At 59.7% G+C, this 57,317-nt stretch carries 50 protein-coding genes and 1 pseudogene (2 of these 51 cut by a window edge); 28 read left to right on the forward strand and 23 right to left on the reverse strand.

Annotated elements, in window-relative coordinates; genetic code table 11:
* Together LZP73_RS07555 and LZP73_RS07560 are read left to right on the forward strand one after the other, a co-directional pair.
* Positions 1-669, forward strand: partial view of a LysR family transcriptional regulator gene (locus LZP73_RS07555; RefSeq protein WP_234233891.1) — the 3' portion only. The gene continues 312 nt to the left of window position 1, outside the view; the window shows 669 of its 981 coding nt (coding positions 313-981); its start codon lies off the left edge, out of view; its stop codon occupies positions 667-669.
* A gap of 252 nt (positions 670-921) precedes the next feature.
* Positions 922-1,245: a hypothetical protein gene (locus tag LZP73_RS07560; RefSeq protein WP_234233892.1), complete on the forward strand. Its 324-nt coding sequence runs from the start codon at positions 922-924 to the stop codon at positions 1,243-1,245.
* 69 nt (positions 1,246-1,314) lie between these two features.
* Here the strand turns inward: LZP73_RS07560 and LZP73_RS07565 are convergent, their stop codons facing one another.
* Positions 1,315-2,028: a hypothetical protein gene (locus LZP73_RS07565; RefSeq protein WP_234233893.1), complete on the reverse strand. Its 714-nt coding sequence runs from the start codon at positions 2,026-2,028 to the stop codon at positions 1,315-1,317.
* A 181-nt stretch (positions 2,029-2,209) separates the two neighbouring features.
* On the opposite strand from LZP73_RS07565, the gene LZP73_RS07570 reads away from it, so the two are divergent.
* Positions 2,210-2,725, forward strand: coding sequence for a DUF2780 domain-containing protein (locus LZP73_RS07570; RefSeq protein WP_234234255.1), 516 nt, complete (start codon positions 2,210-2,212; stop codon positions 2,723-2,725).
* Between the two features lie 77 nt (positions 2,726-2,802).
* On the forward strand, positions 2,803-3,255 hold the full coding sequence (locus LZP73_RS07575; RefSeq protein ID WP_234233894.1) for a tellurite resistance TerB family protein: 453 nt from the start codon (positions 2,803-2,805) through the stop codon (positions 3,253-3,255).
* Between the two features lie 31 nt (positions 3,256-3,286).
* Here LZP73_RS07575 and LZP73_RS07580 read toward each other — a convergent pair whose 3' ends face one another.
* The gene (locus tag LZP73_RS07580; RefSeq protein WP_234233896.1) at positions 3,287-4,057 is read right to left on the reverse strand and encodes a class I SAM-dependent methyltransferase; all 771 of its coding nucleotides are present in this window, start codon (positions 4,055-4,057) and stop codon (positions 3,287-3,289) included.
* Positions 4,058-4,402: 345 nt separating this feature from the next.
* Complete coding sequence (gene yjeH / locus LZP73_RS07585) at positions 4,403-5,662, reverse strand: L-methionine/branched-chain amino acid transporter (protein ID WP_234233898.1); 1,260 nt, start codon at positions 5,660-5,662, stop codon at positions 4,403-4,405.
* A gap of 149 nt (positions 5,663-5,811) precedes the next feature.
* Between yjeH and LZP73_RS07590 the strand changes: the two genes are divergently transcribed.
* The 5 genes from LZP73_RS07590 (at position 5,812) to menE (ending at position 11,418) form a co-directional block, all read left to right on the forward strand.
* Positions 5,812-6,240 carry an Lrp/AsnC family transcriptional regulator gene (locus LZP73_RS07590; protein WP_169563746.1) on the forward strand — a complete coding sequence of 143 codons (429 nt, stop codon included), beginning with the start codon at positions 5,812-5,814 and terminating at the stop codon, positions 6,238-6,240.
* 99 nt (positions 6,241-6,339) lie between these two features.
* Entirely contained in the window at positions 6,340-8,103 is a 1,764-nt protein-coding gene (menD, locus tag LZP73_RS07595) for a 2-succinyl-5-enolpyruvyl-6-hydroxy-3-cyclohexene-1-carboxylic-acid synthase (RefSeq protein ID WP_234233900.1), read from the forward strand.
* The gene (gene menH, locus LZP73_RS07600) at positions 8,103-8,885 is read left to right on the forward strand and encodes a 2-succinyl-6-hydroxy-2,4-cyclohexadiene-1-carboxylate synthase (protein WP_234233902.1); all 783 of its coding nucleotides are present in this window, start codon (positions 8,103-8,105) and stop codon (positions 8,883-8,885) included. The genes menD and menH overlap by 1 nt, the downstream gene beginning before the upstream one ends.
* Positions 8,879-9,943, forward strand: a complete 1,065-nt coding sequence (menC, locus tag LZP73_RS07605) for an o-succinylbenzoate synthase (RefSeq protein ID WP_234233904.1) — start codon at positions 8,879-8,881, stop codon at positions 9,941-9,943. Before menH ends, menC begins: the two co-directional genes overlap by 7 nt.
* Positions 9,937-11,418 (forward strand): o-succinylbenzoate--CoA ligase, encoded by a 1,482-nt coding sequence (menE, locus tag LZP73_RS07610; RefSeq protein ID WP_234233905.1) that lies wholly within the window; start codon positions 9,937-9,939, stop codon positions 11,416-11,418. Before menC ends, menE begins: the two co-directional genes overlap by 7 nt.
* 70 nt (positions 11,419-11,488) lie before the next feature.
* Here menE and rpoH read toward each other — a convergent pair whose 3' ends face one another.
* From rpoH to ftsY, 4 genes are all read right to left on the reverse strand, one after another.
* Positions 11,489-12,349 (reverse strand): RNA polymerase sigma factor RpoH, encoded by an 861-nt coding sequence (gene rpoH / locus LZP73_RS07615; protein ID WP_234233908.1) that lies wholly within the window; start codon positions 12,347-12,349, stop codon positions 11,489-11,491.
* Positions 12,350-12,552: 203 nt separating this feature from the next.
* On the reverse strand, positions 12,553-13,518 hold the full coding sequence (ftsX, locus tag LZP73_RS07620) for a permease-like cell division protein FtsX (protein WP_234233910.1): 966 nt from the start codon (positions 13,516-13,518) through the stop codon (positions 12,553-12,555).
* 2 nt (positions 13,519-13,520) lie between these two features.
* Positions 13,521-14,216, reverse strand: a complete 696-nt coding sequence (ftsE, locus tag LZP73_RS07625; RefSeq protein WP_234233912.1) for a cell division ATP-binding protein FtsE — start codon at positions 14,214-14,216, stop codon at positions 13,521-13,523.
* A 66-nt stretch (positions 14,217-14,282) separates the two neighbouring features.
* Positions 14,283-15,902, reverse strand: coding sequence for a signal recognition particle-docking protein FtsY (gene ftsY, locus LZP73_RS07630; RefSeq protein ID WP_234233914.1), 1,620 nt, complete (start codon positions 15,900-15,902; stop codon positions 14,283-14,285).
* 211 nt (positions 15,903-16,113) lie between these two features.
* On the opposite strand from ftsY, the gene rsmD reads away from it, so the two are divergent.
* The 4 genes from rsmD (at position 16,114) to LZP73_RS07650 (ending at position 21,981) form a co-directional block, all read left to right on the forward strand.
* Positions 16,114-16,692: a 16S rRNA (guanine(966)-N(2))-methyltransferase RsmD gene (gene rsmD / locus LZP73_RS07635; RefSeq protein WP_234233917.1), complete on the forward strand. Its 579-nt coding sequence runs from the start codon at positions 16,114-16,116 to the stop codon at positions 16,690-16,692.
* 102 nt (positions 16,693-16,794) lie between these two features.
* Positions 16,795-17,244 carry a hypothetical protein gene (locus tag LZP73_RS07640; protein ID WP_234233919.1) on the forward strand — a complete coding sequence of 150 codons (450 nt, stop codon included), beginning with the start codon at positions 16,795-16,797 and terminating at the stop codon, positions 17,242-17,244.
* Positions 17,245-17,352: 108 nt separating this feature from the next.
* A complete protein-coding gene (locus tag LZP73_RS07645; protein WP_234233921.1) occupies positions 17,353-18,843 on the forward strand; it encodes an efflux RND transporter periplasmic adaptor subunit in 1,491 nt (496 codons plus the stop codon).
* A gap of 9 nt (positions 18,844-18,852) precedes the next feature.
* Complete coding sequence (locus LZP73_RS07650) at positions 18,853-21,981, forward strand: efflux RND transporter permease subunit (protein WP_234233923.1); 3,129 nt, start codon at positions 18,853-18,855, stop codon at positions 21,979-21,981.
* 62 nt (positions 21,982-22,043) lie between these two features.
* Here the strand turns inward: LZP73_RS07650 and LZP73_RS07655 are convergent, their stop codons facing one another.
* From LZP73_RS07655 to plsB, 3 genes are all read right to left on the reverse strand, one after another.
* Positions 22,044-22,817 carry a VOC family protein gene (locus LZP73_RS07655; protein WP_234233925.1) on the reverse strand — a complete coding sequence of 258 codons (774 nt, stop codon included), beginning with the start codon at positions 22,815-22,817 and terminating at the stop codon, positions 22,044-22,046.
* A 119-nt stretch (positions 22,818-22,936) separates the two neighbouring features.
* Positions 22,937-24,193, reverse strand: a complete 1,257-nt coding sequence (gene mtr / locus LZP73_RS07660) for a tryptophan permease (protein WP_234233926.1) — start codon at positions 24,191-24,193, stop codon at positions 22,937-22,939.
* Positions 24,193-26,613 carry a glycerol-3-phosphate 1-O-acyltransferase PlsB gene (gene plsB, locus LZP73_RS07665; protein WP_234233928.1) on the reverse strand — a complete coding sequence of 807 codons (2,421 nt, stop codon included), beginning with the start codon at positions 26,611-26,613 and terminating at the stop codon, positions 24,193-24,195. Before plsB ends, mtr begins: the two co-directional genes overlap by 1 nt.
* A 162-nt stretch (positions 26,614-26,775) precedes the next feature.
* Between plsB and lexA the strand changes: the two genes are divergently transcribed.
* From lexA to LZP73_RS07695, 6 genes and pseudogenes are all read left to right on the forward strand, one after another.
* The gene (gene lexA / locus LZP73_RS07670) at positions 26,776-27,393 is read left to right on the forward strand and encodes a transcriptional repressor LexA (protein WP_234233930.1); all 618 of its coding nucleotides are present in this window, start codon (positions 26,776-26,778) and stop codon (positions 27,391-27,393) included.
* Positions 27,390-27,902 carry a cell division inhibitor SulA gene (locus LZP73_RS07675; RefSeq protein WP_234233933.1) on the forward strand — a complete coding sequence of 171 codons (513 nt, stop codon included), beginning with the start codon at positions 27,390-27,392 and terminating at the stop codon, positions 27,900-27,902. The genes lexA and LZP73_RS07675 overlap by 4 nt, the downstream gene beginning before the upstream one ends.
* Before the next feature lie 400 nt (positions 27,903-28,302).
* Positions 28,303-29,415 (forward strand): annotated as a pseudogene (coxB, locus tag LZP73_RS07680) (cytochrome c oxidase subunit II); the annotation flags it as partial.
* Between the two features lie 18 nt (positions 29,416-29,433).
* Positions 29,434-31,056: a cytochrome c oxidase subunit I gene (gene ctaD, locus LZP73_RS07685; RefSeq protein ID WP_234233934.1), complete on the forward strand. Its 1,623-nt coding sequence runs from the start codon at positions 29,434-29,436 to the stop codon at positions 31,054-31,056.
* Positions 31,057-31,623, forward strand: a complete 567-nt coding sequence (locus LZP73_RS07690; RefSeq protein ID WP_234233936.1) for a cytochrome c oxidase assembly protein — start codon at positions 31,057-31,059, stop codon at positions 31,621-31,623.
* Positions 31,620-32,495 carry a cytochrome c oxidase subunit 3 gene (locus LZP73_RS07695; RefSeq protein WP_234233938.1) on the forward strand — a complete coding sequence of 292 codons (876 nt, stop codon included), beginning with the start codon at positions 31,620-31,622 and terminating at the stop codon, positions 32,493-32,495. Before LZP73_RS07690 ends, LZP73_RS07695 begins: the two co-directional genes overlap by 4 nt.
* Before the next feature lie 5 nt (positions 32,496-32,500).
* On the opposite strand, the gene LZP73_RS07700 is transcribed toward LZP73_RS07695, so the two are convergent.
* The gene (locus LZP73_RS07700) at positions 32,501-32,719 is read right to left on the reverse strand and encodes a DUF2909 family protein (RefSeq protein ID WP_234233939.1); all 219 of its coding nucleotides are present in this window, start codon (positions 32,717-32,719) and stop codon (positions 32,501-32,503) included.
* On the opposite strand from LZP73_RS07700, the gene LZP73_RS07705 reads away from it, so the two are divergent.
* From LZP73_RS07705 to LZP73_RS07725, 5 genes are all read left to right on the forward strand, one after another.
* Entirely contained in the window at positions 32,667-33,455 is a 789-nt protein-coding gene (locus tag LZP73_RS07705) for an SURF1 family protein (RefSeq protein ID WP_442800719.1), read from the forward strand. The two genes, LZP73_RS07700 and LZP73_RS07705, sit on opposite strands and share 53 nt — an antisense overlap.
* A gap of 104 nt (positions 33,456-33,559) precedes the next feature.
* The gene (locus LZP73_RS07710) at positions 33,560-34,111 is read left to right on the forward strand and encodes a hypothetical protein (protein WP_234233940.1); all 552 of its coding nucleotides are present in this window, start codon (positions 33,560-33,562) and stop codon (positions 34,109-34,111) included.
* Positions 34,111-35,085, forward strand: a complete 975-nt coding sequence (locus LZP73_RS07715) for a COX15/CtaA family protein (protein WP_234233941.1) — start codon at positions 34,111-34,113, stop codon at positions 35,083-35,085. Before LZP73_RS07710 ends, LZP73_RS07715 begins: the two co-directional genes overlap by 1 nt.
* 14 nt (positions 35,086-35,099) lie before the next feature.
* Complete coding sequence (cyoE, locus tag LZP73_RS07720; protein ID WP_234233942.1) at positions 35,100-36,005, forward strand: heme o synthase; 906 nt, start codon at positions 35,100-35,102, stop codon at positions 36,003-36,005.
* A 2-nt stretch (positions 36,006-36,007) separates the two neighbouring features.
* The gene (locus LZP73_RS07725) at positions 36,008-36,634 is read left to right on the forward strand and encodes an SCO family protein (protein WP_234233943.1); all 627 of its coding nucleotides are present in this window, start codon (positions 36,008-36,010) and stop codon (positions 36,632-36,634) included.
* 23 nt (positions 36,635-36,657) lie between these two features.
* On the opposite strand, the gene LZP73_RS07730 is transcribed toward LZP73_RS07725, so the two are convergent.
* On the reverse strand, positions 36,658-37,704 hold the full coding sequence (locus LZP73_RS07730; protein WP_234233944.1) for a polysaccharide deacetylase family protein: 1,047 nt from the start codon (positions 37,702-37,704) through the stop codon (positions 36,658-36,660).
* A gap of 20 nt (positions 37,705-37,724) precedes the next feature.
* Here LZP73_RS07730 and LZP73_RS07735 point away from each other — a divergent pair, with 20 nt between their 5' ends.
* Positions 37,725-39,071: an MATE family efflux transporter gene (locus tag LZP73_RS07735; RefSeq protein WP_234233945.1), complete on the forward strand. Its 1,347-nt coding sequence runs from the start codon at positions 37,725-37,727 to the stop codon at positions 39,069-39,071.
* Positions 39,072-39,228: 157 nt separating this feature from the next.
* Here LZP73_RS07735 and LZP73_RS07740 read toward each other — a convergent pair whose 3' ends face one another.
* The 8 genes from LZP73_RS07740 to LZP73_RS07775 all read right to left on the reverse strand — a co-directional run bounded on the left by LZP73_RS07740 (position 39,229) and on the right by LZP73_RS07775 (position 49,960).
* Complete coding sequence (locus LZP73_RS07740) at positions 39,229-41,253, reverse strand: CHAT domain-containing protein (protein ID WP_234233947.1); 2,025 nt, start codon at positions 41,251-41,253, stop codon at positions 39,229-39,231.
* A gap of 1 nt (position 41,254) precedes the next feature.
* Positions 41,255-42,754, reverse strand: a complete 1,500-nt coding sequence (locus LZP73_RS07745; protein WP_234233949.1) for a metallophosphoesterase — start codon at positions 42,752-42,754, stop codon at positions 41,255-41,257.
* A gap of 115 nt (positions 42,755-42,869) precedes the next feature.
* Entirely contained in the window at positions 42,870-44,591 is a 1,722-nt protein-coding gene (locus LZP73_RS07750; RefSeq protein WP_234233950.1) for a GMC oxidoreductase, read from the reverse strand.
* 20 nt (positions 44,592-44,611) lie between these two features.
* Positions 44,612-46,213, reverse strand: coding sequence for a patatin-like phospholipase family protein (locus tag LZP73_RS07755; RefSeq protein ID WP_234233951.1), 1,602 nt, complete (start codon positions 46,211-46,213; stop codon positions 44,612-44,614).
* Positions 46,210-47,121 carry an acetoacetate decarboxylase family protein gene (locus LZP73_RS07760; protein WP_234233952.1) on the reverse strand — a complete coding sequence of 304 codons (912 nt, stop codon included), beginning with the start codon at positions 47,119-47,121 and terminating at the stop codon, positions 46,210-46,212. Before LZP73_RS07760 ends, LZP73_RS07755 begins: the two co-directional genes overlap by 4 nt.
* Before the next feature lie 33 nt (positions 47,122-47,154).
* The gene (locus LZP73_RS07765) at positions 47,155-48,210 is read right to left on the reverse strand and encodes an alpha/beta hydrolase (RefSeq protein ID WP_234233953.1); all 1,056 of its coding nucleotides are present in this window, start codon (positions 48,208-48,210) and stop codon (positions 47,155-47,157) included.
* Between the two features lie 221 nt (positions 48,211-48,431).
* Positions 48,432-49,010 (reverse strand): Fe-S biogenesis protein NfuA, encoded by a 579-nt coding sequence (nfuA, locus tag LZP73_RS07770; RefSeq protein WP_169563709.1) that lies wholly within the window; start codon positions 49,008-49,010, stop codon positions 48,432-48,434.
* A 149-nt stretch (positions 49,011-49,159) separates the two neighbouring features.
* Positions 49,160-49,960: a ComF family protein gene (locus tag LZP73_RS07775; protein ID WP_267960098.1), complete on the reverse strand. Its 801-nt coding sequence runs from the start codon at positions 49,958-49,960 to the stop codon at positions 49,160-49,162.
* Positions 49,961-49,990: 30 nt separating this feature from the next.
* Between LZP73_RS07775 and bioH the strand changes: the two genes are divergently transcribed.
* Both bioH and LZP73_RS07785 read left to right on the forward strand, forming a co-directional pair.
* Complete coding sequence (gene bioH / locus LZP73_RS07780; protein WP_326490332.1) at positions 49,991-50,770, forward strand: pimeloyl-ACP methyl ester esterase BioH; 780 nt, start codon at positions 49,991-49,993, stop codon at positions 50,768-50,770.
* Between the two features lie 60 nt (positions 50,771-50,830).
* Positions 50,831-51,370, forward strand: coding sequence for a hypothetical protein (locus LZP73_RS07785; RefSeq protein ID WP_234233954.1), 540 nt, complete (start codon positions 50,831-50,833; stop codon positions 51,368-51,370).
* A 69-nt stretch (positions 51,371-51,439) separates the two neighbouring features.
* Here the strand turns inward: LZP73_RS07785 and LZP73_RS07790 are convergent, their stop codons facing one another.
* From LZP73_RS07790 to greB, 3 genes are all read right to left on the reverse strand, one after another.
* Entirely contained in the window at positions 51,440-53,806 is a 2,367-nt protein-coding gene (locus tag LZP73_RS07790; RefSeq protein WP_234233955.1) for a Tex family protein, read from the reverse strand.
* Positions 53,807-53,925: 119 nt separating this feature from the next.
* Complete coding sequence (locus LZP73_RS07795; protein WP_234233956.1) at positions 53,926-55,722, reverse strand: thiamine pyrophosphate-binding protein; 1,797 nt, start codon at positions 55,720-55,722, stop codon at positions 53,926-53,928.
* 128 nt (positions 55,723-55,850) lie between these two features.
* On the reverse strand, positions 55,851-56,336 hold the full coding sequence (gene greB / locus LZP73_RS07800) for a transcription elongation factor GreB (protein ID WP_234233958.1): 486 nt from the start codon (positions 56,334-56,336) through the stop codon (positions 55,851-55,853).
* 198 nt (positions 56,337-56,534) lie between these two features.
* Here greB and modA point away from each other — a divergent pair, with 198 nt between their 5' ends.
* Positions 56,535-57,317, forward strand: partial view of a molybdate ABC transporter substrate-binding protein gene (gene modA / locus LZP73_RS07805; protein WP_234233960.1) — the 5' portion only. It continues 54 nt past the right edge of the window; the window shows 783 of its 837 coding nt (coding positions 1-783); it begins with the start codon at positions 56,535-56,537; the stop codon falls past the right edge of the window.

Below are 57,317 nucleotides of genomic sequence, written 5' to 3' on the forward strand. Positions count from 1 at the left end.
ATGGTGGAGAGCGCCTACGAGACGCTGATCCCCTACTTCATAGGGCCGCTGCTGAGCCAGGCGCCCAATCTCAAGCTGGATTCCTACGTCTGGACCGAGAACTCGATGCAAGATCTGCTGCAGGGCCAGATAGACTTCGGCATCTCGGGGCGGGATCTGCAGCCCCTGTCGAACTTTCATCGTGACAAGCTGCCCGAAGGCATAGCCCACAGGATCTTGTACCAGGACCATCAGGTCTGTCTGGTGCGCAACCGGCATCCCATTTTGGCCCAGGTCGAGGCCGGCAACTGGAACAGGGCGGCCTACCTGGAGCTGGCGCATGTGCAGGTGCGCTGTGAGGGCAACGATTGGTGGGCCCTGGATTATCACCTGGCCGAGGCGGGCGAACGGCGCCGGCTCTGCACCACTGTCCCCGACTTCTACGGTGCCGCCAGTGTCTGCGCCCATAGCGACCTGGTCTTCACAGTTCCGGCCAGCTTCGCTGTGCATGCCCAGAAACTCTATTCGCTGACCGAAATTCCCCTGCCCCTGGCCTTCGATCCCATGGTATATGTGCTCTTATGGCACCAGCGCAACGATGAAGATCTTGGGCATAGATGGATCCGCGACATCATCTGCCGGAGTGTATCCGCAGCATTGGGAGTCGAGCCCAGGGAATACAGGGAATAGCCAGAAGCAGTGCCGGAACCGGCCCGGGAGCCAGGCTGGTTGAAATTTTAACCAGCCTGGCCTTGAAATTCCAGAATTCGCCAATATGTAGGAGTAATAGGCAGGACAGTCGCAGTCGCCCGGCTCGGGAAAAAGCGGCGCCGGGTCCGAGTCATACAGAGACTATTGAGCAAACTAGATTAAGCTTAATTAACGTGACCCCAGCCGCCCGATTAATGCACACTGCAGTGCCACTGCATGTTAGGAGTCTTCATGATTTATCGTCAATTTCAACAAATCCCATTGCAGCAAAGGTTTGCCGGCCCCAGAGGCCTGCTGGCCTTCATCGCGGGTGTCGCAGTGATAGGACTGGTGCTTGTGGTCCTGCCCTTCGTGCTCTTGTTCGGTGTCATCGCCCTGATCCTGCTGAGCCTGTTCGGCCGCCTGTATCTGAAGCGCCAGCTGAGTCGCTTCAACAGCAGAAATGCCGCCAATCAGGCAGCGCCGGAAACCGACACTCAGGTGCCGCCGTTCGCCCGGGACAGCTTCACGCCAACACCCCATAAGGGGCGCACCTTCGAGCACGAGCCCGACTGACACAGTCGGCAGCAACAAATAAGGAGCCTGCAGGCTCCTTATTTTTCATCTCTATGGCAAGCGCCTCGCCTAAGCCGCCGGGCTGGACGGGGTTCTCGACACCATGTACAGGCGGAATAGGGCGACATTGACGAACAAGCCGATGAAGGCCGCCAGGGTTTCCACCAGCAACTGCAGGGGCAAGCCCACGGCCTGGGCCGCATTCGACAGGGTGCCGCCGATGAGCGACAAAGGGATATACAGCATCAAGACTGTGATGGTCTTAAGCACTATGGGACCGCTGAAGTTGAAGCTGGCCTTGATGGCCTCCAGGGGCGAGAGTTGTTCGACCACCACCATGAAATTGACATAGGCCAGTCTGGCAAACAGGTAGAAGCTCAACACCAGGCCTACCAGCCATAGCGGGCCGAAGGCGGCGAACAACATCACAGGGGCCAATATCGCCAGGCCAGAGAAGACACCGGCGAGCAACAGCGGCGGCACGAAGGGCACACTGGCTTTCAATACCATGCCGGCGCCGGGGTTATGGCCTTGGGAACGGATATCCAGAAACAGGGTCAGCGCGGCGATCAACAGGGAAAACACCAGCAGCAACAGCATGACGGCTAACATATGCGAGGCACCAAACTCGGGGGCTTCGGCATTCATCTTAGTCAATTCAGTCCCCAACCATAGCTGGATGCCCACTTGGAGCAGTAACAGGGGCATCACCAGCGCGGCCAGTTGGCCCAGATGATTGCGGAAAAAATTATAAGCTTCGGTCAATATAGCAGACAGTGACATGCGCCTTTCCAATAGATGATTGATACCAGAGAAACAGAGGCCTAAGGATACCCAAAATCCCCGGCTAATGCACAGACGAAATCACCATGGCAAGCGGGTTGGCGCTAAAATAGGAGCGACAAAAGCTTTTTAGTCGCTAAAATGCAAGTTGATAGCTTGATTAGCCACAGGACAAAACATGATGAAACATACAGCCGCCATATCCCTGCTTATCGCTGCGACCCTCAGCGTACCGGCGAGCGCAGGTTGGTTAGACAAGTTAACAGCCGCACCGGAAACGGCAACCCAGGCCACTGAGCCGCAAAGCAACGAGCTGGTCGGCAGCGTGATGTCGCAACTGGGGCTGAGTCAGTCCCAGTCCGAGGGCGGCCTGGGCAGTCTGCTGAGTCTGGCGCAATCCAGCCTGGGCGCCGAGGATTTCGGCCAACTGTCCGCCAGCATCCCGGATGCCGAAGGCCTGCTGGCTGCCGCGCCGGCAACGGATAGCGACGCCGGCATGTCGGGACTCCTGTCCAAGGCCGGCAGCCTGGGTTCGGCCTTCCAGGGCAGCGCCATGGTCTATGATGCCTTCGAGAAACTGGGGATCTCCAAAGAGCTGGTCGCTCCCATGGCAGATATACTCAAATCTTATCTGCAGACCAATGGCGCGGAAGGGAGCGCAGATCTCTTGCTGCAAGGCCTGAGTTCACTCCTCTGAGCTGCCCCACACAGGCAGGCCATCGCCTGCCTGTCGAGCGCGGCGGCAAGCACCCGCAGTAGAAACAAGGTTTAGTCATGATAGCGTTACTCAAACAACTTTTTCAGTCGCAAACCCAGGCATTATCACCCCAGGAGCAGGAGCGACAACTCAACCTCGCCGCCGCCAGCATGCTGCTGGAAGTCGTCTATGCCGATGAGACCCTGAGTGAGAGTGAAGCCGAACTCTTGCCACAACTCCTGGTGTCGACCCTGGGGATACTGGCGGGCGAAGCGGAACAAGTGCTGGTCGAAGCCAAGCGGACGCAGAGAAATGCCACCTCCCTCTATGAATTCACGGCCGAAATCAACCGCATATACTCGATAGGGCAGAAACAACAACTGCTCCTCGCCATGTGGCGCCTGGCCTATGCCGATGGCCGGCTATGCCAGTATGAAGATCAGATCATTCGCCGCACCGCAGATCTCTTATACCTGAAGCACAGCGAATTGATCCGGATGCGCAATCTTGCCAAGGAGCAAACCGACTAGCAGCGCCAAGCTGCCGGCATAGCGCCCCATGTCAGTTGCGGGTAAATTTGAGCAGGTAACGGCTGCTCTTGCCCTTGATGCTGGGATCGAATACCGAGATGTTCAAGGGATCCTCAGGGTTTTTCAGCAGCTCGGAACTGGCAACCAACTCGAATCCCATCTGGGTCATGAGGCTTATCACCTCCTGTTTTGCCAGCCTATGATACTCATGGGCGCTGGAGACATCCGCCCCCGGCAAGGCGTCGTGATCTATGATCGCCAGATAGCCGCCAGGCTTGAGGCTGAGATAGAGGGTCCGCAGCAACTTGACCCTGTCTATCTCGGGCCAGTCCGCCTCATGGTAATACATGTCATGGAAGCCCAGCACGAAGAAGATGCGATCGAAACTCGCCGCAGCTAACGTCAGATCGTTGGCCTCGGACAGTAAGAGTTCGACATTGGGCAAGCGGGTCGCATATTCCCGCTCCGCCAGCTCGGCCTTGGCGAAGGGCAGATACGCCTGATTATTGTGCGCCACCACCTTGCCCCGCTCACCCACGATCCGCGCCAGCAGCTCGCTGTAATAGCCGCCACCGGAAAACAGATCCAGCACCCGCTGACCAGGTGCTATCTCCAGAAACTGCAACACCTGTTGCGGATGGCGGTCGGCATCCCTAAGCCTGTCCCTGGCCAGTCGTTGCCCGGCATCCACGGCCGCGGCGATAGCACCTTGGTTGGAAGGCGTTGGGGCATCGGCCGCAGCGGCTTGGTGCAGACCCAATCCCAGCAAGATCCCGGGCAGCATCTTAGAAAAAATCCTCATGTTTAACTCCAGATTGACGCGATTCAACTCATGACTCTCACAGCGCCACAGGATAGCCAATTCCCCCGCAACAGATGTTGGTTATTTGTAAATATTCGTGTTTGCCTTAGAAAAGGTAAACAAATACTTTGAAAGCGCCGCCCCAGATGTTGTTGTCATGGGGGTGACAAGCCAGGGATCATTATCAAGAGAAACAGCATCTTGAATGGCAACGGAGCGACCTGAGCCCTCAGGCGTGCAGCAAGGGACCAAAGAGGACGTTACACTGCGCATTGAGACAAAAATATAAGCGGCATGAAAAAGCCCTGAGTACAGGGCTTTGTTATGCCGAAAAGCAACCGAAGGCTAGTGCTTCGCCAGCACCTGCTTGCGAACCAGGTGGGACTTCTGCCACCAGAGGAAGGGCGCCACCACGGCCACCAGCAGACAGGCATAGGTTATGTTCGCCCCCAGGGACAGTCCCAGGGCGAGACAGAACAAGCAGCCGAGCAGCACCAAGGGCAGATAGCGTTTGCTCAGCAGCCTGGCCGCCGCCAGCATGGACATCAGATAGATGATGACGAATACCCCATTGGTCCAGGAGATCAGATGTTCCAATTCCTGCCCTGTGACGAAGGTCAGCACCAGCACACAGGCCATCAGCCCCAGGATGGCCGCCAACGCCCGTACCGGCACTCCGTGGCCATTGAGGCTGTCGAAGCGGCGCGGCAATATGCCTTCGCGGCTGAAGCTCCAGAGCAAGCGGGCGGCGCTGGCGGAATACACGTTCACAGTCGCCAAACCGCTGGCGATCCCCAAAATGCCGATCACCTGAGCGCCGTAACCGCCGAGCAGGCGATCGAACACCCCTATCATGGCCACCCCAGAGTCGGTCGGCACCAACAAGAGCAACAGGGTGCAGGCGAGGTAGATGAGTCCCACCAGGCCTGTGCCCAGCATCATGGCCGGGATCATGTCCCTGTCCGGACGGCGAAAATCATTGGCCAGATGTGTCATGGCTTCGACCCCGAGAAAACTCCAGAAGGCGATGCCGGCGGCCGCCATCACCAGCGGCGTCTGCGGGCTGAACCCCTGCGCCGAGGCCTGCAGGCCATCCAGGTTCAGGCCGGCGGCACCGAAGAGCGCCACCACCACGGCCACTATCCCCAGGGTCAGGGCGAATTGCAGCTTGGCCGACACCTGAATGCCGCGCAGGTTGAGCAGGAATAGCCCCAGGATGAGCAGCAGCTCTGTGCCGACCTGAGTCCAGCCGGTCAGCGGCACCAGGGCATTGACGAATTGGAAGGTCATGAGGATCGCGGCCGGGGCGCCCATGGGCACCACCAACAGGAATATCAGCCCTATGGTCCGTCCGGCCGTGCGACCGAAGGCCTTCTCGACGAAATAGGCCGGCCCCGCCGCATGGGGAAACACGCTCGCCAAGCGGCCGAATACCAGGGTGACTGGGATGATCGCCAGGGTCAGCAGGAGCCAGGCCAGCAAGGCGCCGCTGTCCGCCTTGGCGATCGTCATTTGCGGCAGGATAAACACTCCTGTACCCAGCAAAGTGGTGGCCATCAATCCGGCACCCTGCCAGCGTCCTATTGTTCCAGTATTTTGATTCATCTGTTAAAATCCGGGGGCTAATTGCCGTCAGTATAATGGGATTTCACTCGACAATCTGCCGTCATCTCCCGGCACTCTAAAGCCGATACCGGCAAAGTGACGGGAAATAGCCAAAAAACCGTCAAAACGTTCCCATAATGGAGTGTGCCTTGGATAAGTTCGATAAAGCCATCATCACAGCCCTAAGACAGGATGCCCGCCAGAGCGTCTCGCGTCTGGCCCAGCAAGTGAACCTGTCCCGCAGCGCCGTCTCGGAGCGCATCAAGAAACTGGAGCAGACGGGCATAATACGCGGCTACCAGGTGCTGCTGAGCGAATCCCAGAAGGAAGGCGTCTCCGCCTATTTCGAGATCCAGCATAAATGTCCCAGGTGCGACGACGTCGCCCACGTATTCCTGTCGATCCCCGAAGTCGTCACCTGCCGCGGCATCACGGGCGAAATGGATCTCCTGGTATATGTGCATGCCGACTCCATGCGGCGCCTGCATGAGATCCGCGAGTATATAGACACCCACACAGACATACTGAGGATCAAGACCCATGTGGTCATGAGCGAATGGATCAATAATCAGGGATAAAGATATTTAAAATCCTAGACATAGGATGAGTTATCTTGCAGAGTTTCATTCAGACCCGGCCTGACTCTCCAGGCCCCGGCATGAGGCAAAGAAGTCACTATGCAGACAGGCACAGGCACGTTCGCAACAGAAACCGGACAGGCTGGCACAGAGGCGCAGCTGAACCTGCTCTGGGGCAGCCTCATACTGGAAGAGCTGGCGCGCTTGGGAGTACGGCATGTCTGCCTGGCACCCGGTTCCCGCTCCACCCCGCTGACCCTGGCCCTCGCCGGGCAGGACAAATTCAGCCGCCACCTGCACTTCGACGAGCGGGGACTGGGCTTCATGGCCCTGGGACTGGCCAAGGCCAGCCAGACCCCGGTGGCCGTCATCACCACCTCGGGCACTGCGGTGGCGAACCTGCTGCCGGCGGTGATCGAAGCCAGCCTGACCCGGGTGCCACTCGTCATACTCTCCGCCGACCGGCCAATGGAATTGCTCGACTGCGGTGCCAATCAGGCCATTCCCCAGCCAGGGCTCTTCGGCGTCTATGCCAGGCAGCTGAACCTGCCGCCGCCCGACGATCGTATGGGGCCAAGGGCCCTACTCAGTTCGCTGGATGCGCTGCTCGCCCGGCAGACGGGCCCTGTGCATATCAACTGCATGTACCGTGAGCCCCTGTATCCCGATGACGCCGGCCTGGATCTCGGCCAGGCACTCGAGCCCTACGGCAAGGAGTTGCGGCGCTGGCACAGGGATGGGTATCCTTTCACCCGCTACAGCCAGGCGAGCATCTGCAGCCTGCCAAGCACGGATGCCCTGCTGCGTTTCGCCCACGGCAAGGGAGTGATACTGGTCGGCGCCCTGACGGCGGACGCGCAGCCGCAGCAGCTGATCACTCTGGCACAGAAACTCGGCTGGCCACTACTGGTCGATGGCCAGTCCCAACTGCGCCAACATCCGGCGGCGCTGGGCAACATAGATCAACTTCTGCTGCAGCCCAGGGCCAAGGCACTGCTGCAACAGGCCGACAGGCTGCTGCTGGTGGGCGGGCGTCTGATTTCCAAACGCCTGCAGGCCTACCTGGCCGAGCAGGACTGGCATAGCTATTGGCAACTGCTGCCGGACACGGACAGGCTGGATCCCAACCACAGCGCCAAACAGCTATGGCAGGCGAGTATTTGCCAGTTCACCGCCTTGAGCTGGCCACGTTCCAGTGCCGCCAATTGGGCACTGCCACTTGTCCCCATGAATGACGCCCTGCATGGCCTATTCGCTTGCCACATAGACGAGGGCGAGTTCGGTGAGGCCCAGGTCATACGCACTGTGGCGACCACCCCTTTCCCCTCGGGCGCGGGGCAGTTGTTCATAGGCAACAGCCTGCCGATCCGCCTGTACGACATGTATGCCCCCGTGACCCCTGAGCCCCTGTCCGTGTTCAGCAACCGCGGCGCTTCGGGTATCGACGGCCTGCTGGCGACCTGCTGCGGCATCGCCGCCCACCAGGCCAGGCCGACCACTCTGGTGATAGGGGATATGTCCCAGCTGCACGACCTCAACTCCCTGGCATTGGCCGGCAAGCTGCAAAGCACCTTGGTCATAGTGGTGCTCAACAACGATGGCGGCAACATCTTCAACCTGCTGCCCGTGCCGGACGAAGCGCTGCGACACGACTATTACCGCATGGCGCATGGGCTGAACTTCGGGTATGCCGCCGCCATGTTCGGCCTGGCCTACAATCATGCCGAAGATCTGCAGGCCTTCAAGGCCGCCTACCTGGATGCACTGGCTTATCCGGGCGCCTCGGTGATCGAGGTCGGCATAGGCCAGACCCAGGCGAGTGCGCAGATAATCGCCCTCAACCAGTGGGTCAGGCAAGGCTGATGCTGGCCATGACGCGCCACGGTGCCGGGCACTTGCCGCCGCTGGTGTTGCTGCATGGCTTCCTCGGCGACAGGCATGACTGGCGGGCCATGCTGCCACTGCTCGGCCGGCACTTTCACTGCCTCTGCATAGATCTCCCGGGCCATGGCGACAGTCGGGCCGTCGAACTGCCAACCCCTGGCCTGTCCGCCTGTGCGGCCATGATAGTCCGATGCCTGGAGGCCGCAGGCATAGGGCAATTTCACCTGCTGGGTTATTCCCTCGGCGGCCGGATAGCGCTGCAGCTCGCCAGGGAGTTTCCCACCCGTTTGCTCAGCCTCAGCCTGGAGTCCAGCCATCCTGGGCTGACCACTACGGCGGAGCGGGCGGCGCGGCGCCAGAGCGATAGCCTCTGGGCCGAGCGCCTCGAGCACGCGCCCATACGCGAATTTCTGCGGCTCTGGTATGCATCCCCCACGTTCGCCGAGCTGACGCCCGAGGCCAGGGAGGCATTGGTCGCCCGTCGCAGCCACAATTCGTCCCTGTCACTGCTGAACTGCTACAGGGCCACCTCGCTGGCGCTGCAGCAAGATCTAAGCTCAGTGCCGGCCGGACTCGGCTGCCCATGCCATTACTTCAGCGGCGCCCTGGACCGCAAGTTTTCCGCCCTGGCCGCCGACTGGCAGAGCCCGGGGCTGCAATGGCATTGCCTGGAAGATGCGGGCCATAACCTGCATCTGCAGGCGGCGACCGAGTTCGGCCAGCGCTTGCTTGCCGCCCTGGGAGAGCACAGCCCATGCTGAGCTCGCTGCGCCTGTATCACTATCAGATCCCCCTGACGCCGCCGCTGGCCGTGGCCAGGCAGAGGATTGCCGAGCGTCAGGGTCTGGTGCTGCAGGCCAGCAGCAGAACGGCCGCAGGGGCTGTGAAGCGGGCCTGGGTCGAAATAGCCCCCCTGTCCGGTACCGATATCCAGGGCCGGCCGCTGACGGGCTTCAGCCCTGAGTCACTCAATGAAGTCACAAACTACCTGCGCCTGCTGCTGCCGACACTGCTCAGGCAACCTCTGGCGAGCCTGAGCCTGGCCGCCCAGGGCTGTGAACTGGCCTCCGCCGCCTATGGCCTCAGCCTACTGCATGCCAGGCTAAGCGGCGCTTGCGATCAGAGACCCGCGCGGACGCAACCGACGGCCGCCATGCCCATTCCCCTCATCTATCTCAACCCTGGCGAGGACCCACGCCAAGCGGCAGCGCGGATCCGCACCCTGCCGGCCGGCATCACCAGGGTCAAGCTCAAGGTGGCCCAGACCCATGCCGCCACCGAGCTCAAGTTGCTGCATGAGGTCCTCGCCATCAGGCCGGAGCTCAAGCTCAGGCTGGATGCCAACCAGGGATGGGATCTGGAGCAGGCCATCGCCTTCGGTGCTTGCCTGCCCAAGTCGGCCATAGAGTATATAGAGGAGCCTTGCCGCACCCTGGCGGAAAACATCGCCTTCCACCGGGCGCTGGGACTCGGCTACGCCCTGGATGAGAGCCTGCACCAGGCCGGCTTCAGCCTGGCCCCCCACCCTGGGCTCGTCGCCTTATGCATCAAACCCATGTTGTTCGGCGAGCTGGGGCTGTTGAGGGAATTTATCGGCCGGGCCCATGCCATGGGGCTGCGTTGCATCCTGGGCTCCAGCCTGGAGGCCAGCCTGGGGATCGCCGCCATCGCGGCGCTGGCGAGCCGGCTCACCCCGGATGAAGCGCCGGGAATAGACACCCTGGACGCCTTCGCGCAGGACTTGCTCGTCTCCTCCGGCAAAGCCGAATGCCTGGGCCGGGAGCAGCTGGCACTGCTCGCCGAGGCAGGTCCATGCTGAATATTTCGCCACTGCATGCCACGGCGCTGCGCCATCCCAACGCCATTGCCCTGAGGTTCGGCCCCTCTCCAAATGCCTATGACCAAGCTCCAGGGCAAGCCGGCCGCCCCGAGCCGAGCACCCAAGAGGGTTTGGCGCTGAGCTATCGCGAGCTCAGCCGGCGGGTATTGCAACTGGGGCAAAGGCTGAGGCGCCAGGGCCTGGAGCCCGGCGCCCGCCTCGGCTGCGTCTCGGGCAACTGCCTGGAGGCCATCTTGCTCTACTGGGCCTGTGTCGATAACGGCTTGCTCTTTTGCCCCCTCTCCCCCAGGCTGCCACCCGGGCAAATTCGGGCCATGCGCCGGGAGTTTGCCCTGACGGCTATCTGGTATGAGCCGGCCGCGGCCCGGGGCGCTGCGGATCTGCGCCTCGGGCTAGAGGATGAGCCTGAGGCGCAGGACAAGCTGCCACCGCCCGTCATAGACGCCGGCCAGGCGGTAAACCTCATCTTCACCTCGGGTTCCAGCGGCAAGCCCAAGGCGGCGGTGCATAGCCTGAACAACCACATCGCCAGCGCCGCCGGCGCCCGCAGCCTAATTCCGCTCGCGCCCGGAGATAGCTGGTTGCTTTCACTGCCGCTGTTCCATATCGGCGGCCTGGCCATACTCAACCGCTGCGCCCTCGCCGGCGCCTGTATCTCCCTCCCGGATCCCCGGCTGTCGCTCGCCGGACAGATCCGTCACGACGCCATAAGCCATCTGTCCCTGGTGCCGACCCAGCTCTGGCGCCTGCTCCGGGGCGACGCCGACGGGGTTGGATTCGACCCGGGCCAAAGCTCACTCAAGGCGCTGCTGCTGGGCGGCGGCCCCATGACACAGGCGCTGCTGGACGCCCTGGCGCAAAGCCGGCTGCCGGCCTTCTGCAGTTATGGCATGACAGAGATGAGCTCGCAGATCACCACAGGACAGGCACAGGCCGACGGCAACAGCGGCAGCCTGCTGCCATACAGGCAACTCAAACTGGTCGATGGCGTCATCTGGGTCAGGGGGGAAACCCTCTTCCTGGGCTATCTGCAGGCGGGGAAAGTGTGTAAGGAACTCGACGACCAAGGCTGGTTCTGCAGCGGTGACAGGGGCCTCATCGATGGTGCCGGCCGCCTGCGGCTGCTGGGCAGGGTCGATAATCAGTTCATCTGTGGCGGCGAGAATATCCAACCGGAAGAAATAGAAAATGCCCTCAGGTTGCATCCGGATATCGAGGAGGCCATAGTCTTCGGCGAAGCCGATGCCGAGTTTGGCCTGCTGCCCAGTGCCATCATTCGCGGTGAACTGCCGGATCCGGCCGAGCTGCGGGAGTTTCTGCAGCCGAGGATCGCCGGCTTCAAGCGCCCGCGCCGCTACTATCCCTGGCCCGAGCTGACCGACCAGGGCGGCCTGAAGCTCGCCCGCAAGCGGGTAATAGCCGCCGTGCTCGAGGCTAAATCGCCAGGCAGCTGAACCTTATCTGGGAATAACGGGCCTAAAAAAACCTGCCGCGGCAGGTTTTATTTCAGGAAAGCTGAACAGGCTAGATTTCCATGCAGGCCTTGAGTTTATTCATGGCATTCTTTTCCAGCTGACGAATGCGTTCGGCCGATACCTGGTAGGTCGCCGCCAATTCCTGCAGTGTGGTCTTGTTGTCTTCATCCAACCAGCGGGCCTGCAATATGTGCTGGCTGCGCTCATCCAGGGTCTTGATGGCAGACAGGAGACGCGATTGGGAATTGCTTTCCCAGTTGTCCTGTTCTACTTGGGTGGCCAGATCCGAGGAGTGATCTTCCAGATAATGCACAGGCGCGAAGTCATGTTCGTCATCCTGATCGTTGGTCAGATCGAAGGCCGGATCCTGGGCCGCCATGCGCGACTCCATCTCGGTCACATCCGCCTTGGACACCCCTAGATTTTCCGCCACCATGGTGACTTCTTCATCGCTGAACCAGCCCAGACGTGTCTTGGCCTTGCGGATATTGAAGAATAATTTACGTTGCGCCTTGGTGGTCGCCACTTTGACTATGCGCCAGTTCTTCAGCACATATTCATGAATTTCTGCCTTGATCCAATGCACTGCGAATGACACCAGACGCACGCCCACATCGGGATCGAAACGTTTGACCGCCTTCATCAGGCCTATGTTGCCTTCCTGGATCAGGTCCGCCTGCGGCAAGCCATAGCCGAGATAACCCTTGGCGACATGCACCACGAATCTCAGGTGCGACATGATGAGTTGCTTCGCCGCCTGCAGATCGCCGGTTTCCTGCAAACGCTTCGCCAGCTCATACTCTTCCTCTGCCCCCAGCATGTTGATGCTGGTTACCGAATGAATATAAGCCTCTAGACTGCTGCTTCCGCGGGGAACCGTCAGTGCCATTGATTGCGTTTGAAAGGTCATGCGCTCTCCTACTCTTTACCACTTAAGGAACTTATCCAGATTAAGGCTGCTGAATAAGCCCAAGAACTATCGACTATCTGACAGAGTATGTCAACCTCGCCCGGCAACCCGGGTGGGTCAAGGCCTATTCTGCCCACCTTAATGTAGACAATTCAAATAAATAAATGTTCATCTAAGGCGCCCCCCGGTGCCGGCGGGCCGACTCAAGCGGGTTCTATGGCCCGCAGATGCTGGCGTACCGACAGGTAAGAGCCTAACCAGCCGAGAAAAGACGCCAGCAGCACCAACTGCAACAGCTCGGCGAAACTCAGCGACTGCATGGACAACTGGCTGCCATAGAGCCCAAGCAACTCGCCCAGGGCAGAGTCCAGGTACCAGACCAGGAGATTGATTATGCTCCAGGCCAGCACCCCGCCTATCACCCCATACCAGATGCCGGTATAGAGGAAGGGCCTTTGGATGAAGGCCTCGGTGGCGCCCACCAATTTCATCACTTCTATCTCTGTCCTGCGGTTCATTATCGCCAGGCGGATGGTGTTGCCTATCACCAGCACCACCGCCAGCACCAGGAGGGCGGCTATGGCCAACACGGTACGCTCCAACAGGCGCACCATGGCCTGCAGGCGCTCCAGCCATTCGATATCCAAACGGCCAAAGCTCACCTCGGGCTCGCGTTCCAGCTGGGCCAGCAATTCCCTGGCCCTCGCCGGGGTCGAATATTTGCCACTCGGGGTCACCACCACCACAGAAGGCAAGGGGTTGGTGTCCAGATAGGACAGGGCCTCACCGAAGCCGGACAGATGCTGAAACTCTTTGAGCGCCTCGGCCCGGCTGATGTACTTGACCTCGGCTATCCTGGCATTGCCCCTGAGGCGGGCGAGCAGGCTCTGGATCGACTGCTCGCTGCGATTGTCTTCGACAAACAGGGAGATTTCCGCGGCACTGTTCCAGGACTGGGTCACAGTCTCGGCATTCTTGACCAACACCTGCAAGGCCGCCGGCAGACTCAGGCTCACCCCGAGCACAGCCATGGTCATGAGGGAGGAGACGGGGGTACGCCACAGCTCTCCCATGCTGGCCATGGCCTGTTGCAGATGACGGATAAAAAACATCAGGATACGCCCGGATATGGGCAACTTGCTGTGGGTTAACTTGGCTCTTCTGCTCATGGCTATTCCCCGCCCGAAGCGGCATGGACCGAGTCGAGTTCCTGGGCCCCCAACATACGCCCCTGTTTCAGGGTCAGGGTGCGGTACTTCATCCTGGCGATAAGTCCGAGATCATGGGTGGCGATCAGCACGCTAGTACCGGCATCGTTGAAGGTCTCGAATAGCCGCAGAATATCCATGGACAGCTTGGGATCCAGGTTGCCCGTGGGTTCGTCGGCGAGCAACAGCGGCGGCTTGTTCACTATCGCCCTGGCGATGCCCACCCTCTGCTGCTCGCCGCCGGACAACATCACGGGGCTGTGGCGCTCCTTGCCATAGAGGCCCACCATGTCCAGCGCCCCCGCGACCCGCTTGCGGATCTCGCCGTGGGAAAAACCTTCTATGACCAGTGGCAGAGCCACGTTGTCGAATACGCTCTTGTCCATCAGCAGGTGATGATTCTGGAAGATCATTCCTATGTTGCGCCTCAGATAAGGCACATGGGCATTCTTGATCTTGGCGATATCATGGCCGTTGATCACCACCCGACCGGCACTGGCGCGCTCTATGACTGTGATCAACTTGAGCAGGGTACTCTTGCCCGCCCCCGAATGACCTGTGAGGAAGGCCATCTCCCCCTGTTTCAGATGGAAGTTCACCTCGGTCAGGGCCTTTTGCCCGCCCGGGTAGATCTTGCTGACCTGTTCAAACTGGATCATAGCTGGGTATCCGTTTTGTTAACCTGAGTCCAAAGCAGTCGCCCATTATAAGCCTGGGCCCCTTGGCTAGCTGTCGCTCTTCTCCTGACTGAACAGGGCCTCGATAAAATCGCCGGCGTCGAAGCTGCGCAGATCGTCTATCTGCTCCCCCACACCTATGTAGCGAATGGGGATGCCAAATTTATCGGCGATGGCGAAGATCACCCCGCCCTTGGCGGTGCCGTCGAGCTTGCTGACCGTGATGCCCGTCACCCCCACGGCTTCCTGGAAGAGTTGCGCCTGGCTGATGGCATTCTGGCCCGTGCTGGCGTCCAGGGTCAGCATGACTTCGTGTGGCGTATTCGGGTCCAGCTTCTTCATCACCCGCACCACCTTCTTGAGTTCTTCCATCAGGTGGCTCTTATTCTGCAAGCGGCCTGCGGTGTCGGCGATCAACACGTCTATCTTGCGGGCCTTGGCGGCCTGCAGGGCATCGAACAGCACTGAGGCACTGTCGGCGCCCGTGTGTTGGGCTATGACAGGGATATCGTTGCGCTGTCCCCAGACCTGCAGCTGCTCGACGGCGGCGGCACGGAAGGTATCCCCGGCGGCCAGCAGCACAGACTTGCCCTGGCTCTGATACTGTTTCGCCAGCTTGCCTATGGTGGTGGTCTTGCCCACGCCATTGACCCCCACCATGAGGATTACGAAGGGGCCATCGGCATTGTCCGGTACCAGCGGAATCGCCACCGGCTCCAGGGTCTTCTGCATCTCATCGCGCAGCAGCTCATACAGGGCCTCGGCGTCCTGCAACTGCTTGCGTGAGGCCTGCTCCGTCAGGCTGTTAATCAGCCGGGTGGTGGTTTCGACCCCGACATCGGCGATCAGCAGCTGCTCTTCCAGCTCTTCGAACAGCTCATCGTCTATCTTCTTGCCGCGAAACAGCCCCATGAAGCCGCTGCCGATATTTTCGCTGGTGCGGCGGAGGCCGCGGCGCAGACGGGCAAACAAACCTTCCCTGGCGGGTTTCGCCTGGGGCTCGGGTTGCAGCGCTTCCTGGGTCTCTGTCTCGGCCGCTTGTTGTGCCGCGAGGCGCGCCTGCAGCTCGGCTTCCGCCCGGGCCGCCTCCTGTTCCGCGGCCTGTGCGGCCAAGCTGGCCCGTTGTTCTGCTTCGGCTGCGGCCTCGGCTGCTTGCTGCGCCGCGAGACGCGCCTGCAGCTCGGCTTCCGCCCGGGCCGCCTCTTGTTCTGCGGCCTGTGCGGCCAACCTGGCCTGTTGTTCTGCTTCTTCTGCGGCCTCGGCTGCTTGCTGTTCGGCTTCTGCTTCTGCTGCGGCCTGGGCCTCCTGCTGCGCCGCGAGGCGCGCCAGCTGTTCTGCTTCCGCCTGTTTCTCGGCTTCTATGACCAACCTGGCCTGATTCTCGGCTTCGAGCTGAGCCGCAGCTGCAGCCTCTGCCGCCTGCCGTTCGGCGAGCAGTCTGGCCTGCAGTTCTGCCTCGGCCGCCGCTTGTGCTTGCTCTGCCTGCATGGCTGCGGCTTGCGCTTGCGCCTGAGTATCTGTCACGGCCGGCTCGGCGCTGTGCTGCTCTTGGGCCGGCGCCGCCGGTGCGGGCCCATCCTGCTCCTGGATCAGCACCTCTGTTTCCGCCTGAGTCTTCTCAGGGGACTTGTCTTTGCGGAACCAGGAAAAAAAACCTTTCTTTGCCATGTGGGATACCAATGCTCAACTTACTGAATCGAATTTATATAGGGCCGCACTTCTTATACCAGATTGCCGGCAGAATTACGCTCGCCAGGGACAATTGAGGCAGAGAACTTATGTCCTCACCCTTTGGCGGCAGTTTGAGTTAAAATAGCGACCTTCATTAAGGTGGCATAGTCTACCACTTTCTTTCTTCAGGCAAAATCACGGGGGCAAGATGACCAAGAATAGACCCGCTGGCGGTCAGGTCAGGATCATAGGCGGGCAATGGCGCTCACGGCGTTTACCCATCCAAGATCTCGAAGGTTTGCGGCCAACCACGGACAGGGTCAGGGAGACACTGTTCAACTGGCTGGCCGCAGAATTGCCCGGTGCCAGAGTGCTGGACTGCTTCGGTGGCAGCGGTGCCCTCTGTTTCGAAGCCTTGTCGCGTTATGCCGCCTATGCCAAGGTCTTCGAGCTGCAACGCGGCGCCGCCATGCAACTGAAGGCCAATCTGGTCACCCTCAAGTGCGACACCGCCGAGGTAGTCCATGGCGATACCCTGACACTGCTGCGCCAGGGCACGGCCGCAGGCTTCGATATCGTCTTCATAGACCCGCCGTTTCGCAAGGGCCTGGCGCCGGACTGCATGGCGCTGTTGAGCGAGCATGGCTGGCTCAATGAGGGGGCCCTGGTCTATGTGGAAACTGAGTCTGAGCTGGGCCAGCTGGCCCTGAGCGGTGACTGGCAACTCATCAAGGATAAGCAGGCCGGCCAGGTCAGCTATCGCCTCTATCAATATCACGGCGCTTAACAAGCCGTGCCTGTGCTCTATGTCACGGGCCTTGGGCTAACAGGGTGTCGTCAATGCATTTTTCTCGTGCTAGACTTAGCGGGTCTCGCATTTAGGATCATCATGACGCGCTTATTCGGCCGTAACTCGGGGCCCACCCGCAGTATCTTCATCTTAATCACTCTGCTCGCCATGCTCGGGCAGGGCTTGATGACGTCTGCCTATGCGCTGACGCCCCACAGGATGAACATGGCCCCTGCTGCCATGAGCATGCCGGCAATGGCGGCCATGAGTCAGGCCCAGGTCATGGACTGCGATCCCGACAGCCGAGTCGCCGCGGATTGCTGCCGAGATGAGGCGCTGCAGGCGCAAACGAGCTGCGGCAACCAGGATACCTGCGACAGCGCCTGCCAGCATGACTGCAGTCATTGCCTCAGTTTCACCGTCACTGCCAGCCTGTTGCCCGGCCAATACTGGCATAGCTGCGCCACCTCGGCACCCGCCATCCCCACACCTTTGGCGCACTTTCACTCCATCCCCCAGACCCAAGCCTTCAAGCCGCCCATAGCCTAACACTGTCCCAGAATTTCTCACGAGCCGGCACCTATCCAGGCAAGCACTTGCATGCCGCCGGGCTCATGTTTCATGACTCAAATTCGGGTCAACAACGGAAGTGTATTTATGAACAACTTATTGAACCTGGGTCTCACCCTGGGATTCCTGTCACTGGCTCCGCTGACCGCGGCGGCCTCTGCCCAGCAGCATGACGCACACCAGGCACAGGAGGTGGGACATGCCCACCCTGGGCAGGTCTATGCCTGCCCCATGCACCCGCAGCAGACCAGCGACAGCCCGGGCAATTGTCCCATCTGCAACATGTCCCTGGTCGCCGTCGGCCCGGCCCCCGGGGAAGAAGCCGAGGAAGAAGAGGAAGAGGAAGTCCTGAGCGAAACTGCCCCGGCGGCCATGACGGGGCATGACCGGGGACAGGCGACGATAACCACGGCGGCGCAGATGTTCGGCAGCGCCAAACCCGCTTCCCTGGTGCAGGAAACAGGCATCAAGTACGTCTGTCCCATGCACGCCCATATCATCAGCGACACCCCTGGCACCTGCCCCATCTGTGGCATGACGCTGGAAAAGGTGGAAACCGGCGACAAGGGCCAGGAGATCAACATCCAGGTATCCGGCGACATGCAGCAGGCATTGGCACTCAAGGTCGCAGCAGTCGCGACAGATACCCTGTCGAAATTCGTGCAAACCGTTGGCCAGATAGACTATGACGAGAGCCAGATCAATCACCTGCATGCCAGGGTCACAGGCTGGATAGAGAAGCTGGCGATCACCTCGGTCGGGGATCACATAAGCAAGGGCCAGTTGTTGTACGAGATCTACTCGCCGGATCTGATCAATGCCCAGGACGACTACCTGCTGGCGCTGGATACCATGAATACCTCGGGCAGCGGTGACCGCTACTGGGACCTGGTGCGCAAGGCCAGCCTGAGGCTGGAACTGCTGGGCATGAATGAAGCCCAGATAGTGGCGCTGGCGCGCTCGGGCAAGGCCCAGTTCAGGGTGCCCTTCTATGCCAAGCAGGATGGTGTGGTCAAGGCGCTCAACATCCGCGACGGCATGTACATACAGCCCCAGACTGAGGTCATGTCCGTGGTGGACTTGTCCAAGGTATGGGTGATTGCCGACGTGTTTGAGAATGAGCAGAGCTGGCTGAAGATAGGCCAGGATGCGCTGGTCTCAGTGCCCGCCATGGACATCAAGGGGATCCGCGGCAAGATAGATTACATCTACCCGGAATTGGATCCCGTCACCCGCAGCCTGAGGGTCAGGGTGATACTGGATAATGGCAACACGGCACTCAGGCCCAAGACCCTGGCCAAGGTGTCCCTCTTCGGCGGCGCCAGCCAGGATGTGCTGGTGATCCCCCAGGAAGCCCTGATCCAGACAGGCAAGGAAAACCGGGTGATAGTCAAACAGGATGACACAAGTTTCGTCGCCAGAAGCGTCACAGTCGGCATGCTGAGCCAGGGAAAGGCGGAAATCGTCTCGGGGCTGGCGGCGGGGGAGCGGGTGGTGATCTCCGGCCAGTTCCTGCTGGACTCTGAGGCCAGTCTCAAGGGCAGTCTGATGCGCTTGAGCAGCGGCCACCAGCACTAGGAGCAGGGCATGTTGAAACATATTATCGAAGCCTCCATCAAACAGCGGCTGATGCTGCTGATAGTCGCGGTGATGCTCAGCCTGTGGGGCATAGGCGAGCTGCGCCGGACCCCTCTGGATGCCTTGCCGGATCTGTCGGACGTGCAGGTCATCATCAAGACCCAGTACCCGGGCCAGGCCCCCAAACTGGTCGAGGAACAGGTCACCTATCCACTGTCGACCGCCATGTTGGCGGTACCAGGCGCCAAGACGGTGCGGGGTTACTCCTTCTTCGGCGACTCCTATGTCTATGTGATTTTCGAGGATGGTACAGACATCTACTGGGCACGCTCACGGGTGCTCGAATACCTGAACCAGGTCGGCGGCCGCCTGCCGCCCGAGGTACAACCCTCACTCGGGCCGGATGCCTCGGGGGTAGGTTGGGTGTTCGAATATGCCTTGGTGGATCGCTCCGGCAACCTGGACCTCTCCCAGCTCAAGAGCCTGCAGGACTGGTATCTGAAGCTGGAACTGCAGAGCGTTGCCGGGGTCTCGGAAGTCGCCACAGTCGGCGGCATGGAACAGACCTACCAGATAGTCATAGAGCCGGACAAGATGGCCATCTATAAGCTGGACATAGCCGGCATCAAGCAGGCCATCACCAAAGCCAACGCCGAGGCCGGCGGCTCTGTGGTGGAGATGGCCGAAGCCGAATACATGGTGCGGGCCAAGGGCTATCGCCAAACCCTGGCGGACTTTCGCGAGATCCCCCTGGGTGTCACCAGCCCTTCGGGCACGCCCCTGCTGCTCAAAGATGTCGCCACGGTGCGCAAGGGCCCGGCCTCGCGCCGCGGTATAGCCGAACTCGACGGTGAAGGCGAAGTGGTCGGCGGCATCATAGTGATGCGCTACGGTGAAAACGCCCTGGCCACCATAGATGCGGTCAAGGCCAAGCTGGAGGAACTCAAGGCCGGCCTGCCCCAGGGGGTCGAGATCATCCCCACCTACGACAGATCCCGGCTGATCCTCGAGTCCGTCGATAACCTGGTCCACAAGGTCATAGAGGAGATGCTGGTCGTCGGCCTGGTATGCCTGTTATTCCTGTTGCACGCCCGCTCTACCCTGGTGGCTGTGATCACCCTGCCGCTGTCGATACTGATCGCCTTCATAGTGATGAACCGGCTGGGGGTCAACGCCAACATCATGAGCCTGGGCGGTATCGCCATCGCCATAGGGGCCGTGGTCGACGGCGCCATAGTCATGGTCGAAAACCTGCATAAGCACCTGGAACACTTCAACACCAGCCAGGGGCGCCAACCTACGACGGCCGAGCATTGGCATCTGGTCACCAAGGCATCGATCGAGGTGGGGCCGGCGTTGTTTTTCTCCCTGCTGATCATCACCTTAAGCTTCATGCCCGTGTTCAGCCTCGAGGCCCAGGAAGGCCGCCTATTCAGCCCATTGGCCTATACCAAGACCTTCACCATGGCGGCGGCGGCACTGCTCTCCATCACCCTGGTGCCCATCCTCATGGGCTACTTCATCCGCGGCAAGATCCCCTCCGAGCGCAGCAACCCCATCAGCCGGGTGCTGATCGGCCTCTATCGGCCACTGCTGGCTTGGGTGTTGAGCTTTCCCAAGCTGACCCTGGTGCTGGCGCTGTTGGCACTCGCCAGCGCCGCCTATCCGATCGGCAAGGTGGGCAGCGAGTTCATGCCGGCGCTGGAGGAGGGTGACCTGCTCTACATGCCCACGGCCCTGCCTGGGATCAGCGCCAGCAAGGCCGCCGAAGTGCTGCAACAGACGGACAGGCTAATCAAAACTGTGCCCGAGGTCGCGCGGGTGTTCGGCAAGGTGGGACGCGCCGAGACGGCCACGGATCCCGCGCCCCTGACCATGCTGGAAACCACCATAATGCTCAAGCCCCATGCCGAGTGGCGGGCGGGCATGACGCTGGAAGGCATCATCGCCGAGCTGCAACAGACGGTCAAAGTGCCCGGCCTGACCAACGCCTGGGTACAACCCATTAAGACCCGCATCGACATGCTCTCGACCGGGATCAAGACACCGGTCGGCGTCAAGATCACCGGGGCCGATATCCAGGAGTTGCAGGCCATAGGCACCCAGATAGAGGCCATCCTCAGCCGCCTGCCCAACACCAAGTCGGCCTATGCCGAACGGGTCGGCGGTGGCCGCTATCTGGACATCAGCCCCAAGCTGGATGTGGCCGCCCGCTATGGCATGACGCTGACGGATATCCAGGACATAGTCCGCTATGCCATAGGCGGCATGGAGATAGGCGAATCTGTGCAGGGAGCCGAGCGTTACCCCATCAACCTGCGCTATCCCAGGGAGCTGAGGGACAACATAGAGAAGCTGCGCGACCTGCCGGTGATCACCAAGACGGGCCACTACCTGCCCCTGGGCAACTTGGCCGAGATAGAGATCAGCGACGGAGCCCCCATGCTCAAGAGTGAGAATGGCCGGCTGATCTCCTGGGTATTCGTGGATATCCAGGGCACCTCCATAGGCGAGTATATAGACGGGGCCAAACAGGCCTTGAGCGCCGAGCTCAAAGTGCCGCCGCGCTACAGTTACAGCTTCGCCGGCCAGTACGAATACATGCAGAGGGTCGACGCCAAGCTCAAGCGGGTCATCCCCATGGCGCTTGGGGTGATCTTCATCCTCTTGATGCTGACATTCGGCTCTGGCCTGCAGGCCAGCATCATCATGCTGAGCCTGCCCTTCGCCCTGGTCGGCAGCACTTGGCTGCTGTACCTGCTGGACTTCAACCTGTCGGTGGCGGTTGCCGTGGGCATGATAGCCCTGGCCGGGGTCGCGGCCGAGTTTGGGGTAGTGATGCTGGTGTATCTGGATAACGCCATCAAACATAGGCAGGCCCAGGGACAATACCAGAATGTCGACGATCTCAAGGCGGCCCTGATGGAAGGCGCCGTGATGCGGATCCGTCCCAAGGCCATGACAGTGGCCACCATCTTCTTCGGCCTGCTGCCCATCATGTGGGGCAGCGGTGCCGGCAACGATGTGATGCAGAAGATAGCCGCCCCCATGGTCGGCGGCATGGTGACGGCGCCGATTCTCTCGCTGTTCGTGTTGCCCGCCATTTATCTGTTGATCTATAAGAGAAGACTGGCGTAAACAGGCCAAAACCAAAAAGCCCTGCGACTCGGTCGCAGGGCTTTTTTTTTTTGCCGCAGGCCTCAGGCCGCCAACAAGGCTATGATGGAAAACATGCCTCCCTGGGGATCGCTCACCACGGCGAATCGCCCTACCTCGGGGATATCTGTCGCCGGCACACAGACACTGCCGCCCAACTCAGTGATCTTGGCCAGCATGGCATCACAGTCGTTCACTGTGAAATACAGCATCCAATGGGGGGGCACCTGGCCCCAGCGCTCCGTCATCTCCATCATGCCGCCGACAGCCTGCTCGCCCACCAGCCACTCGGTATAATCGAAGTCGGCCATGGCAGATACCCTGCTATGCCAGCCGAACACCCGAGCATAGAAGTCCTTGGCCCCGGCGGGATCACGGCTGGCCAGCTCCACCCAGCAGAGGGTGCCATGCTCGCCCATGCGCTTGGCTCCTATGTGGTGGTGTGCCTGCCACACGGCAAAGACGGCCCCTTCGGGATCGCTGAACTGCGCCATGGTGCCGGCTTCGGCCACGGTATGGGGCCCCATTTTCAAGCTGCCGCCGGCGGCGCTGACCCTGGCGATACAGGCATCCAGATCATCGACGGCGAAATACAGGTTCCAGTGGGTGGGCAAGGCCGCCATGGCTTCCGGCAACTGATACATGGCGCCCAGATCGTCGCCCTCCAGGTTGAAGAGACAGAAGTCCCCCATGGTTGACGGCATGTCCGCCGTTTCCCAACCGAATAAGCGGCAATAGAAGTCTTTCGCCGCGGCCAAATCGTGGCAGGCGAGTTCTGCCCAGCAGGGCTGACCCTGGAGATAATGAGTGATTTTCATCTGCTTTATCCTTTACACATGACACAACAATCATTCAGTAAAGTCCCGATAATGCTTTATGTCCATGTACATAAACAAAAAACCGCCCCAGGGGGCGGTTTAAACTGTGACGCCGGCGCTTAGCCGAAGACGGGCAAGATGTCTGCCATGGCCAGCAGATGACAGGCGGCCGTCACCAGACCGAAGAGCATCACCAGCAAAATCAGCGGCGTGCCGCCCGCCACCCTGAAGCCGCCGCTCTCGGGGAAGAGTCGCCGCGCCTTATAGGCCATCAACGCCGGCACTATCACGGCCCAGATGGTCGCCGCCAGTGCCGCGAAGCCTATGGCTACCAGGAAGCCGTCGGGAAATAGCAGGCCCAGCACGGTCGGGGGCAGGAAGGTCACGGCCGCGGTCTTGAGCCGGCCCTGGCTCGAGTCATCGAAACCGAACAGATCCGCCAGATAATCGAACAGCCCCAGGGTGACCCCGAGGAAAGACGAGGCGACCGCCAGATTGGCGAACAGGGTCAGCATATTGTTGAGCCAATGGCTGCTGATCACCTCCGACAGGGCGGCGACCAGCACCCCCATGTTGCCGCCCTGGGCTATGACGTCGCCGAACTGGACCCGGCTGATATTGCCCATGGTCGCCACCAGCCAGCAGAGGTAGATGATCAGGGCGATGAAGGTGCCTATGCACAGCGCCTTGATGATGGTCGCCGGCTCCTTGCCATAATACTTCACCAGGCTGGGCACATTGCCATGATAGCCGAAGCTCGCCAGACCGAAGGGCAGCGCCGCCCACAGGTAGGGCGCATAACTGGCCTGGCCGTCGGGAATAAACAACTTGCTCGTGTCTATCTCGAGCAGCAGATTGCCGATCGCCAGGAAGAAGGTGATGATCATCCCCCCCAGCATGACAGTGGTGATCCTGTCGACCGCCCTGGTGCTGATCAGCACCACGGATGCCAGCAGCAGCGCAAAAATCAAGCCGGCGACGCTCTGGGGCAGGCTGATGCCTATCCCCTGCAGGCTATGGTTCACTATCGAGCTGCCACCGCTGATATAGGCATAGGTGAGTATGTAGAGCACGAAGGCGATCGACACCCCATTCACTATGCGCCAGAACTGGCCCAGGGTGACCCTGGTCAGGGTATCGAAGCTGGCACCCGGCTCGAAGTGCAGGTTGGTTTCGAGCAACAGGAGACCCGACATCAGCATGCAGAACCAGACACCCAGCAGCATGAGTATCGAGTAACCGAACCACATACCGGCGCCCACCACGGGCAGAGAGAACATGCCGGCGCCGACCGTGGTGCCGGCGATGATCATGGCGCCGCCGAGCAGCGACTTGCCATGGGGCTTATGCCTGGCGACATCCATGAAATTTGCCATCAGTTATGTTCCGCCATGACGCTGTCGACTATGGTCTGCCTGACCGAGGCACGCAACAGGCTGTTGGCGTGATCTCTGATACGTTCTATATCTGCCCTGTTGCCCTTGTCGGCGAGGTAGCCCAGATCCTTGAGCTTGACACTCAGGGTGCCATAGAGCTTCCTGTCGTAAAACTCAGGGGCCGTGATGCCATGCAAGGCACCCAGGCGCTGCGCCAGCAGGTGACTCCCGGATTCGAGCTCCGAGCGTTCCATATCGGGTTTGGCCGCCAGGAAATTGAAGATGATGGCATAGCGTTGCAATGTCTCACTGACGGTGCCGGCCAGCAGTTCAAGTTTACCTGCGTGTGGCTCGTTGACGCTGAAATGCGCCTCTTCCGTCACCAACTGTTCGGCGACAAACAGATCCAGCACCCGCTCCACATAGGCGTCGATATCTTCTATGCCCATGAACAGCTCGGCCTTCATCAGCGGATAGAAATCCGCCACTATGGCGTGGATCTGCCGACGGCTGCAGGTCTCGTAATGCAGCATGCAGCTGGCGATCAACGACGGCAGGATCAGCAGATGGATCACATTGTTGCGGTAATAGGTCATGGAGACGGCATCGGCCTCGGCGATGGAAATGATGTCACCGAGCGAGTCTGTCTCCAGGGTAAATTTATTCAGCTCCAGCCCCTGTTGCACCAGGGACTTGCCATCGCCTTCGGCCACCGAGGTATAGCTGGTGTATGGCACCTGTTTCAACAGGTTCAGATAGAGATCCAGCTGACGTTCCAGCTGGGTGCGCTCCAGGGCATTCTGTTCGGACGCCAACAGCACCAGGCTGGTCAGGGTCACCGAACTGGCCGCCGCCGCGCCATTGATATGGGTCATCACCCTGTTGGCCAGGGTATTGACCGCCGGCGTCAGCCAGCTGGGCTTCTGCTCGGGATCTTCTGCCAACTCGCTGCGCCAATCCGGCGCCATCTCGTTGAGGAAGGACTGGAGGGTGATGGGGGCGCCGAAGTTGACATAACCCTGGCCGAAGTTGCCCAGCTTGCGTATGGCACCGAACACCTGCCAGACAGATTCTTTCTGCTTCTTCTTGCCGCTCAGTTCCTTGTGATAGGTGGCGACCTCCATCACATGGTCATAACCCAGGTACACAGGCACCAGGGTCACAGGCCTCTCTATGCCGCGCAGCACACTGTTCATCGTCATCGCCAGCATGCCCGTCTTGGGGGCCAAGAGGCGGCCGGTACGCGAGCGCCCCCCCTCGGTGAAGTACTCCACCGAATAGCCCTTGGCAAACAGCTGATCCAGATATTCGCGGAACACTGCGGTATAGAGCTTGTTGCCGTTGAAGCTGCGGCGGATGAAGAAGGCACCGCCACGGCGGAACATGGGGCCTGCGGGCCAGAAATTGAGGTTGATCCCAGCGGCTATGTGCGGCGGCACCATGCCCTGGTAATAGAGGATATAGGACAGCAACAGGTAATCCATGTGGCTGCGGTGGCAAGGCACATAGACTATCTCGTGGCCGTCGTGGTGCAGCTGGCGTACCTGCTCGGCGCCCTTGATATTGATGCCACTGTACAGCTTATTCCACAGCCAGGTGAGGAAACGCTCGGCGATACGCACCAGGCTATCCGAATAGTTGGCGGCGATCTCGTCCAGGTAGGCTATCGCTGTCTCACGGGCCTTGGTCTCGGAGATCTTCTTGTTGGCCGCCTCTTCCTGAATCGCCTTCTTCAGCGACTCGGATTTCAGCAAGGCGTGAAACAAGGCCTGGCGATTGGGCAGCTGTGGCCCCGTCATCACCTTGCGCTGGCGGCTGAAGTGCACCCTGGCGACCCGCGCCAGCTTATGGGCTATGCCCATGTCAGTGCCGTGTTCGTCCGTCATATACCTCAGGGATACGGCACTGGAGAATTGCACGAAGTTATGGCGCCCGAGGAAGAGGATCATCAGGCACTTGCGCAGCCAGGTGGGGTTTTCCCGCTCCAGCACAGCCGCCCGCATGCTGTCATCTTCCTTGCCCGGGGTCCGGCCCCAGTAGAGGCTCACAGGCACCAGCTGGATGTCCAGCGTCGCATCCTGTTTATGGGCGGCCAACAGGAGCCTGAAACTCTCGAGAAAACCCTCATGATTGCGGCGCTGGCCAAACATGGGCTTGCCCCCCTGCAGGCATACCACCCTGGGAACCCGGCCATCGGCGAGCACCAGCTCTTCATAGGGGCTCGGCAGTCCCAACTTGGCGGTGACGTCATTCAGGGCCGCTATGTCGCTGACGGATTCAGTCTTCATCACATAGACGAGCGGTCTGCCCGGGTCCAGATTGAGATCGGCGAAGGGATCCTGTGGCACAACGATAGTGTGCACCAGCTGTTTCTGGATCCAACGCAAGGATTTAAACCACAGAGAGTCTTGTTTTGGCATTCTTCTTTTGCAATATGAGTCACGTCAAACGGACAGATAGAATACCAGACTCTGGCCAGTATTCACTAATAGTCGGCTAAGCCCATAAAAAATGGTTAATACTTGCACTGCAAATAATACTGTATATACTAACAGTAACTGTATAGAAAAACAGGAATGACCATGAGACCCTTGACGCCACGCCAAGCCGAAATTCTAGAGCTGATCAAACGCAACATCGCCGACACAGGCATGCCGCCTACCCGGGCCGAGATTGCCACCCGTCTGGGATTCAAGAGCGCCAATGCCGCCGAGGAACATCTCAAGGCCCTGGCGAAGAAAGGCTGTATCGAAATCATGCCGGGCACTTCCCGCGGTATCCGCCTGCCCCACGAAGAAGAGGCCCAGGAAGCCGGCTTGCCGCTGATAGGCCAGGTCGCCGCCGGTGAGCCGATTCTGGCCCAGGAACATGTGGAACAGTACTACCAGGTCGATCCCGCCATGTTTCATCCCGCCGCCGACTTTCTGCTCAGGGTCCGGGGTGACAGCATGAAGAATATCGGCATACTCGAGGGCGATCTGCTCGCTGTGCATAAGATGCAGCAGGCCCGCAACGGCCAGGTGATAGTCGCCAGGGTCGAAGACGATGTGACTGTTAAACGCTTCGAGAAGAAAGGCAATCTGGTTTATTTACACGCGGAAAACGATGACTACTCCCCCATCAAGGTGGATCTCAGTTGCCAGAGCCTGACCATAGAAGGTCTCGCCGTCGGCGTAATACGTAATGGAGACTGGCTATGAAACATTTGCTGGGCAATGCGCCGCGCCACCCTGGACTCTGGCTGGATCTCGACAGCCATGTGCAGGACAGCCAACATAGAGACATCACCACCATGCCGACCCGGACCCAGGGGCGCACCGAGCTGCAACAGCTCAGTGCCCAACTGGCACAACTGAGCCAGCAGGGCCGCTGGATAGTGCTGATCAGCCCACCCAATGCCATAGGCTACAAGCAATTGCTGGCCAAGGCCGGGGTGCGCATGGACAGGGTATTGCTGGTGCATGCCAAGGATGAAGTGGAAGTGCTGTGGGCGATGGAAAGAGCCCTCACCAGCGGCACCTCCAGCGCAGTGATCTCCTGGACCCAGTCCCTCGACGCCAGAGATATTCGCCGCCTGCAACTGGTCGCCAAGAGTGCCAGAGCCATGGGCATAGTCCTCGAAGAGGTAAATGTTCACTTACAGGGAGAAGCCTTGTTTGACAATCACGAAGCGTTCCAGCAACACCAATTATTCGGCCCCATACATTGACCCCATCCTGGGCCAGCCTATCTCCAAAGCCTCATCGCACGCCATGAGGCTTTTTTTTTCAGCAATTTTTTCAGTCAATTAGAAAGCAGAGCGAGCTTGATCAATAACTGAACAGCAAGTAATGTAGGACAAGGTAACGTGCATTCAAGCGTTATCACCTGGCTCCATGCCAGGCATAGCCAGACGATTGAGTCATGGCCTAAGGGATGGATATATTCAGTCGTAGGTGCAAGCGTGGTTAATACCGGCAGTAACGATACATAGACCAAGAGTAAAAACCGCCAACGCACTTTGAAGTCATCAACGCTTTTTTGGGAACCGAAGAGTTTACATAGAGCTGAGACTTACTGTGTGACTCTTCTTTGTAGTTGCGTTTCGCAATTGGCAGAGGAGAAGTCTTGTGAAGCAATGGTTGTATTGTGCCTTGGTGCTGGTATTCGCACCTCATCTAGCGGCGGCAGAAATGCCCCTGAACATGACTCAGGGGGTGACAGAAATCAGTGGCAAGGTGTATGACTTGCACATGACCATTCTGTATATCTGCTGTGCCATCGGCGTGGTCGTCTTCGGTGTAATGATTTATGCCATGATAAACCACAGGAAATCCAAGGGCGCAGTTGCCGCCAACTTCCACGAAAGCACCAAGGTCGAGATAGCCTGGACCATACTGCCTTTCATCATCTTAATTCTCATGGCCATCCCAGCGACCAAGACACTGGTCGCCATGGAAGACACCCATGACGCCGAACTCACGGTCAAGATCACAGGTTCCCAATGGAAGTGGCATTACAGCTACTTCGATCAGGACATAGACTTCTACAGCAACCTGGCCACCCCCATGTCCCAGATAGAGGGCAACGAGGCCAAAGGGGAAAACTATCTGCTCGAAGTGGATAAACCCCTGGTGCTGCCGACCCACAGGAAAATACGTTTCCTGATGACCTCAGACGATGTGATCCACTCCTGGTGGCTGCCGGCCTTCGCCATCAAGAAGGACGCCAACCCAGGGTTCATCAACGAAACCTGGGCGCGGATCGACAAGGAAGGCATTTACCGCGGCCAATGCGCCGAGCTATGCGGCAAGGGACATGGCTTCATGCCGATAGTGGTCCAGGCCGTGTCGGCGGCCGAGTTCGATACCTGGGTCAGTTCACAGCGGGCCGCGGCCGATGCGGCGGCGGCCGAAGCCGAGGCGGCATTGACACAAAACCTGAGTCTGGACGAACTCATGGCCCAGGGGGAACAGGTCTATATGAGCCACTGTGCCGCCTGTCACCAGCCCAATGGCATGGGACTGCCGGGCATATTCCCCTCACTCAAGGGCAGCGCCGTTGCCACAGGCCCCATAGCCAACCACCTGGAAACTGTCATCAATGGCAGGCCCGGCACGGCCATGCAGGCCTTCGGCAAGCAATTGACGGCCCAGGAACTCGCCGCCGTTGTCACCTTCGAGCGTAATGCCTGGGATAACAATACCGGCGATACGGTGCAAGCGGCCGATGTCGATAACCACGGAAAGTAAGGGAAAGGCATGAATACTTTGACCCGAGAACTCAACTCTGTCGCCGAGCCTGTCGATCAGACTCAGTTGCATGAGGAAGACCATCACCACCAGGCGCCCAAGGGCATCTGGCGTTGGTTGTTGACCACCAACCACAAGGACATAGGCACCCTCTATCTGTGGTTCAGCTTCATCATGTTCCTCACCGGCGGCACCATGGCCATGGTGATCCGCGCCGAATTGTTTCAGCCTGGATTGCAATTGCTCGAGCCCAATTTCTTCAATCAGATGACCACAGTCCATGGCCTGGTCATGGTGTTCGGTGCAGTGATGCCGGCCTTCACCGGCCTGGCCAACTGGCTGATCCCCATGATGATAGGCGCACCCGACATGGCCCTGCCCAGGATGAATAACTGGAGCTTCTGGATCTTGCCGTTCGCCTTCACCATCTTGCTCAGCTCGCTGTTCATGGAGGGCGGTGGCCCCAACTTCGGCTGGACCTTCTACGCCCCGCTGTCGACCAGCTTCAGCCCGGACAGCACGGCGCTGTTCGTCTTCTCCATCCACATCATGGGCATAAGTTCGATCATGGGGGCGATCAACGTGATAGTCACCATAGTCAACCTGCGCGCCCCAGGGATGAACTGGATGAAGCTGCCGCTGTTCGTCTGGACCTGGCTCATCACCGCCTTCCTGTTGATCGCCGTGATGCCTGTGCTCGCCGGGGCGGTGACCATGGTGCTGACGGATAAGTTCTTCGGTACCAGCTTCTTCGAGGCGGCCGGCGGCGGCGATCCCGTGATGTTCCAGCATATCTTCTGGTTCTTCGGTCACCCCGAAGTCTACATAATGATCTTGCCCTCCTTCGGCATCATCTCGGCGATAGTGCCCACCTTCAGCCGCAAGAAGCTCTTCGGTTACTCTTCCATGGTATACGCCACCGCCAGTATCGCGATCCTCTCCTTCCTGGTCTGGGCCCATCACATGTTTACCACAGGCATGCCCGTGTTTGCCGAGCTCTTCTTCATGTATTGCACCATGTTGATCGCCGTGCCGACCGGGGTGAAGGTCTTCAACTGGGTGACCACCATGTGGCGGGGATCCATCTCCTTCGAGACCCCCATGCTGTTTGCCGTGGCCTTCATCATACTCTTCACCATAGGCGGCTTCTCCGGGCTGATGCTGGCCATCACACCGGCTGACTTCCAGTACCACGACACCTACTTCGTGGTGGCCCATTTCCATTATGTGCTGGTGACCGGGGCCATCTTCTCCATCATGGCCGCGGCCTACTACTGGCTGCCCAAGTGGACGGGGCACATGTACGACGAGCGCCTGGGCAGGATACATTTCTGGTGTTCGGTGATTTCGGTCAACGTGCTCTTCTTCCCCATGCATTTCCTGGGCTTGGCCGGTATGCCGAGGCGTATTCCCGACTACGCCATCCAGTTTGCCGATGTGAACCAGATAGTCTCCATAGGTGGCTTCGCCTTCGGCCTATCCCAGCTGATCTTCCTGGCCGTGGTGCTCAAGTGCATTCGCGGCGGAGAGAAGGCGCCGGCCAAGCCATGGGAAGGTGCCGATGGACTGGAGTGGACCCTGCCGAGTCCGGCACCCTATCACTCCTTCAGCACACCGCCCGAGATCAAGTAGATGGTGAGCCAGGCCAAGTCGCATCGCAAGCTCATAGTCCTGTTGGTCATAGGCAGTGTCGGCATGTTCGGCTTCGGCTTCGCCCTGGTGCCCCTCTATAACGTGTTATGCGACAAGCTGGGGATCAACGGCAAGACGCAGAACACGGCCAGCAGCTATCAGGCCATGACCATAGATGCAGACAGGACGGTCACAGTGGAGTTTATCGCCCAGGTACAGACGGGCATGCCATGGGCGTTCGCGCCCAGGCTCAAGCGCCTCAAGGTGCATCCTGGGGAGCTCACCCGCACCGCATTCCTGGCCAGCAATCACGCCGACAGGCGTATCGTCGGCCAGGCAGTGCCTTCGATCTCCCCTGGGCAAGGGGCCGCTTATTTCCACAAGACGGAATGTTTCTGTTTCAATCAACAGCCGCTGGCGGCGAAAGCCGACGCAGAGTTACCCCTGATTTTCTATGTGGACCCGGACTTACCCGAGTCCATACATACATTGACCCTCTCTTATACCCTCTATGACATCACAGACAAGCAAGCGAGTGACGCCCTGGAGCAAGGAGCAGCAAAATGACGACTAAGCACGAACCTTATTATGTCCCCAACCAAAGCGCCTGGCCCATCATAGGTGCCCTGGGCTTATTCCTCATCGCCTTCGGCGCGGGGAACTATGTCCAGCAACTGCGTACCGAAGCCAGCAGCGGCGGTTATATCCTCTTGGCGGGGATCGCGGTGATCATCTTCATGGTCTGCGGTTGGTTCAGGACAGTGATTTCCGAATCCATGGCCGGACTCTATTCGAGCCAGATGGACAGATCCTTCCGGCAAGGCATGAGTTGGTTCATCTTCTCGGAAATCATGTTCTTCGGCGCCTTCTTCGGTGCCCTGTTCTACGCCCGCATGATCTCCGTGCCCTGGCTCGGGGGAGCCTCCAACAACGCCATGACCCACGAAGTGCTCTGGCCCGGTTTCCAGGCCGTCTGGCCCTTGCTGACCACCCCGGATGGCACCCAGACCCAGGCCATGGGCTGGGGAGGCTTGCCGCTGATCAACACCATCATACTCCTGACCTCCTCAGTGACCCTGCACCTGGCCCATGTCAGCCTGGACAAGAATAAGCGCACGGCGCTGACCCTTTGGCTGGGGTTAACCATAGTGTTCGGCATCAGCTTCCTGAGCTTGCAGGCCAAAGAGTATCTGCATGCCTATCACGAGATGGGGCTGACGCTGACATCAGGTGTCTATGGCAACACCTTCTTCCTGCTGACCGGCTTTCATGGCATGCACGTGACCCTGGGCACTGTCTTCCTGACAGTGCTGTTTTTCCGGGTGCTCAAGGGGCATTTCAGCCCGGAGAAGAGCTTCGCCTTCCAGGCGGGCAGCTGGTATTGGCATTTCGTCGACGTGGTCTGGTTATGCCTGTTTATTTTCGTGTACCTGCTCTAGGCGTCTCAGTAGGGCCTGGGGTTCGGGCTGATGAGACCCGAACCCAGGGCGAGCAACAGCATGAGCACCAAGAGCACGGAGAAAAGCACCCTCAGTCCCAGATAATGGCTCATGGGGCGGCGCTGTTCTCCCTTTATCAACGCAAACAAGGCCAGGCCCAAGTTAAAGATAATGAACCCGAGCAGCAGCACTAAAACCACTTTGAAGACAAATAGGGTATTCACGGATATTCCTCGGAAATTACCGGGTAATTTCAGCTGGTTGATAGTGTTAATCACTGTGAGTCTGTTTGTGCTGCTGGTCAAGTTAGGTTTTTGGCAACTGGCGCGGGCCGAGGAAAAAGATCTGCTGCAACAACAGCTGCTCACCAGGCAGGCCGCCGCGCCACTGGACTATCGGACACTGATCTCCGGGGCCGAGCCAGACCCGACCGGCTATCGCCTCAGGGTGACAGCCGGCCCGGCACTGGCACATGTGTTCCTGCTCGACAACCAGGTCTATCTGGGCAAGGTGGGTTATCTGGCGTATCAGGCGATGGAAGTCGAGCCGGGCTTGCCCTGGCTGCTGCTGGAGCTGGGATTCGTCGAAGCCGGGCCGCGGCGCGACGAGTTACCCAGGCTCACTCCCTTGCGGGGCCGGCTGACGCTGGCGGGCAGGCTATACAGGAAACAGGCAAACCCCATGAGCCGGGCCCTGATGGCGGAAAGCGGCTGGCCCATGCGTTTGCAGAACCTGAATTTACCCGAGTTGGCTCAGTTGCTGAACCATGAACTGGCGCCGGCCGTGCTGCAACCCGAGTCATTACCCGGGCTGACGCTCCCCCATCCATGGCAGCCGATCCCCATGTCGGCGCAGAAGCACAGGGGCTATGCCATGCAATGGTTTTCCATGGCGGCGGCGCTGGCATGCCTGGGGTTATGGCTAATAATACGCATTAAAAAACAAAGGCATGGTTCATGATTGGCGATAAAAAAGCCATTGCCATGCCCCCTGAGTCGGAGTAGGTTAGAACTGACTTTCCCACAGTTGTGGGAGGTCGCAACCTCAACATGAGAGGAGCAGGAATGAACTCCCAGACCCAAAGCGGCAACCGCAGCAAAACCATGCTGGTCCTCCTATTCTCGGCATTCATACTGCCGGTAGCGATAGCCAAACTTGTGCTCGGCATGGGGCTATATCAGGGGGGCGCCACCAACCAGGGAGAACTCCTCTCTCCCCCCCTCGACTATGCCAAGCTGGCGATGACCAATCCACTGCCCCATAGCTGGCAAATCCTCTACCTGCTGCCGGCCCATTGCGATCAGGCTTGCAGCGACAGGCTCTACATACTGCACCAGAGCCATATCGCCCTGGGACGGGATCGGGACAGGGTCGAGCCCCTCATCATGACCCGGGCAGACAGCGATCTGGCGGCGCTCGCAGGCCAGGACTTCATCACGGCCGAGGCCAGCGATGAGCTGGCGGCCATGCTGGCGCAGCGGCTAATCATAGTCGATCCCCTCGGCAGCCTGGTGATGGGTTACCCGGCTGTCACCGGCCGGGAAGCCCATTTGGCCCAGGGCAAGGCCCTGCTCAAAGATCTGCATAAGTTGCTGAAACTGTCGAGGGTAGGCTGATGAAATTGACCTGGTTGCTCCGACTCACCCTGGTCTTTAGCCTCATGGTGATCCTCATGGGGGCCTACACCCGGCTCTCGGATGCCGGCCTGGGCTGTCCGGATTGGCCCGGCTGCTACGGTCATATCAAGGTGCCGACCCAGAGCCATGAAATCGCCAGGGCCCAAGACAATTTCCCCCACCTGGAGATAGAGCCAGCCAAGGCATGGCTGGAGATGATCCACAGGTATATCGCCGGCACCCTGGGGCTGCTGGTGCTGTCGATCTTGGTGTTATGCCTGAGATCCGGGGAAACGCCCAAGAAGCTGCCGCTGTTTATCGCCGTGCTCATAGTGTTGCAGGCGGCGCTCGGCATGTGGACAGTGACCATGAAGCTGATGCCCCTGGTCGTCATGTCCCATTTGCTGGGCGGCTTCACCCTGATCTCCCTCCTGTTGCTCTTGTACCTGCGCACCCATCCCTTGCCGCGAATACGAGTGTCCCGCGGCGCCCGCACCCTGGCGGCTGTGGGACTGGCGGCCTTGATAGGCCAGATAGTCCTGGGGGGCTGGACCTCATCCAATTATGCGGCGCTGGCCTGCACCGCCCTGCCCGTGTGCGAGGGCGACTGGCTGGCCAATCTGCAATGGGCCCGGGCCTTCTCGCCATTCCAGGGTAGCCATCCCAGCTTCGAGTTCGGGGTGTTGGATTATGCCAGCCGTATGACTATCCATGTCAGCCATAGATTCGGCGCCCTGATCACCGGCGCCATCTTGCTGTCTCTTGGCGTCACGCTCCTGGCCGGCGACCAACCCGCCTGGCTGCGCCGCAGCGGCGCCCTGTTGATCTGCCTGCTGTTATTACAGATAGGCCTGGGCATCAGCAACGTGGTATTGCATTTGCCGCTGGGCATTGCCGTTTCCCACAATGGCGGGGCCGCACTGCTGCTGCTCACCATGGTATTTATCAATTACGCCCTCTGGCGCAAAGCATAAGCGAGGTAAGCACAATGGCCAAACCCCTCTCGATAGCCCAGAACCGGGCGCTGTGGACCTTCCAGTGGCGCGCCTATTTTGAGATGACCAAGCCCAAGGTAGTGGCGCTGATGCTGCTCACTGTGCTGGTCGGCATGTGCCTGGCAGTGCCGGGGGCCGTGCCCCTGCAACCCCTGATCGCCGGCATGCTGGGCATAGCCATGATGGCAGGCAGCGCGGCGGCCCTGAATCACCTGATCGACAGGCGCATAGATGGCCTGATGGCGCGCACCTACAACAGGCCGCTGCCCAAGGGGCGGGTCTCCGCCGCCAGGGCATTGACCTTCGCCCTCTTGCTGGCCTGCGCCGGCTTCGGGATCCTATACACTCTGGTCAATGCCCTCACCGCCTGGCTGACCTTCGCCAGCCTCATTGGCTATGCCCTGGTGTACACAGCTTACCTGAAGCGGGCCACCTCGCAGAATATCGTCATAGGCGGCCTGGCCGGTGCCATGCCGCCCTTGCTCGGCTGGACCGCGGTCACCAACGAGCTTCATGGCCACGCCCTGCTGCTGGTGATCATCATCTTCACTTGGACGCCGCCGCACTTCTGGGCCCTGGCCATTCACAGGAGAGCCGAATATGCCAAGGTGGATATTCCCATGCTGCCCGTGACCCATGGCATAGACTTCACCAAGACCTGCATCCTGCTTTACACCTTGCTGCTCGCCGTCGCCTGTCTTTTGCCCGTGCTTGTGGGCATGTGCGGCCCGCTCTATCTGGTGAGCTCGACCCTGCTCAGCTGTGGCTTCATCTATAAGGCCTGGCAGCTCAAGTTCCATGAACAGCCTGGTCTGGCGATGCAGGTATTCCGCTTCTCCATCTACCATCTGATGTTGCTGTTCATCGCCTTGCTGCTGGACCACTATCTATGGGGCTGAAGATGAAGAAAATACTCCTGGTGGTGGGGCTCCTGCTGTTCGGGCTCGCAGGCCTGATGCTTGCCATCACAGACAAACAGGCGCCGGCGCCGCTGCGGACAAGTTTCGAATATCCCCAGGCCAGGGTGCTGGCGCCCTTTCGCCTGACGGATCAGCATGGCCAGGTGTTCGACAATGCCCGGCTCATGGGCAAGTGGAGTCTATTTTTCCTCGGCTACACTTCCTGTCCCGACCTCTGTCCCACCACCCTGGGCAAGCTGGCGGCGGCCTATCCCGAGTTGAGCGCGTTGGCCCCCTTCCAGGTGGTGTTCATCTCTGTGGATCCCCAGCGGGATACTCAAGCCAAACTACTGGATTATATTAACTTCTTTAATCCCGAGTTCATTGCCGCCACGGCGGGACATGAACAGTTGTTTCCACTGAGCCGCAGCCTGGGGTTCGTCTATGCCCTGGTGGGGGACGGCGACGACTATCAGATAGATCATAGCGCCTCCATGGTACTGGTATCGCCCGCCGGCGAGCGGGTCGCTGTCATCAAGCCCAGCGCCTCGCCGGGCCAGGCGCCGCAGATCCGCAATCAGGATCTTATCGCCGACCTAGGCCAGATCATCCGGCGACATAGGGACTAGCAGCGGGTGCTTATGTCTTGACCCTATTCTTCAATCCAGGTGCCATCGTCTTTCGGTCTGACCCAGGGCTGGGAAAACCAATAATAGCCGCCGCGGGTCTTGCTCGGTGCCGTGCAGTTGTAGCGCGAGCGCCCGGCTGGCAGAGGCAACTCGGCTCTGATGCTGAATTCATTGTCACTGAGCCATTCGGGCTGCTTCGCCCCCTGGCCCTGGATGTAGCAGAGCAATTGACCCGGATTGATATCCGCCATATCCAGCGTCACCCTGAGTTCGGGGCGCCAGTCGCCCGCCGCCAGTTGGGGCTCGCTCGGGGTCTGGGCCAACACAGGCATGTTCAGGCTATGCAACTTCACCTTCAGACTCTCCAGATCTGCGTAGGCACCACCGACAGGAAAACGCGGCAGCGCCGTCAGTTGTGAATGACTCCCGGCGGCGCCCGACTGCTGACCGAAGGCAACAAACCCCAGCTCCTCCAGCATGCGCTGGATCTCCGTATTGTATTCTCCATAGGGGTAGGCCAGCATCTTGAGATCTTGCCCTGTTGCCTTGGTGATCTCGGCTTCAGTCGACAAGATGTTGGCCCTAACCCGCGCCAACCACTGGGTCCGGGTTTCCTTATCCAGGCGGCGGATAAGATGTTCATGGCCCCAGCTGTGGTTGGCTATGTCGGCGCCTTCCCTGGCCAGGCGGCGCAATTCCTGCCAGCTCATCATCTCGCTGAAACCACGCCTGATGGGCTCCACAGAGACAAATAATGTGTAGGGGAAACCGTATTCCTTTAAGATAGGGTGCGCCGTGTCGGCTATGCTGCGGTAGCCGTCGTCGAAGCTGATGGCCACGGCCAATGGCGGCAGGGGTTTGTTGGCTTTGATGGCAGAGACCAGCTCCTTAAGCGGCAACACCTTAAAACCCCCGTCCGCCAGATACTGCATCTGCGCCCTGAATTGCGCCGGGGTTACGCTGGTGCTTTTCGGCGAAGTGTCCGACACATGATGATACTGGAGTATGACCGCCGCATCGGCAACGGGGACCATCAGGGCCACACATAAACTTAACACACGTAAAAGCATAAAAAACCTCTGAGAAACTAATGACCTGGGTTGCACTACTCTTCAACAGACAAAAAAATCGCCAGCTCTGGACCCTGGCACTGCCGATGATCTTGTCCAATATTACCATTCCTTTGCTCGGTCTGGTGGATACCGCCGTCATAGGTCATCTGAATCATGCCTATTTTCTGGGTGGGGTAGCGCTCGGCTCTACCCTGATAACCCTGATCATCTGGCTGCTCGGCTTCCTGCGCATGGCCACCACGGGTCTGGTCGCCCAGGCCTATGGCGCCAACGACACCGAGACCCAGGAGCAACTGCTGCTACAGGCCGCAGTCCTGGCGCTGGCCTTGGGGCTGGGCATCCTATTGCTGCAGCAGCCCCTGCTGAACCTGGCGCTGACATTGGCCGACGCCAGCACCCAGGTGGAGTTTTACTGCCGCCAATATTTCCAGATCCGCGTCTGGTCGCTCCCTTTCGCCTTACTGAATCTGGTGTTGCTGGGTTGGTTGCTCGGCAGGCAAGCCCCCAGGGCCGCCATGTGGCAGCTGATCTGGGCCAACGGCGCCAACATACTCTTGGATCTTATCTTGGTCTATAGCCTAGACCTGGGGGTCAGGGGCGCCGCCCTGGCCTCGGTCATGGCAGATCTCACCGCCTTCGCCATCGCGGCCTATATGGTGAAACACGCCCTGGATCGCGGCACAGGCCTGGATCTGAAGCGCCTGCTGCAACACTTCAAATTCACGGCATATGGCCGGTTGCTGCGGCTGAACACAGACATCTTCATCCGCAGCCTATGCCTGCAGGCGGTCTTCGCCTTCATGACCTTCAAGGCCGCCGGCCTGGGCGACACCCTGGTCGCCGCCAATGCCGTGCTGCTCAACCTCTTGATGCTGATCTCATATGCCCTGGATGGCATAGCCTATTATGCCGAGGCAGAGGTCGGCCGCGCCTATGGCCGGCGCGACAGCCGGCTGCTGCAGGAGTCTGTGACCCTGGGCTGGTGTTGGTCGGCGCTCGCCGCCCTGGGGTTCAGCCTCGCCTTCGTCCTCGGCGGCGAGGCGCTCATCGCCCTGCTCACAGACATAGACGCAGTGCGCCAAACAGCAGGTCAATATCTTGGCTGGATGCAGCTGATGCCCCTGCTCGCCTTCGGCTGTTACCTGTTCGATGGGGTCTACATAGGCGCCGCCAAGGGCAGCATAATGCGCAACAGCATGATGTTCTCGACCCTGCTGGTATTTTTCCCCGGCTGGTACCTGTTGCAGGCCCAGGGCAACCACGCCCTATGGGCGGCCATGTGCGCCTTCATGTTGTCCAGGAGCCTGACCCTGGGCTGGCATTATCAACGGAACAAACACAGCTATTTCCCAGCGATACCGTAGCGACAGATACATAATGGCCCTCGGCGAGGCAAAGGCAGTACAAGGGGGATGGATGAAAGTAACCTGGATGGCGCCCGCTTAGCGCGGGCGATTGCGGCTGAGATCCATTTATCCAGGATCCCAGCCTGATGCTTAATGCTGCCGGGCCAGGACGGCATCAAGTGTTTACCGCTTGCCGGGCATCCCCCCAGGACTGAGCCGAAGTTGGGCCGCTAATCAGGAGATTGTCCCCCTCCAAGGCGCCGAGTGCCGTCTGCGCCAACCCGGCCCAGAGTGGACTATCCCAGTCCTGCAGATAGCGCCTGAACTGACGCAGGGTAGACAAGATGGGAAAGTTATCCGCCATGGGTTCATTCAGCATCTGCCGGCAAAAATCGCTTATCTGTTGTTTTAGTGCCGTGCCATCGGCCGACTGCGGATGGTAAACCACATTGAGCAGGCATAATTCGGCCAGGGTGCTGAGGGCATACACCTTTTCCCTGCCCGAACAGTTTTGCGCTTCCCAGCGGGCCATCTCGAAGGCGGCACTCCATCTGCTGCCATAGCGGTCGGACAGTTGCTGTAGGCCGGCCCCGTCATCGCCACGGTTGAGGATGGCGACGATGGACAGGTATTGAGTGAGCAGCCAGTGATTGCAGGGATCCATCCGCCAGGCTGCCTTATAGAAATCATGACAGGCCCTGTAGGCGAGATTGGCCTGTGACCGAGCCCCTATCAGGGTATGGGCAATGCCGATACGTTTCTCGCTGGCGGCGCTGAGCCCCAGGTGACGCGATTGCTCCCGAGCCGACTGTTTATCCCGGCCCTCTTCGCGCCAATGCCGCAGTTCGGCGCGAATGGCGGCGGCGAGCCGGGTCAGCTCCCGCTGCACCTCCTCGGCGACGTCACAGCTTCCGGACGCGTGTTTTTTCGCCGTGATGCTGCACACCAGCTCATCCATCCTGTCAAACATCACGTCAATCTTGCCCTGAGTCTGTTGATCCCTGAAGGCATGCACCTGGCGATCGAAGTCGGCCGGTATGGTCGAGTAGGCCACTATGCTGGCCCAGTCATGGGTCTCGGGGGCATCGGTACGCAGACGTTGGCGCAACTCATACAGCACCCAACGGGGATCCGAGCCCTGTAACAGACCTGTGTAGAGCACCCTGGCGGCGATGGCGGAAGCCTTCATCCACAGGGGAAACTGTGAGGCTATGACCCAGGGAATGCCGGCGGCATTGAGTTCATGGGCTATGCTGCCGCCGGGGGTGAGCACTGAATTGATGTTGCCCGAGTCGCAGGTCGCCAGGGTCACCAGGGTCGGCCGGAAGCGGGTATTGCCCACGGAATCGCTGGCGGTCAGGGCTATCGCCAGGCGCTCACCTTCGACTATGTCGGGCTGATCGCCGCCTTCGCTGCACAGGGCCAGGCCGTAGCGCTTGTCGCCGGATTTCTTGAAGGGCGCGCCATGGGCCAGAATATGAATATGGGTAAACTCGGTGGACGCCGACAGCGCCCTGATCTGCTCCAGGCTGGCATTGGGCACTATGGTCAGCATCTTCTTGACTTCCTCGATGCGCTCTTTGGGATCCTTCTTGAGCTTGACCCAGGGCTCTATCGCCTCCCGCAGCGCCTGCAAATGCGCCTGGGCCGGCACGTACAGGCCGGCGGGCGCGGCGAAGATAAATAATATCCGCGGCGGCCTGGCCCAATTTATCGGCAACGGCCGGCCACGGCGAATTTCCCGGGTGAGTGAAATAGGGGTGCGCATCTGCAGGAACATGGGCGAACCCGCGCCGGGGAAACCATCGGCAGCCACCGCGGCCTCGAACGGCAAGAGCCCAAGCTCGAAGGCCGACATGGCCAGGCTCAAGTGCACCAGGGTGCCATTGGTGGCGCCCGCATTCCCCAGTTCTGAGATGAGCGCAGGCACCTGGCCAAAGATGTGGCCGACGGCTTCGCCCAGGTCGCGGATCTCCGCCTGACGCTGCTCATCCGTGGCAGGATCCCTGTCCAATGGATACTTGAGCCTTTTCAGGCGCATCATCAGCTGACGGTGCTCGAAGGGCATGTTCAGGGTCACAGGCCCATCCGAGCCGCAGAGGGCGATATAGTTGGTCAGCGGCGACAGCAGCTGATTATGGGTCGGCCCGGACCTTAACAGTTCCAGTTTGACGCTGCGGATATCGGAAGTAGTGTCCATCTCATGCCCTCGCAAAGGTTTGAATGACTTCGGGTTCACCCCTGCCGTCGGCCAGCACATGGGTCAGGCTGCCCACCACCCCGGTGGCGGTTTTCTTGATCGACACGGCGCTGGTCTGATCCATCACGAAACTCTGGCCACCGAAGCTCGCCCCGTCTATGGACTCCATGCTGCCGTTTAGCAGCACCTCATACACAGGCGCGAAGGCGACCTTGTCGTTGAGCATCTGTTCGGTAAAGCGCAGCAAGCGTATCCAGGTACCGCAATTGAAGTAGTAACGGCCGCCGCCCATGTCTATGGCGCGCTCCAGGTGGGTATGGCCAGTGACTATGAAATCTATGGCATCCCCGACCACGGCCGTGACCTCCTTGTAGGTATCGTCCTGATCCTGGTGATCGAATGTCTTATCCCCCGCCAGCCAGTCTTTCATCGCCCGGCGCAGCGCCTCTTCCTTAGGAATATTGCGCAGCCAGCCGGTGAGGCGATCCAGGATCAACTGGCCGGTGCCCAGCTGGCCGTCCTGCTCGAACAGCTGCCCATTGGGGGTGCCGAGGTTGGCTTCGCTCTGCAGCAACATGGCGTCGACATCCTGGGTGTCCCGGAGTTGGTAATCCCTTAGCCCCTGGCTCAGGTTGGCGCCGAGCAATTTATCCACGCTCTTGGGGGCCGTACCCACCGACTCGCTTGCCTGAAAACCTTCGGCGGAGAGGCGCTGGTTGACTTGCTTGCTGCCACTGACTCTTTCACCCACGATAGACACGAGATCGCCTATCTTCCTCGCCTGGGAGGGATCCAATACCAGCAGGGTGCCCACCGCGGCCTGGGTTTCAGGCTTGAGCAGATCTATCCACTTATACTTCTCCTTGACCGGATTCATCACTTCTTTGACCATGCGGGTGCCGGCGTTGGGAACCCATTCCTTGGGCGCCAGGCCGCGACCGGCATTCAGGCGCCGCCCTACCTTGGCCAAATCTTCGTAGCGGTTGTAATTCCAGGCATCGACTTCGTTGCCATGGGTGCAGTAGACCCTGGACTCACCGACTGTGCAGGTAAAGCCCGCGCCTATGGTGGAAAACTCTATGCGGGCACGCTTGAGCAGCTCGTCTCCCGCCAGGCGCTTCACTATCAGGCGCTGCACAGTCGCGAACGAAATCTCTATGTCGTGGTTGCCTATGATGAACACCAGAGTGCGCCCTGGCGCGGCGACGAAGGCGGCCAAGGCATCCCAGATGCCGGAAAATGAGGGGTTTTGCATTATCTGCTCCACCACCTGCACCGCCTTCTCCACCACTATGTAGTCCTGGGTCTTCTCGGCCAGGGTATCGAACACATCGCCGTTGAGCACCAGGGCCACATCGCCCTCGGGGCACTGAGCTGCGACCCAGCCTATGTAGCCGGCCAGGCGCTCGGTTTCACGCAGCACCTGGAAATTGGGCTCCGCGCCCCCCATGTGAATATCTGAAATCACATGCACTTCATCGTAAACTGGAAAATCGCTCATAGCTTCTGACCTCACACTGACGCCGGCAACGACACTGGGGTCGCTCGCCGGGGCGAATAGAAATTGAATCACGTCTCGAATAACGGCCAAGGCCGGCTGCATATGCCCGGCCATGTCACAAATCTGCGCTGGGGGCTATGCCGGTAATGCCTTCGGCGACACGCTCGGACAAGGCACAAATGGTGGCCACAGGGTTTGCCCCTACGGCCGTGGGCAGCAGTGCACCGTCGGCAACATACAGTCCCCGGTAACCGAACACCTGGCCGAAGGTCTCGGGCGCGGCACTGGTCACCCCCTCGTTCGGGTTGGTGGCCAGGCGACAGCCGCCGAGGGCATGCACTGTGACGTTGCGTTTCATCGGCCATAGCCAGTTAGGCAAGGGAATGAAGGCCTTGCCCTTGCACCACTTCCTGAACCTCTCGCCGGTGGCCAGAATGGCCTTGTAGAGCGACATGCTGTCTTTGTAGGGCCATTTCACATGCAGGTGCCCCTCGTCGTTCAGGGACATCTCGCCGTTGCTCTTGTCTATGCCCATGCATAAGAGCACGCTGGTGTTATGGGACAAGTCCCCCTTGAGCAGCTCCTTGAGGGCATACCCAAGATGTCCTGTGCTGATCCCCTGCACGAAACGGGCGAACATCACCCTGACGGTGCGCAGCAGGGCATGAAACTGGGAAACCCCAGGCTTTATCCCCTCGGTGTACCAGGCGGCGAAGTTGGGGTAGCTGGCGTCTTCCAGGATGAAGGCCTGCTCCCGGTTGAAGTCTTTGAATAAGTTGTAATCTATGCCCTGGGTGATCACAGGCCCATAGTTGGGATCGGCAGCCTTGTCACCCGCCACCACGAAAGACAAAAAGTCACCATTGCCGGAGAAATGTTGCCCCAGTTTTTGGCTGATCCCCGGCAGTGTCTTATAGACATCCCGGCAGCGCATCAGCAACTCGTTCGAGCCCAGGGTGCCGGATGACACTACTACCGTGCGGCAGGTGGCGCTGCGCAGGCTGTGGCCGTCATTGAGATCCTGCCAATACACCCGATAGCCGAACTCTCCCTTGGCCTCGGGACTGTCATTGCCCTGGGCATCCAGTGGCACGATTTTCCTGCCCAGCACCTGAGTCTTGATTTCGGCCTGGTAGCTGTGCTCCGCCACATGCAGGTAATTCAGGTCCAGGCTGTTTTTTGAGTGGGTATTGCAACCCACATCGCATTCGGCGCAATACACACAGGAGGTTTGCACAGCGCCATAGCGGTTCTTCTCCTGCAGCCCTATGGGGGTGGGGTTGTCGAAGTCATTGCCGAAGAAAACGTTGATGTCCAATAACTTGGATTCATGCCCCTCAGCCTTGGCGAACTGCTGGAACAGCTCGGTACGGATAACTTTCCGGCGCGGATCCTGGCCCTGGGGAACCGGTCTGGCCCCCAGCACCTGTTTGCTGATGGCGTAATAAGGTTGCAACGCCGATTTCTGGATCGCCTCCGGCCAGTTGTGATCGAATACCTCATCCGGGGGCTGCAGGAAGACGTTGGCATAGATGAGCGAGCCGCCGCCCAGACCCGCGCTGACCACGGCATCTATGTGGTCGAAGTTGCGGACATCGAACAGGCCATGGCTCTCCTTGCCGTCGGCCTTGGGAGCGCCGGACTTATCCGTCGGCAGGTTCCAGAAGTTCTGCGCCATCCCATGGGGAGAACGGGGAAACGAGCCCATGGGGTAACGCTTGCCCCGCTCCAGCAACATGACTCTGCCGGGCCACTTCTTGGCCAGGCGGCAGGTATTGATTGAGCCGCCGAAGCCGCTGCCAATGACTATGGCCTCATGGTCGTACTGAATATCCATATGCTTTCCCCATCCCTGATTTAGTCGGCATTGTAGCCGTCGAGTGTGGCTTTTTTATGTTTATGAGTGACATAGGTCGCCCACAACTGGCGCATGAAGAAACCGCCGAAGGCCCCCAGAGTCTTGGCCTTGGCCGCCAAGCCATGGGCCTGGGTCACCCCCAGGGTCGACATGAGTTTCAGCAGATCGCCGGCCCCCAGTGTCAGTATCCCCGCACCTATCACTGGACCCGATTTGTCGGCGCCCTGATGTAATTGGGTGTAGAGTGTGGTGGTCTCGGACCAGAGGCCGAATATCGAACCGTCACGCACTTCTTTTCTGCCGGCCAGATAATAGGCTTCGCCCTCATGTTCGAACCCCAGCTCGTACACCATCAGGGTGAGTTGCGGATCTTCTGTGGGTTTAAACAGATGAAACACCCCGCTGTTGGCCGGGATCCCCATGCCCAGAGGCGCAAAATCTATGCTGCCCGTGAGTCGCCCCCTATGCTCAGGGTCTTCGATGAAGGCCTGCAGCTCATCTATGGCGACGCTGGCATGCATGGCGAGCGAGGTATTGGCCACTTGACCCCTGCCATGCCCCTCCGCCGGCTCAATTGTGTCCAGAGAGAATGCCCCTTGCATGGTTTCGTTGAATGTAAGACCCGTCTTGGCTGCTGTCATCTTGAGTACCTGAGGTTCGAGGCGAACCCCCTCCGGTTGGATTGCCTTGAAATAAGCACTTGCATCGGCGCGCCCCATGGCAATCAATTCATCATGGCTGATGGCGCCGCTGTACAGCGCCGAGTCCAGGGGTAAGGGGTGGGCCGGTTTGATCAAGTGCAGTCTGATGGCCTGACTGTGGCCATAGGGGCGTTCCCCCTGTTCGATACGGCTGTTGAGTTCTTGAAGCTGTTGCAGCTCCTTGACCAGGGCGCCATTGGCGCTCATTTCCAGCATTTGCACATAGGCGTTGAGCGGACCGCTGCGGTAGCTGTCCAGGTTACCCATGATCCACACCAGCCAGATCTCATTGGCGCCGCGCTTGACCGCCTCCAGCAGGTTGGCATCCTGGATAAAGCCGGAATCCAGATACAAGTCGCCGTCTATCGCCACCGGCGGCAGGGTCGCCGGCAGTGACATGCCTGCCAGCAGGTGATCCTCAGTCATCTGCCCATGGGTCACCACCCTATTGGTCTTGTCGGCGAAATGGCAGAGGTTGAAGGTGCCTTGCACCCCTTCGGCGGCGCGGATTTTGACAAAATCTATGCCCAGGTGCGGATAGACCTTGTTGCGAAAGGCCTTGGCCGACATGGCGGCGACGAAGCTCGCCGGCCAGAGGTAATTGCTCAGGGGCATCAAAGACAAGGTATCGCGCATCCGCAGGCTGCGCCAACGATCGCAGATCTCCTCTATCTTCAGCCCGGATAACAGCATGGCCAAGTTCAAGGAACCGCCCGAGGTGCCATCCATGTGCTGAAAGGTCATGCCCCGGGCAAAGATCTCCGCCATGGCGCCTGCGGCATAGGACAGGCGCAGGCCGCCGCCCGGCAGGATCAGCGCCCTGCTAACCCCATCGCCCGCACCACAGGCGGCGCCTTGGGGAGTATGTGCCTGAGTGTGAGTGTGCGCCTGGGCCGTCATGCCGCCCCCCGCTTGAGCTGTGTTGGCTCATCTGCGTCCCGGGGGGGAATGGGCGCGCTGGGCGGGGCCAGCCAGGCTTCACTCAGACCGAGATCTATCACAGACTCGAACCCTTCGGGCGCCACCTTGGGCAGTTGCTCCGAGTCCAGGAACCAGCTCTCTATGTGATCGTCCAGTATGCCTGTGATGCTCGGCAGGAAGGCCGTCGCCAGCGCATCGCCAATCTCCAGCGTTTTCAATGCCTGCAGACGGGGATGATCCCCTATGACAAACCTGGCCCTGGCGCCGCCGAACAAGCCTATCCCCGCCTTGGCATTGAGCAGGATGTCCGACTTCATCAACATGCCGCGAAACGAGCAGTAGTTGGAGGCGCGGGCCTTTATTGGCAGCCAAGCCTTGCCGGGCTTGTCTATCTCGACATAGGTGACGAGCTTGCCGTTGAGATCGTATTGACTGCTGACCTTGTCATCTGAGATGTTGAAATTCAGGTTGCCCTGATGTTTGGGCATGCCCCAGATGCCTTTGCCGCCCTTGACCGAGATTTCCGATGAGACGGGCAGGTCGACCACATATTGGCCCGTCTTGAAGAAGTTCATGAAGAGCGCCGGCAACAACCTGGGCGCTGGCTTGGCGCCATGGGTGCAGGCTATGGCAATGCTGTACTCCACATACTTGCCTATGGGGGTCTCGCGGTAATCTATCACAGTGACCACCAGCAGGGCCGAACGCCACAGGCGCAATGGATGTATGCCCTGGGGCAGAAAATCCTTGGCCTTGTCCGCATTGATGGGGAACACGGCCATCAGGGCCGGAGAGCGGGTGGCGGCCACCGGCAGCTTGAACGGTATGCCATCCACCAGTGAAAAACGCCCTGTATAGGCTTTGATCCTCTTGGGTATACCAAACATAGTATTCGCTCCTTGAATCTGTAGTTCCTTGCCTCAGCTCTCTCGGTTCAGCTCGCTGAGGATCAAAGGAAAGGCATCCTGTGCCGCATTCTTGCCCATGAACACATCCAGATGACCATAGTCGGGCAAGAGGTGCAGCGAATGGTAGTCGGGACGCAGGGCAGCAAAATAGTTATAGGTGTTGATTTGGCTTTCCGGCAAGAAACACAGATTTTTTTCACCGGCAAAGAAGGCGAAACGGGCAGCGGTTTTGGGCGGAGCCAGGGTGTAATCTTCGGGCAGCTCATCGAATCCCTGTACCGAGACCAAGTGTCCGCGCTTGACGCAGCGGGTGATCTGCTCGAAGAACCTCAGGGGGACGGCGCCGAACTCCTCCTTCAGCCATTCATGGGTCTCTTCATTGAGGTTTTCATGGCTCCACAGCGCCGGGAAGCCACTGCCATAGGTGAAGCTGACCTGCTTGCATACAGGGTTATGGCACTCATGATGGGTCAGGTTCACCAGCAGGCTGATCAACTTGGCGGGCAAGTCCGGGGCATCCACCCCCCAGTGGGGATTCAGATATTGGATGAACTTCTGCACCATGGGCACCATGTATTGCAGTTTAAACCTGGACCAGGCCGGCACCACAGGGTGCAGGGATACCGCGTTGCTGACTATGGTAGTGACTTCGGGGAGCAAGCCGGCGATGGCCGACATGGTAAAACTGGTGGAGCCCTGACAATGTATGATGGCCTTCAGGCTGTCGGCACCGGTTTCGGCGAGTATGGTTTTCACCGCCTTGGGGTGGTCATACAGGGCCGCCTGATCCAGGGTCCATAGATTCGGCGCAAAGGCTATGCTGCCGCGCCAGTTTTCCAACCAGACATCGTAACCCTGCTCTATGAGGGCATCGACTATGTTGGTGTCGACCGGGGCCCGGTAGATGGACGCCCGTACACCGGCGCCATGCACCAGAATCACAGGTCCCCTGTGGGGCCGCTCGCGGCCACGCACATTGAGCAGATCCAGCTGTACCCCGTCCGAGGTAATAAAGGGGACCGTGCGTTCATCATAAGGTGGGCGAGTCGGCCTAGAGTGCGAGTGCATAGCTATCTCCTTCGGGGAACCTGTGTTTTCCTTAACAAGCCTTGCCACCCCTAATATTAACCTAGATGCAACAAAATTACATTTAATAAACAATATTTTCCAGATGAGCAGCCAACGCCTGCCATCTCCATGGCAACAGCTGCATGAAAAGCCCTGAATAAAAAAACGCGGCTCAGAGGATATCTGAGCCGCGTTTATTGGCTGGCATTTTAGCGCAGGTATTATTGGTAAGAATGTTCGCCGTGTTGGTGTTCAGTCACGTCGCGCACACCCGCAAGTTCACCCGGGAACATATCCAGCAGCTGCTTTTCTATGCCGTCTTTCAGCGTCACATCGACCATGGAGCAACCGTTGCAGCCACCGCCGAATTGCAGCACGGCCACGCCGTCCTGGGTGATCTCCACCAGCATGACATTGCCGCCATGGCTGGCGAGCTGGGGATTGATCTCTGATTGGATCACATACTCGATGCGCTCGACCAGGGGCGCATCGCCGGACACCTTGCGCATCTTGGCATTGGGCGCCTTCAGGGTCAGCTGGGAACCCAACTGATCCGTCACGAAATCTATGCTGGCCTCTTCGAGGAAAGGAGCGCTTTTCTCGTCGACCATGGCCTTGAAGCCGTTGAACTCCAGTTCGATATCATCGCTCTCCACCGCATCCGGTGGACAATAAGACACGCCACACTCGGCCTGTGACGTGCCTGGGCTAATCACAAATACACGAATATGAGTGCCTTCAGGCTGATCTGCCAACAGCTTAACGAAATGTGCCTGGGCAGAATCGGAAATGTTTATCATGAAAAACTGCTCCGTCAGGGGATACCTGAGTGTTTTAGTGGGACTTACGCGTATGATACTCCGACTGGCGCCTGCTTTGTAGCCCCGAAACAGACTTGTTGCGACTTTTTGTCCTCCCATGAAACCAGGCATACGCGCGCGGGCCTGACTCAGGCATGGTCGGTCGCTGTCACTTCATCCAGGAGTCCCGGCGCCTCGGCCCTGGCGAGACACCAGACCTGCACATGTATATTTCTGGCGCCAAACAGTCGCGCTATTTCCCTGGCCGTGGTGCCCGTGGTCAGCACATCGTCTACCAGGGCGATTCTCTGGTAAACCTGGCCGCCATCGAGCCGAAACGCATCCCGTAAGTTGCGCCGCCGCTGCAATCCCGTCAGCCCTGCCTGGGGGCGGGTGTGTGTCCTGCGGCTCAGCCCCAGCTCCGCCACGGGCAACTGCAGCAGTTTCCCAAGCTCGGCGGCGATGAGCCAGGCCTGGTTGAATCCCCGCTGTTTCAGTCGCTGCGGATGCAGGGGCACAGGTACCAGGGCCTGGGGCAGGCGCACCAGCCCCAAGCCCTCGAGCATCTTCACCCGCTCGGCCAGGGCCAGGCTCAACACCGGCAAGGCGGCAAATTGGCGTTGATATTTGATCGCCGCCACCCAGGGCCCCAGGCCCTGGTGATAACTGCATGGCGCCAACACAGGCAAAGGTTCGGACTTCTGGCACTGACCACAGTAACGAGCATGCAGCACCATGGACTTACCACAACCCAGGCATACGGCACCCGAATACAGCCCAGCCGCCAGACACACGGGACAGATGCCTGTCGCGGACGAAGGCATCGCCTGGTGGCATACCAGACAGCGGTTGGGTAAACTAGCGCCCAGGAGCCGCAGACAAGCACCCAGCACCCCAAGGCCAAGGTCCAGCGACCGCCTGCAGAGCGACTGAGTGTATAAAGACCCCATGGCATCATCCTTCATCTCAGAGGCGAGACAGTGAAACAGGCGCAGATACACATAGACACACAGGGTGAGGGCCAAGATCTGGTCATGCTCCACGGTTGGGGCGTCAACAGCGCCGTCTTCACCCCGCTGCATTCCGCCTTGCATGAGTATAGGGTTCACTATGTCGATCTGCCGGGATTCGGCCTGAGCCAGCCGCTGGCCGGGGACATCAATCTCTGGGTCGATGCCCTGATCGCACGTCTGCCGGAACAGGCCATCTGGGCCGGCTGGTCACTTGGGGGCTTGGTCGCGACCCGGGCCGCGCTAAACTATCCACATAAGATCAAGGCCCTGGCTACCATAGCCTCCTCTCCCTGCTTCATGGCGAGAGAAGCCGAGTCCTGGCCCGGGATCCCGCCGGCTGTGCTGGCACAGTTTGCCACTCAGCTGGGACAAGACTTGCCCAAGACGATAGAACGTTTCCTGGCGATTCAGGCCATGGGCACGGCAACGGCCAAGGAGGAGATCAAACGCCTCAAGGCGCTGGTGCTGGCCAAGCCACTGCCGAGTGAGCAGGCACTGGCCCAGGGGCTCGGCATGCTGACCGAGATCGACTTGCGCCCCGAGTTGGCCAAGCTGGAATTGCCCTGGCTGCGGCTCTGGGGTCGCCTCGATGGCCTGGTCCCCAGACGCGTGACCGGTCTGATGCCCCAACATGCCGGCCCCCTGGAAGAGGTTGTCTTCGCCAAGGCCTCCCACGCGCCGTTTTTCTCCCATCAGGAAGAATTTGTGCAGGCATTCACGGGCTGGCTCAAACAAATTGCCCTTTAAGCTTTATTTTCATCCAGTTTGTGATTAATATTTAGCCACTTATCTTTTGGAAACTCGCTTATGTTGGTGGTGACTAACTATCCGCAAGTCCCCCTGACGACATCCAATGTCGCCACGGATGCGGCGCGGGTCGACAACCAACAACGCCCTCCCGTCATTCCGCCCCAGGCGCCCACCAAGGGACATCAGGAACGCGCCTTCACGCCTCAGCACGAGCGCACCGCAACCGAGACGCAGACACCCACGGCGGAAAGCACCCAGGACAAGGTACAAGAGAAACAGCAGGGCTCGGGGCAAGAACAGCAATCCAGGGACAGGCAGCCACAACAGCCACAGCCAAAGCCGCAGTCCAAGCTGCTGCAGTCTTTCATCGCCGGGCCTGCGGCATTACAGCGTAAAGACATTCGCCTCAAGGTTGACCCTGGCCTGGCAGCCCGGCAAGCGGCGCCGAAAACCAGCCAGCCACCAGGCCTGTCGCAGTCGAGGACCCAGCCCCAGCAATCCAAACAGTTTTATCAGGAGTTCGGTCGGCGGATAGACAACTTTTATCGGCGCCAGAGCCAACCCCAACAGGAAACCGAACTCTCGGCCTGGATCTAGGCCATTCAAGACGGCAAACAAAAACGCCACAGAAGGATCTCTGTGGCGTTTGCTCATCCCAGGCGCGGGTTATTTCTTCAGCTTGGCGAAGGCATCGGCGAAAGCATTGCCCATGGCGGCATTGGCCGGTGCCTTGGCTGGGGCTTTAGCCGCGGGTTTCGCCGCTTTCTGAGCGCCGTTATGGCCCTTGCCCTGCCCCTTGTTTTGCCCCTGATGGTGGCGAGGGGCGGCCGCAGGCATGGGTTTCTCGTCCAGGCGCATGCTCAGGCCTATGCGGCGGCGCTCGACATCCACTTCCATCACCTTGACCTTGACCACATCCCCGGCCTTGACCACTGTGTGGGGATCGCTGACAAACTTGTCGGTCAGGGAAGAGATGTGTACCAGACCGTCCTGGTGCACCCCTATGTCGACGAAGGCGCCGAAGTTGGTCACATTGGTCACCACACCTTCGAGTATCATCTCCGGCTTGAGGTGCTTAAGCTCCTCGACGCCATCCTTGAACTTGGCTGTCTTGAACTCGCCGCGGGGATCGCGCCCCGGCTTATCCAGCTCGGCCAATATGTCTGTCACTGTCGGCAAACCAAACTCGGCGGTGATAAATTCCTCGGCCTTGATCTCCCGCAGCAAGTCGCTGTTGCCCAGCAGGCTGGCCAGCGGCAGTTGCTTGGCGGCGGCTATCTGTTCCACCAGCTTGTAGGCCTCGGGGTGCACGGATGAGGCATCCAATGGGTTGTCGCCGTCGCGGATCCGCAGGAAGCCGGCCGCCTGCTCGTAGGCCTTGGGCCCGAGCCGCGCCACCTTCAGCAGCTGTTTGCGGTTGCTGAACTGGCCGTTGCTGTCGCGGTAGTCGACCACATTCTTCGCCAGCGTCTTGTTGAGGCCGGCCACCTGGGCCAATAAAGGGGCGGAGGCCATGTTAAGATCCACGCCGACACAGTTGACACAGTCTTCGACCACGGCATCCAGCGACTGGGACAGTTGGCTCTGACTGACGTCATGCTGGTACTGGCCGACCCCTATGGATTTGGGTTCTATCTTGACCAATTCCGCCAGGGGATCCTGCAGACGGCGGGCGATGGAAACGGCGCCGCGGATCGACACATCCAGATCCGGAAACTCGTTGGCGGCCAGTTCGGATGCCGAATACACGGAGGCGCCCGCTTCGCTGACCATCACCTTGGTCAATTGCGGCTGACCTTCGCCCTCGGCGCCGGCCTTGAGGTTGGCGATCAGCTCGGCGGCCAACTTGTCTGTCTCCCGCGAGGCGGTGCCGTTGCCTATGGCGATCAGCTCCACCTTATGCATCTTGACCAGGTTGGCCAGGGTGCGCAGTGACTTGTCCCAGAGGTTTTGCGGCGCATGGGGGAAGATGGTGCTGTGGGCCAGCAACTTACCCGTGTTGTCGACGATAGCCACCTTGACCCCGGTACGCAGGCCGGGATCCAGTCCCATGGTGGCCTTGGCACCGGCGGGGGCCGCCATCAGCAAGTCACCCAGGTTGCGGGCGAACACCTTGATGGCTTCGGCTTCGGCGCGCTCGCGCATGGCAGACACGAACTCTGTCTCCATCTGCAGCGCGATCTTGATGCGCCAGGTGGCCGTCACTACCGTCTTGAGCCAGAGATCCACAGGGCTGGTGCTCAGGTTCAGTTTGAAGTGCTCGGCTATGATCACCTCGCAATAACTGCCCGCCTTGGCCTCGGCCTTGTCGACCGAGGGATCGGCATTCATCGACAGGCTGAGTATGCCTTCGTTGCGACCGCGCAACATGGCCAACGCCCTGTGGGATGGCACCTTGGCCAGGGCCTCCGTATGTTCGAAATAATCGCGGAACTTGGCGCCTTCCTTCTCTTTGCCGGCGATCACCCGGCTTTCCAGCACACAGTGCTGGCTCAGGTGCTCACGCAGCTTGCGCAGCAACTCTGCGTCTTCGGCGAAGCGCTCCATCAGGATATAACGCGCGCCCTCGAGCACTGCCTTGGTATCGGCGAAGCCTTCACACAGGTACTCGCTCGCCCTGGCCTCTATATCTGCCTGGCGATCGGCCAGCAGCATGTCCGCCAGCGGCTCGAGGCCGGCTTCGGTGGCAATCTGCCCCTTGGTGCGGCGCTTGGGCTTGTAGGGCAGGTAGAGATCTTCCAGCCGTGTCTTGCTGTCGGCCGTCTCCAGCGCCTGTTGCAGCTGGGGCGTCAACTTGTCCTGGGCCGCTATGCTGGAGAGGATCACCTGACGCCTGTCATGCAGTTCACGCAGGTAACTCAGGCGGGAGTTCAGGGTACGCAACTGGGTATCGTCCAGGCCACCCGTGGCTTCTTTACGGTAACGGGCGACGAAGGGAACCGTCGAGCCTTCGTCCAGCAGTGCTATGGTGGCGCTGACTTGTTGCTCGCGGACATTGAGTTCCTGAGCGATGATCTGAGCAATATTTTGCATAAAAATACGTCTTGCCTGGAAAATGAAACCTGATTGCGCCAAAGATACCACAGGCAAGTGACAGATTTCATGTTTAACAGGCGCCCCCCAGAGAAAGACCCGACGCCCGAAGCCAGCGCCTATCGACCGCAGAGCCGCCGCCAGTCGGCCGTCGCCTCGGCATTGCCATTGCGATAGCCGATATAGGTATTGAGTTTCCTGGCGATCTCACTCTGATATTCAGGCTTGAGGGCTAGGGGGATCTCGATCAGATGCAGGCCACCGACAGCGGCGGTATGCAACAGGCAGGCAAACAGGGACTCGGCCGTGTCACACTCATGCCCCTGTCCACCATAGGCCCGGATCAACAACTTGGGATCGAAACCGTCCGCATTGCAGGCATAGATGGGGGCATCGCCCGCCTTGCCCAGATGAAATATGTTGTTGCGCATGTAAATCAGGGTGAGATTGGCCCCCTGTTTCTGCAGGTTGATCAGCTCATTGGCCTGGAAGTTGAAACCGCCGTCGCCGGTCAACACCAGCATGGGCTGTGTGCTGCCGCACTCGGCCAATTGATCCGCCACCGCCCTGGCATAGGCCAGGCTGGTGCCCATGGCGGCATACCAAGGATTGGCCAGATAGCTGCGGCCTATGTCGCTCGCCCGGGCCACCAATTCGAAACTGGCGAACAAGGCATTGCCCACCTCGGGCAGGAAGATGTAAGGCTCAGGCAGAGCTTGCTGGGCCAGGTTCACTGTCTGCGCCAGGTTGTGATAACCCAGTTCTTCCCGCCCAGGCGGTGGTGAAGGCTCAGGCTCTGCAGCCAGGAAACCGTACGAAAATGCCGGCTGCAGCGGCATGGATGTCAAGGCATCCAGCACGGCACTCGTGTCCAGCTCCCAGGGGGCCGTGCCCTTGAGCATCGTCTTGTTGGGGTGATTGTCTATCCCATGGGTACGGCTGCCGAAGGCATTATTGGTGTCCGAGGGGAAGATGGCACCGCCTATCTCCAGCACATAATCCGCCTGTGATTCTATATAGGCCTGATGCGGCAGTCGGCTGAAGACGCCGTTGTAACTGCCGAGGCAGAGAGGATGGGTTTCATCCAGCATCCCCTTGGCGAACCAGCTGCAGGCGTAGGGCAACTGCAACCTATGGCAGAAATCGAGTATCCGCGCCAGCAGGGGGCGGTTGAGGCGCAGCGTCTCCCCCAGATACAGCAGGGGGGCGCTGGCCCGGCTCAGGCGACTGGCGATCTCAGTGGCGATCATCTCGGCACCGCCGAGGTTGAGCGGCAAGCGGCTTCTCAGCTGCGCCAGTTCCGCCGGCAACTGCAATCTCTGGGTCCGCTGGCCGATGAGATCCCTGGGGATCTCGATAAATACCGGCTGGCGCTGCAGGTAGGCATGGCTGAGTAATTCCAGGCATTGGGCGGCTGCCATGTTGGGCTGGCCGCTGTGGCGCTGTCCCTGCAGGCGCTCCGCCCGCACTCCCAAGGCACGAAACGCATTGAGCGCCGCATCCAGGTCCGTATGCCAGGCTGTGTGGGGATGCACCGTATGGTGCAGCGCCTCACGGCCAACTTCCTCTTCCCCCGGCGCTCCGGAGAGCAGCACCAGGGGCAGACCCTCGGTTCTGGCGAGGGCCGCCGCCGAAGTACAAGGCAGGCTGCCGACGGTATAAGTGGTCAGGCAGACACCCAAGGCATTCAACTCGGCCTGGGCACAGGCACTGAAACCCGCATGCATCTCGTTACTCGATGGCAGCACCTCTAGATGTCCATCCAAGGCATTGATCAGATTGGCAACGAAATCGCCGCCCACGCCATAGAGGCGTTTAACGCCGAAAAAACCCAATAATTCACCCAGGCTGTCGCCCAGGCTAGGCAGGCTGGTGTAATAGTCCCGACCAAAGTTCTGGCTGATGGTAGAAGGCACGTCTCATTCCTCTGAGCTGATATTGACTCCAGCCTAAAGCCACGCCCCTTCCCCGGCCTTGATCTCGATCAGTTTTGCCGGCGCCGCGCGCCGCTGCGGCCGTAATCCCTGCGTTACAAGCCGCCCCGCTAGTCCTCGTCGAAGGGCCGGTAACGTATCAGATTGATATACCATTCCCTGGGACCGGACGGGGTCTGGACTACGACCTCATCGTCCACCTGTTTGCCTATCAGGGCCCGCGCCATGGGCGAGTCTATGGTGATATAGCCCAGCTTGGTATCCAGCTCATCCTTGCCGACGATGCGATAACGCACCTTGTCGCCGGCCTCGTTTTCCAGCTCGAACCAGGCACCGAAGAAGATCTTGCCTTCCTGCTGGGGCGAATAGTCGACTATCTTCAGCTCTTCCAGGCGCTTGACCAGATACCTGACCCGGCTGTCTATCTGCCGCAGCAGGCGTTTGTTGTAGGTGTAATCGGCATTCTCGGATCTGTCGCCCTGGGCCGCCGCCTCCTGCACCTTGAGGGTGATCTGCGGCCGGTATTCCTTCCACAGATACTTAAGCTCTTTGTCCAGGGCTTCCCAGCCTTTGCGGGTAATTAAATGGGCTTTCATGGCACTTTTCTCACAAGCTTGTTCATAAGCCTAATGGGGACATTGCCTGGCCCATGCAGGCTAGCGCTATGGGCAGGCTTAGATAAGGGCATCATATTCGCAATCCGGCGCCAGAGGCAAATTCCCCGACGCAGATTTGCCTGGGCACTGAGACTCATGTATATATCGGAGCACGAATAGGGCTTAAGGAACAGTGGGATGAGGCAGACCAAGGGACAGGCTCGCGCCAAGGGTACCGTCAAGGGGATAGGGCTGGTCATGGCCCTATTGCTCGGCATCCTCACAGTCGCGGGCGTGAAGCAGTGCGCCGCTAGGGAAAAGCTACTGGTGTTTGCCGCCGCCTCCCTGACGGATGTGATGACGGAAATCGGCGCCGATTTCGATGCCAGGCAGGGCAGCAAGACAGTGTTCTCCTTCGCCGCGTCTTCCACCCTGGCCCGGCAGATAGCCCTGGGGGCGCCGGCGGCGCTGTTCATCTCGGCCAACCGGGACTGGATGGACTACCTGGCCGAAAAACAGGCCATAAACAAGGACAGTCGCCGCACCTTGGCGACCAATGCCCTGGTATTGATCGCCCCCAAGGCCAGCCCACTGACGGAACTCAGGCTCGACGCCGACTGGGATCTCGCCGCCGCCCTGGGGGATGGACGCCTGGCGGTCGGCGATCCCGACCATGTGCCGGCGGGGCGCTACGCCAAACAGGCGCTGCAACACCTGGGGCTCTGGGCCCAGGCAGAGCCCAGGCTCGCCCGGGCCAACAATGTCCGTGGCGCCCTGGCATTGGTCGAGCGGGGCGAGGCCAGGCTTGGGATAGTGTACCGCACGGATGTTTACCCTGTGGCTGCGCCAGGCGCCGGGGTGAAGACGCTGGCCACTTTTCCGCAGACGAGCCACGAGCAGATCCAATACCCTGTTGCCCTGGTAGTGGGCCGGGATGAGGCCAAGACGGCCGCGGCCTTCCTCGCCTATCTGCAGACCCGG

It is taken from the genome of Shewanella sp. AS16, from assembly GCF_021412365.1.
Lineage (GTDB): Bacteria > Pseudomonadota > Gammaproteobacteria > Enterobacterales > Shewanellaceae > Shewanella > Shewanella salipaludis.

What these genes read in the sequence shown, in the direction of transcription:
- LZP73_RS07650 (WP_234233923.1), top strand. Translation starts at nt 18,853, where the DNA reads ATGTTGAAACATATTATCGAAGCCTCCATCAAACAGCGGCTGATGCTG.
- LZP73_RS07565 (WP_234233893.1), bottom strand. Translation starts at nt 2,028, where the DNA reads ATGTCACTGTCTGCTATATTGACCGAAGCTTATAATTTTTTCCGCAAT.
- menC (WP_234233904.1), top strand. Translation starts at nt 8,879, where the DNA reads ATGCTGAGCTCGCTGCGCCTGTATCACTATCAGATCCCCCTGACGCCG.
- LZP73_RS07705 (WP_442800719.1), top strand. Translation starts at nt 32,667, where the DNA reads ATGAACCCGAGCAGCAGCACTAAAACCACTTTGAAGACAAATAGGGTA.
- LZP73_RS07675 (WP_234233933.1), top strand. Translation starts at nt 27,390, where the DNA reads ATGAAACATTTGCTGGGCAATGCGCCGCGCCACCCTGGACTCTGGCTG.
- LZP73_RS07725 (WP_234233943.1), top strand. Translation starts at nt 36,008, where the DNA reads ATGAAGAAAATACTCCTGGTGGTGGGGCTCCTGCTGTTCGGGCTCGCA.
- yjeH (WP_234233898.1), bottom strand. Translation starts at nt 5,662, where the DNA reads ATGAATCAAAATACTGGAACAATAGGACGCTGGCAGGGTGCCGGATTG.
- menH (WP_234233902.1), top strand. Translation starts at nt 8,103, where the DNA reads ATGCTGGCCATGACGCGCCACGGTGCCGGGCACTTGCCGCCGCTGGTG.
- LZP73_RS07655 (WP_234233925.1), bottom strand. Translation starts at nt 22,817, where the DNA reads ATGAAAATCACTCATTATCTCCAGGGTCAGCCCTGCTGGGCAGAACTC.
- LZP73_RS07755 (WP_234233951.1), bottom strand. Translation starts at nt 46,213, where the DNA reads ATGACGGCCCAGGCGCACACTCACACTCAGGCACATACTCCCCAAGGC.
- LZP73_RS07785 (WP_234233954.1), top strand. Translation starts at nt 50,831, where the DNA reads ATGTTGGTGGTGACTAACTATCCGCAAGTCCCCCTGACGACATCCAAT.
- LZP73_RS07715 (WP_234233941.1), top strand. Translation starts at nt 34,111, where the DNA reads ATGAAATTGACCTGGTTGCTCCGACTCACCCTGGTCTTTAGCCTCATG.
- ftsE (WP_234233912.1), bottom strand. Translation starts at nt 14,216, where the DNA reads ATGATCCAGTTTGAACAGGTCAGCAAGATCTACCCGGGCGGGCAAAAG.
- mtr (WP_234233926.1), bottom strand. Translation starts at nt 24,193, where the DNA reads ATGGCAAATTTCATGGATGTCGCCAGGCATAAGCCCCATGGCAAGTCG.
- LZP73_RS07790 (WP_234233955.1), bottom strand. Translation starts at nt 53,806, where the DNA reads ATGCAAAATATTGCTCAGATCATCGCTCAGGAACTCAATGTCCGCGAG.
- nfuA (WP_169563709.1), bottom strand. Translation starts at nt 49,010, where the DNA reads ATGATAAACATTTCCGATTCTGCCCAGGCACATTTCGTTAAGCTGTTG.
- ctaD (WP_234233934.1), top strand. Translation starts at nt 29,434, where the DNA reads ATGAATACTTTGACCCGAGAACTCAACTCTGTCGCCGAGCCTGTCGAT.
- LZP73_RS07560 (WP_234233892.1), top strand. Translation starts at nt 922, where the DNA reads ATGATTTATCGTCAATTTCAACAAATCCCATTGCAGCAAAGGTTTGCC.
- LZP73_RS07575 (WP_234233894.1), top strand. Translation starts at nt 2,803, where the DNA reads ATGATAGCGTTACTCAAACAACTTTTTCAGTCGCAAACCCAGGCATTA.
- LZP73_RS07580 (WP_234233896.1), bottom strand. Translation starts at nt 4,057, where the DNA reads ATGAGGATTTTTTCTAAGATGCTGCCCGGGATCTTGCTGGGATTGGGT.
- LZP73_RS07690 (WP_234233936.1), top strand. Translation starts at nt 31,057, where the DNA reads ATGGTGAGCCAGGCCAAGTCGCATCGCAAGCTCATAGTCCTGTTGGTC.
- rpoH (WP_234233908.1), bottom strand. Translation starts at nt 12,349, where the DNA reads ATGACCTTTCAAACGCAATCAATGGCACTGACGGTTCCCCGCGGAAGC.
- LZP73_RS07765 (WP_234233953.1), bottom strand. Translation starts at nt 48,210, where the DNA reads ATGCACTCGCACTCTAGGCCGACTCGCCCACCTTATGATGAACGCACG.
- lexA (WP_234233930.1), top strand. Translation starts at nt 26,776, where the DNA reads ATGAGACCCTTGACGCCACGCCAAGCCGAAATTCTAGAGCTGATCAAA.
- LZP73_RS07760 (WP_234233952.1), bottom strand. Translation starts at nt 47,121, where the DNA reads ATGTTTGGTATACCCAAGAGGATCAAAGCCTATACAGGGCGTTTTTCA.
- LZP73_RS07740 (WP_234233947.1), bottom strand. Translation starts at nt 41,253, where the DNA reads ATGGACACTACTTCCGATATCCGCAGCGTCAAACTGGAACTGTTAAGG.
- LZP73_RS07775 (WP_267960098.1), bottom strand. Translation starts at nt 49,960, where the DNA reads ATGGGGTCTTTATACACTCAGTCGCTCTGCAGGCGGTCGCTGGACCTT.
- greB (WP_234233958.1), bottom strand. Translation starts at nt 56,336, where the DNA reads ATGAAAGCCCATTTAATTACCCGCAAAGGCTGGGAAGCCCTGGACAAA.
- LZP73_RS07735 (WP_234233945.1), top strand. Translation starts at nt 37,725, where the DNA reads ATGACCTGGGTTGCACTACTCTTCAACAGACAAAAAAATCGCCAGCTC.
- LZP73_RS07710 (WP_234233940.1), top strand. Translation starts at nt 33,560, where the DNA reads ATGAACTCCCAGACCCAAAGCGGCAACCGCAGCAAAACCATGCTGGTC.
- LZP73_RS07570 (WP_234234255.1), top strand. Translation starts at nt 2,210, where the DNA reads ATGAAACATACAGCCGCCATATCCCTGCTTATCGCTGCGACCCTCAGC.
- menE (WP_234233905.1), top strand. Translation starts at nt 9,937, where the DNA reads ATGCTGAATATTTCGCCACTGCATGCCACGGCGCTGCGCCATCCCAAC.
- LZP73_RS07750 (WP_234233950.1), bottom strand. Translation starts at nt 44,591, where the DNA reads ATGGATATTCAGTACGACCATGAGGCCATAGTCATTGGCAGCGGCTTC.
- LZP73_RS07730 (WP_234233944.1), bottom strand. Translation starts at nt 37,704, where the DNA reads ATGCTTTTACGTGTGTTAAGTTTATGTGTGGCCCTGATGGTCCCCGTT.
- LZP73_RS07645 (WP_234233921.1), top strand. Translation starts at nt 17,353, where the DNA reads ATGAACAACTTATTGAACCTGGGTCTCACCCTGGGATTCCTGTCACTG.
- menD (WP_234233900.1), top strand. Translation starts at nt 6,340, where the DNA reads ATGCAGACAGGCACAGGCACGTTCGCAACAGAAACCGGACAGGCTGGC.
- ftsX (WP_234233910.1), bottom strand. Translation starts at nt 13,518, where the DNA reads ATGAGCAGAAGAGCCAAGTTAACCCACAGCAAGTTGCCCATATCCGGG.
- cyoE (WP_234233942.1), top strand. Translation starts at nt 35,100, where the DNA reads ATGGCCAAACCCCTCTCGATAGCCCAGAACCGGGCGCTGTGGACCTTC.
- ftsY (WP_234233914.1), bottom strand. Translation starts at nt 15,902, where the DNA reads ATGGCAAAGAAAGGTTTTTTTTCCTGGTTCCGCAAAGACAAGTCCCCT.
- LZP73_RS07745 (WP_234233949.1), bottom strand. Translation starts at nt 42,754, where the DNA reads ATGAGCGATTTTCCAGTTTACGATGAAGTGCATGTGATTTCAGATATT.
- rsmD (WP_234233917.1), top strand. Translation starts at nt 16,114, where the DNA reads ATGACCAAGAATAGACCCGCTGGCGGTCAGGTCAGGATCATAGGCGGG.
- LZP73_RS07640 (WP_234233919.1), top strand. Translation starts at nt 16,795, where the DNA reads ATGACGCGCTTATTCGGCCGTAACTCGGGGCCCACCCGCAGTATCTTC.
- plsB (WP_234233928.1), bottom strand. Translation starts at nt 26,613, where the DNA reads ATGCCAAAACAAGACTCTCTGTGGTTTAAATCCTTGCGTTGGATCCAG.
- LZP73_RS07695 (WP_234233938.1), top strand. Translation starts at nt 31,620, where the DNA reads ATGACGACTAAGCACGAACCTTATTATGTCCCCAACCAAAGCGCCTGG.